We start from the raw sequence: 56,768 nt of genomic DNA on the forward strand, positions 1-56,768 counted from the left end.
GCAGCGCGTCGACCACCGGCGCCAGCTCGGGCTGCCCGGCCGCCTCGGCGAGCACGCGCTCGAGGGTCTCGTCGTGGATCGGGCAGGCCTCCTCGTAGAGCGCCCGGCCGGCCGGCGTGAGCTCGGTGTAGATACCGCGTCGGTCGTCGGCGCAGAGGATCCGCGTGAGGAGGCCGCGGTCTTCGAGGCGATTGACGAGGCGCGTCGTCGCGCTCGGGCTCAGCGCCGTCGCGCGGGCGAGCTGCTGCATGCGCATATGCCAGCCGTCCTGCCGGTTGAGCGCGTCGAGCACGGTGTACTCGACGACCGAGAGATCGGCGGATGCCCCGAGCGCGCGTTCGAGCTCGGATTCGATGAGCCCGTGCAGCGCGGCGAGCGTGCGCCAGCCCTGTGCGCGCACCTCGACGGCGTCGTCGGCGATGCCCATGCTGCCTCCTTCACGAGATAGTTGCTTGCGCTTTGTATTTGCGTGTGCAAGTATTAATGTCGCTCACGCAATAGAACGCGTTTGCAACTAATTGTCTTCCACTGTATCAGGAGAACGCGCAATGCCACTCGGCCTCATCGCACTCGCCATCGGCGGCTTCGGCATCGGACTCACCGAGTTCGTCATCATGGGCCTGCTGCCCGAGGTGGCCGCCGACTTCGGCGTGAGCGAGGCCGCAGCCGGCTGGTTCATCTCGGGCTACGCGCTCGCGGTCGTCGTCGGTGCGCTCGGCCTCACCGCCGCGACCACCCGCCTCCCCCGCAAGCCCGTGCTCATGGGCCTGCTCGTCCTCTTCATCGCGGGCAACGCCGTGTCGGCGATGGCCCCGAGCTACGAGCTCATGATGAGCGGCCGCATCATCGCCGCGCTCTGTCACGGCGCCTTCTTCGGCATCGGCTCGGTCGTCGCCGCGAGCCTCGTCGCCCCCGAGAAGGCGGCCGGCGCGATCGCGATCATGTTCACCGGCCTCACCGCCGCGAACGTGCTCGGCGTGCCCTTCGGCACCTTCATCGGCCAGCAGTACGGCTGGCGCGCGACCTTCTGGGCGATCTCGGTCATCGGCGTGATCGCCCTCATCGGCATCGCGGTGCTCGTGCCCGCCCTGCAGGCCTCGACGACCGCCCCGAGCCTCCGGCGCGAGCTCGGCGCGTTCCGCTCGGGCCAGGTCTGGCTCTCGCTCACGGTCACCGTGCTCGGCTTCGGCGGCATGTTCGGCGCCTTCACCTACATCGCGTACACCCTGACCGAGATCAGCGGCTTCGCGGCAGGCGCCGTGCCGTGGCTGCTCGTGCTCTTCGGTGCCGGCCTGGTCGTCGGCAACTGGGCCGGCGGGCGACTCGCCGACCGCTCGATCGACGGCACCCTGCTCGCCTTCCTCGGCGCACTCGTCGTCGTGCTCGCCCTCTTCGCCTGGCTCGCGTTCAGCCCGGTCGCCACGATCGTGCTGCTCGTGCTCATGGGCGCATTCGGCTTCGGCACCGTGCCCGGCCTCCAGAGCCGCATCATGCGCTACGCCTCGGATGCGCCGACGCTCGCCTCGGGCGCCAACATCGCGGCCTTCAACCTCGGCAACGCCCTCGGGGCCTGGGCGGGCGGGCTCACGATCGCCGCAGGCCTCGGCTTCACCTCGCCCATCTGGGTCGGTGCCGCGATCACGCTCGCCGCCCTCGTCGTCATGGGCGTCGCCGCCGCGGCGGCACGACGCTCCCGAGCTGCGGATGCCGCGGCGCCGACGCTCCCCGCGACCTCCCCCACGCCCGTGCTCGCCGCATGAGCCCGACCTCCCCGAACCTCCGCACGATCACCGAACACGAAAGCGACCCCATGACCTCGACCACCACCGTGCCCGCCGTCACCCTGAACAACGGCGTGCAGATGCCGCAGCTCGGCTTCGGCGTCTTCCAGGTGCCCGACCCCGAGACGACCGCGGCGGTCGCTGCGGCGCTCGACGCGGGCTACCGCAGCATCGACACCGCCGCGATCTACGGCAACGAGGCGGGCGTCGGCCGCGCCATCGCCGAATCCGGCCTCGAGCGCGACGAGTTGTTCGTCACGTCGAAGGTCTGGAACTCCGACCAGGGCTTCGACACGACCCTGCGCGCGTTCGACACGAGCCTCGGCAAGCTCGGGCTCGATCGGCTCGACCTCTACCTCATCCACTGGCCGACGCCCGAGCGCGGGCGCTACGTCGACACCTGGCGCGCGCTCGAGCGCCTGCTCGCCGAGGGCCGCGTCCGGGCGATCGGCGTCTCGAACTTCGAGCCCGCCCACCTCGAGCGCCTGAACGCCGAGACCGACGTGGTGCCCGCGGTGAACCAGGTCGAGCTCCACCCCGCGCTGCAGAACCGCGCGACCACCGCGGCGAACGCCCGCCACGGCATCGTCACCGAGGCGTGGAGCCCGCTCGCGCAGGGCGCCGTGCTCGGCGAGGCATCCGTCACCTCGATCGCGGCCGCGCACGGCGCGACGCCTGCGCAGGTCGTGCTGCGCTGGCACCTGCAGCAGGGCCGTGTCGTGATCCCCAAGTCGGTGACGCCGTCGCGGATCACCGAGAACTTCGACGTCTTCGGCTTCGAGCTCTCGGCCGACGAGCTGGCGGCGATCGACGCGCTCGAGCGCGACGGCCGGACGGGGCCGCACCCCGATGAGTTCAACGCGGCCTGATCGGGCCGCACCGACGACGAATGCCGCGTCGGTCGCCCTCGGGGCGACCGGCGCGGCATCCGTCTTCGCACGCTCAGTCGAAGAGCTCGGAGAGCCAGCTCTCCTTCTTCTTCTTGCGGCCGTAGCCCTGGTCGTAGCCGCGGTTGTCGTACCCGCGGTTGTCGTAGCCGCGGTTGTCGTACGGCTGCTGGTAGGCCTGCTGCCCGTAGGCCGGCTGCTGCGGGGGCGCGGGCGGCGCCTGCGGGGCGGCGGGGGCGGCGGCCTGGGCCCCGCCGAACTCGCGGCCGGCCCGCTCGACGATCTTGTCGAGCTCGCCGCGGTCGAGCCACACGCCGCGACACGTCGGGCAGTAGTCGATCTCGATGCCGCTGCGTTCGCTCATGACGAGCACGGTTCCGTCACTGGGGCACTGCATGGGGGCTCCTCCTTCGGGGCCGACCGGGTTCGATCGTGAGTGGTTCGACATCTCCGAGCGTAGGCAACGAAGCTTTGAAGACGCCCGGGAAAGCACGAGAGCGGATGCCCCGGCGCGCCTCACGGAGGAGGCGACGCCGAGGCATCCGCTCACGGAATGAGCTGGAAGAACTCAGCCGATGACGGTGATGTTCTCTGCCTGCAGGCCCTTGGGTCCGCGGGCGGTCTCGAACTCGACCTTCTGGTTCTCCTCGAGCGAGCGGTAGCCGCCCGACGCGATCGCGCTGAAATGCGCGAAGACGTCGGCCGAGCCGTCGTCGGGGGCGATGAAGCCGAAGCCCTTGTCGGCGTTGAACCACTTGACGGTTCCGGTTGCCATATGTGTATTTCCTTCTGTAGAGCCGAGCCGCCGAAGCGGCTGCGACGTGCGCGGCCCTCGGGCCGCGCGGGTTCCGGCGACGATGTCCGCCGCCAGAAGTACGGGCGCCCGTGCAGATGACGGCGCTCGCGTCCTCGGACTCTACGGGGTCAAGCTGTGAAGCACGCCGGATACGACGAACGCCGCCGCAGCGATGCTGCGACGGCGTTCGACTGCCGACCTTAGAGGCCGCGGATGTTCTCCGCCTGCAGGCCCTTCGGGCCCTGCGCCACGTCGAACTCGACCTTCTGGCCCTCTTCGAGCGAGCGGTAGCCGCTGCCCGAGATCGCGCTGAAGTGCGCGAAGACGTCGGCCGAGCCGTCGTCGGGGGCGATGAAGCCGAAGCCCTTTTCGGCGTTGAACCACTTGACGGTTCCGGTTGCCATACTGCTGTCCTTCTGTCCTTATGGGCCGCTGCTGCAAGCCCGATGCGATCGACGGTCGACCGCTGCCCCGCACGGCAGGTTGCCAGACGGAGCGGGGGCGAGGGGCGGAGTGGCCATGCAGGCATCCGCCGTCTCGTATCGGGTCATGCCACGCGGATCGGTCCGCCTCCGGGCAATCGAATGGAGGCGCGGGCAGGCGCCCGCTTGATGGAGGAATCAGTGAAGATACCTTATCGAGTTCTGCGCCGTAGCACACCGGTCGCGACCTGATTGTGACGTTCGAATCGGACTCCCTGTGGAATTCCAGCCCGTTCCAAGGCTCGGAGGAGGAGAATCGGCCCCATGGATCGCCGCCCCCTCGGTCTCGTCGCTGCCGCGTACGCGGCGCTCGTGCTGTGGGTGACCGTCGGTCCCGCGCCGTGGCGCACGACCGGCAACCAGCTCGAGGGCGGCATCCTGAACCTCGACGCGTGGACGGCCCCGGTGACGTGGACGACGGGCTACCTCGCCGAGATCGCCTTCAACGTGGTCCTGTTCATCCCCGTCGGAGTGCTCGCGGCACTCCTGCTCCCCCGGCGCGCCTGGCCGCTCGCGTTCGTCGCCGGCTTCGCCTTCACGACCGTGATCGAGCTCATCCAGGTGCCCGAGCCCGATCGCATCTCCGACCCCCGCGATCTCGTGATGAACACGGCCGGAACAGTGCTCGGCGTGATCCTCGTCCAAGCAGCGCGCATGGTGCGCCGGGCCGGGGCGGTCGCCGCCTCCGCGGTCATCCCGCCGGTGGCCGCGCTCGGCCACGAGGGCCTGTTCGGCGACGACGACGACGCGGTGTCGCACGACCACGAACCCGTGCTGGCCGCCATGGGGAGTTCTGCCGATCGCGCGGCCTGACGCGCGGCTCTACAGTGGGCGGATGACCATCCCCGACGCCGCGGCCGCGAATGGCTGAGCGCTCGGCCGGCTGGTACGACGACGAGGCGGATGCCACGTGGCTCCGCTACTGGGACGGCCGCGGCTGGACCCCGCACACGGCGCAGAAGTCGGTCGCGCCGAGCCCCGCTCCTGCGACCTCGGCGGCCGCAGCGACCCCCGCCCCGGCGCCGGCGCCGGCGCACCCTCTCGTCACCGCGCAGGCGCCCGCACCCGCCCGTCCGCCTGCACCGGCATACGCCCCCTCGCCCGTGTTCGCGTTCGCCGCGCACGACGGGTCCGACGAGCTCGACCAGCCCCTCATGCAGACCATGCGCCTCGTGCCCGAGCACACGACCGTGCCGACGCCGCTCGGCGGCGCCGTGGCATCCGCATCGCCGTTCGCCACGCGGCCGGTGCACTCGGGCGATCGACTCCCCCGCGGGCGCGTGGTGATCATCGTCGCGGTCGCCCTCGTCGCCGGCTCGATCGTCGTGGCGCTCGCGTCGAGCGTCGCGATGCTGCTGATCCTCTGAGGATCCCTCGAACCTGCGATCCGCCGCCGCGACAAGCCCTTGACTGGCGGCGTCGCGCTGGCGAGAGTGTGAGCAGCGAGAGGGGGATCGCGATGACCACCTTCGGCATCGAAGAAGAGTTCGTCTTCCTCGACCGGGAGACGCTGCGTCCGGCCGACGTCGCCGGCGACGCGTTCGCGCACCTCGCCGCCGACCCGCGGTGGCGGCCTCTCGCGCACCGCGAGTTCCTCGCCGCCCAGGTCGAGCACGCCTCGGCCGTCTTCACGAGCATGGCTGAGGCGCAGGCCGCCCTCGTCGGCTTCCGCCGCGAGGTCGCCGCCGAGGCCGATCGGCTCGACGTCGTCGCCGCGAGCGTCGGCTGCCCGCCCGATGCACTGCCGTTCCCGACGATCACCGACACGCCCCGGTACCAGCGCATCGTCGACGACATGGAGGGAGTGATCGCGGACCACCAGATCCAGGGCCTGCACGTGCACGTCGGGATCGCGGATCGCGACCAGGGCGTGCGTGCGCTGAACGTCGTGCGCAACTGGCTGCCGCTGATGTCGGCGCTGACGGGCAACTCCCCGGTCTGGCGCGGTCACGACACCGGCTACGAGAGCTGGCGCAACGTCGGCCAGCGCCGTTGGACGACGACGGGGTGCCCGCCCGAGTTCCGCGACGGAGCCGACTACGACCGCCGCCTCGAGCGGCTCGTCGGGGTCGGGGGCATGAAGGACCGCGCGATCATCATGTGGAACGCCAGGCTCTCGGTCCACGTACCGACCATCGAGGTGCGGGTCGCCGATGCGCAGCTCGAGGCCTGGTCCGCGGTACTGCTCGCGGCCGTGTGCCGCGCACTCGTCGAGAGCGTCCTCGACGCCTCGCTGGGCGCCGCCGACGCCGTGATGCCGAGCGACGAGGTCGCGCCCGGCCCCGAGCTCCTCAACGCCGCGCTGCTGCACGCGGCGCACAGCGGGCTCGACTCGCTCGTGCTCGACCCCGTGCTCGGCGAGCTTCGCCCCGCCCCCGAGGTGCTCGATCGCACCAGGGAGCTGCTCGCCCCCGCGCTCGAGGCGAGCGGCGACGCCCGTCTCGTGGCGACCGGGTTCCAGCGCCTGCTCGAGGAGGGCACCGGCGGTGCGAGGCAGCGCGGGGCGTTCTCGTCGGGCGGGATGCCCGCGCTCCGGGAGCTCTACGAGGCGACGTTCGCGGCCGAGGACTGAGGCGCTCGACGCCGACGACCGAGGTGCCCGACGCCGACGACCGGCTCAGACCGGGCGGCGCCGCGTCTCGACCCGGTGCGTCGCCGTGACCTCGAAGGTGCGCTGCAACGGCGACGCGACGGCGTCGCCCAGCCGCTGCGCGACCCTGACGAACAGGAAGTCGATGACGGCGAGCTGCGCGATGCGGCTCGACATCGCCCCGACCCGATAGCTCGACTCGCGGGCGTGCGTCATCAACACGAACTCGGCGAGCTCGGCGACGGGCGACTCGGGCGAGTTCGTCACCGCCACGGTCGTCGCCCCGCCCTCGCGGGCGACCTCGAGCGCGTGGTTCGTCTCGGCGGTGAGGCCCGAGTGCGAGATGCCGATCGCGACATCCCCGGGCTTGCGCAGCGCCGCCGAGACGAGCGCGAGGTGCACGTCGACCGAGCAGAACGCCGAGATGCCGATGCGCGAGAGCTTCTGCTGCAGGTCCTGGGCGGTGAGCCCGCTCGAACCGAATCCGTAGATGTCGACGTGCGCGCCGCCCACGATCGCGTCGACGACGTCGTCGAGCACCGTCGTGTCGAGGCCGCCGACCGTCTGCTCGATCGCGAGCACCTCGTGGAAGGCGATCTTCGCGATCACGTCGGCCGCGGTGTCGTCGGGGTCGATGTCGGCGTTCGCGATGCCGAAGCGATCGCGCTCCGCGGCCTCGCGGCTCACGGCGCTCGCGACCTCCATGCGGAACTCCCGGTAGCCCGTGTACCCGAGCGTCTGGCAGAACCGGGCGACCGTCGACAGCGAGGTGCCGCAGACGCGTGCGAGGTCGGTGATGGTGAGGTCGACCACGAGCGTGGGGTCGGCGATGATCGCCTCGGCGACGCGCGCCTCGGACGAACTCAGGCGCGGGAGCGCCTCACGCACGGTCGAGAGCACGTTCGCCGACATCTCCTGCCTTCCGTTCCTTCTCCTCGTGATCGCGGCCGCCCTAGTCGCCGGTCGTGTCGCGCACGCTGGAGAGAGCATCGCGCAGCACTCCATCTTCGGCGGCGAGGCGCGCCAGCGCGAGTTGGGGATCCACCCCAGTCATGGTCACGAGGATCGCGGCCTTCACGTGCCCGTCGACCGCGGCGAGGGCGGCGGAGGCCGTCGCGGCGTCCACCCCGGTCGCCTGCATGACGATGCGCTCGGCCCGCGCGCGGAGCTTCGCGTTCGTGGCCTGCACGTCGACCATGAGGTTGCCGTGCACCTTGCCGAGCCGCACCATCGCGATCGTGGAGATCGCGTTGAGCACCAGCTTCTGCGCGGTGCCGCCCTTCAGGCGGGTGGAGCCGGCGACGATCTCGGGGCCGACGACGGTCTCGATCGCGAGGTCGGCGGCCGCGCCGATCGCCGAGCCCTCGTTGCAGGCGAAGCCGATGCTGAGCGCGCCGACGCGCTTCGCGTACTCGATCGCGCCGAGCACGTAGGGGGTGCGCCCCGATGCGGAGATCCCGATGAACGCGTCGGCCGGGCCCAGCCCGATCGACTCGAGGTCGGCGGCGCCGAGCGCCCGGTCGTCCTCGGCGTTCTCGACCGCCGACCGAAGCGCGCCGTCGCCGCCCGCGATGAGGCCGACGACGAGCGCCGGGTCGGTGCCGAAGGTCGGCGGGATCTCGCTCGCGTCGAGCACGCCCATGCGCCCGGCGGTGCCGGCCCCGGCGTAGACGAGGCGCCCGCCGCCGCGGAGGCGCGCGACGATGGCGTCGACGGCGGCGGCGATCTGCGGGGTCGCCTCGGTGACGGCTGCGACGGCCTGGGCGCTCTCGGCCTGCATCGCCGCGATCTGCGCCTCGGTCGAGAGCAGGTCGAATCCGGCGTGGGCGTCGTTGACCTGTTCGGTCGAGAGTTCGCCGAGCAGTTCGCGCAGCGCGTGATGCTCGGCCGACTGCTGCGGTGCGTGACCGCTCATGGTGTTGCTCCCCCGTTGGTGCGGTGTTCGTCGGTGCGGTGTTCGATGGTGCGGTGTTCGATGGTGCGGTGTTCGATGGTGCGGTGTTCGATGGTGACGGATGCCACGCCGGCGAGCGGCGCGGGCAGTTCGAGCGGCGTCGGGCCCGGCGAGAGCCGCCCGAGCACGCGGGCCTCCGCCGGCTCGGCGCCGAGCTCGACCGGCAGGCCGTGCAGGCTGAACCACCCGAGGAGCGCGAACATGAGGGACTCCTTGAACGCCGGGTCGAGGCCGCGGGCGGCGCTCGACTCGACGGCGATGCCGCGGGCGGTCGCGTGCTCGGCGATGCGGGCGAGCAGCACGGGGTTGAGGGCCCCGCCGCCCGAGCAGATGAGCGTGGCGGGCGCGGCGTCGGCGAGCGCGTCGACGACGCTGCGCGCGGTCAGCTCGGTGAGCGTCGCGACGAGGTCGGCGACGGGCAGGGGATCGGCGGCGTCGGACCACGCTCGGTCATCGAACGTCGCCGCGACCGCGGCGTCGACGACCCCGAGGTCGAAGGTCTCGCGCCCGGTCGACTTGGGCGACGGCGCGGCGAAGTACGGGTGCGCGAGCAGCGTCGCGAGGAGCCCCTCGTGCACACGCCCGGCGGCGGCGAGCCGCCCGCCCTCGTCGTAACCCTTCGCGCCCGCCGAGTGGCGCTCGACGACCACGTCGATGAGGCAGTTGCCGGGGCCGGTGTCGAACGCGACGACGCGACCGTCGGTCCCGACGAGCTGCACGTTCGCGATGCCGCCGAGGTTCACGGTCGCGATCGCACGGCCTGCCGTGCGGGCCTCCTCGCCCAGCCAGAGCCGGTCGAAGAAGGCCATGAGCGGCGCGCCCTCGCCGCCGGCCGCGATGTCGGCCATGCGCACGTCGGAGAGGACGGGCACGCCCGTGCGCTCGGCGATCCACGCGGGCTCCCCGAGCTGCAGGGTGCCACGGGCGTGCCCGTCCTCCACCCAGTGGTGCACGGTCTGGCCGTGCGAGACGACGAGGTCGGGCGTCGTGCCCGACTCCCGGATGCCCCGGACGGCCGCCTCGGCGAAGGCCCGGCCGAGCTCGGTGGTGAGCCTGGTCCAGCCGCCCGCGTCGAGCGCCTCGCCGGCCGCGGCCGAGAGGATGCGCGCGCGGAGCGCGGGCTCCCAGTCGACGGTGGTCGCGTACATCGGGGTGAGCCGCAGCGACGGCGCGCCCGTGCCGGTCTCGCTCGAGGTCGACCCGGCGACGGGCTCGATGTCGACCACGGCGACGTCGATGCCGTCGGCCGAGGTGCCCGATTGCAGTGAGAGCACGATCACGCGCGGGCCCCCGACCCGAGGAGCTCGCTCGCGACCTCGGCTGCGAGGCGGCTCGCCGCTCGCGTGTGCAGCGTCGGCAACGGCAGCGGCTCGCCCGGCATGCCGGTGTCGACCACGACGGCGTCGGGACGCATCGCCGCGATGCTCGCGACGCGGTCGCGCTGCGGGCCCGGTGCGCCGACGGCGTCGACGATCACGACGAGCGACCCGCCGCCGGGCACCGCCGCGTCGCCGCGCAGCACCTCGCCGCCGGCCGCGAGCGCCCGCTCGACGTAGTCGGCGTCGCTGTCGACGGCGAGCGTCGAGCGCCCGCGCACATCGAGCACCGTACGCCCCGCTGGCAGCGCCGGGATCTCGGCATCGACCGTGATCGCCTCGCGGGCGACCCGATGCGCGTCGAGGGGCAGCCGTTCGTCGGGCGACGGCTCGGCGAGCGAGGCCGCGAGCTCTCGCACGCGGTCGGCGGCGCGCTCGAGCGCGGCGACCTCGAGCGTGCGGTCGTCGAGCGCGTCGAAGATCGCCTGCTGCACCTCGCGGAAGTCGCGCACGTCCTGGTCGGCCGCGGCCGCCGCCCCCGGGTTCGTCGGGTTCGAGATGCAGAGCAGGTCGGCGCCCGCGCGGAGCGCCTGCACGGCACCTGGTCCCGCGCCGACCGACTCGCGCACCGCGGCCATGTCGAGCGCGTCGGTGATGATGACGCCCTCGAAGCCGAGGCCCCTGAGGTGCCGGAGGGCGGTCGGGTTCAGCGTCGCCGGCGCCGGGCCCCACTCGGGCACGATGATGTGCGCGGTCATGATCGCGGCGACCCCGGCCGCGATCGCCGCGCGGAACGGCGGCAGGTGCATGCGCTCGAGCTCGTCGAGCGAGATCGTGAGCTCGGGCATCGCATGATGCGAGTCGAGGTGGGTGTCGCCGTGCCCCGGGAAGTGCTTCACGCACGCGGCGGCACCGGCGCGCTGGATGCCCCGGAGCTGCGCGACGGCGTGCCGCGAGACGAGCTCGGGATCGGCTCCGAAGGAGCGCACGCCGATGACCGGGTTGCGCGGATCGGTGTTCACGTCGGCGACCGGCCCGAGCACCACGTTCGCCCCGACGGCGCGCGAGCGGTCGGCGAGGTGCTCGCCGACCGCCTCGGTCGTCGCGAGGTCGTCGACGAAGCCGAGCTGCGCCGCGCCCGGAAGGGTCGAGCCGAGCGCGGCGTCGACGCGGGTGACGTTGCCGCCCTCCTCGTCGATGCCGATGAGGAGCGGCCGGGTCTGCGCCGAGTACGCGGCGAACTCGGCGGCGAGCCCGCCGCCCGCCGGGTGCAGGTTGTGCGCGAAGAGCACCGCTCCCGCGAGGCCCGCGTCGAGCTCACGGCGAAGCCAGTCCGGAATGCTCCGGCCGAGGAAGCCCGGCCAGAGCACTCCGCCCACCAACCCCCTGACGGTGGGATCGTCCGCGGCGGTCACCCCTTCACCGCGCCGGCCACGAGGCCGCTCGACAAGCGACGCTGGACGATGACGAAGAAGATCATGACCGGGATCGTGATGATCGTCGATGCGGCCATGATGTAGCCCCACTCGTTCGAGTGCTCGCCGAAGAACTGCTTGAGGCCGATGGCCACCGTGTAGTTCTCGCTGGCCCCGCCGAGCAGGGTCATGGCGAAGATGAACTCGTTCCAGGCGGTGATGAACGAGAAGACGCTCGTCGCGACGAGTCCGGGCATGACGAGGGGCAGCAGCACCGAGCGGAACATCCGGCCCCAGCTGGCGCCGTCGATGTACGCGGCCTCCTCGAGCTCGACGGGCACCGCGGCGACGAAGCCGCGCAGCATCCAGATGCCGAACGGCAGCGAGAGCGCGACGTAGACGACCATGAGGCCGAGCAGCGTGTTGAGCAGCTGCAGGTCGCGCACCTGCACGAACAGCGGGATGACGAGCGCCTCCAGCGGCACCATCTGCACGATGAGGATCATGAGCAGCATCGCCGTGCGGAACTTGAAGCGGAAGCGGGCCACCGCGACCGAGGCGAGGAGTGCGAGCAGCGCGCTCGCGAGCACCGTCACGACCGCGACGATCGCCGAGTTGCGGAGGAACACGTCGAAGCCGCCCTCGGTGAGCACGTACTCGAAGTTGGAGAGCGACCACTCGCGAGGCAGGATCTGCTGTCCGCCCGCGCCGGCCTGCGCGTCGAAGGCGCTCGAGAGCATCCAGAACGCGGGGAAGAGGGTGAAGCCGAGCAGCAGCACGACGAGCACGGCCTTGCCGCCTGCGATGCGCGCCTTGCGCGCCGACTTGCGGCTCGTGCGCAGCCGCTTCGCCTCGGCGGATGCCTCGGAGCGGGTGCCGCGCGAGGCATCCGGCCGCTTCTCGGTGGTGACGGCGCTCACAGCTCCTCCTCCTTCAGCATGGTGCGCACGTACACGACGGTGATGCCGAGCAGTACGAGGGTGAGCAGCACGGCGATCGCCGAGCCGAAGCCGTAGCGGTTCTGGCCGAAGGACTCGACGTACGACCAGACGCCGAGGTTCAGCGCCTCACGATTCGAGCCGGCGCCGCCGGGCATGAGGTAGACCTGCGCGAAGACCTTGAAGTCCCAGATCGTCGACAGGATGATGACGACCGCGAAGACCTGCTTGAGGTTCGGCACGATGATGCGCCAGAAGCGGCGCCAGGGGCCTGCGCCGTCCATCTCGGCGGCCTCGAGCATCTCCTTCGGCACACCGAGGAGGCCGGCGAGGATCGTGATGGCGACGAACGGGAATCCGTGGTGGATGACGTTGAGGAGGACGATGCCGTAGAAGGTGTACCGGTTCGTGAACCAGTTGACGGGCTCGTCCTGGAGGCCGAGGGCTTGGAGCGTCTCGTTGACGATGCCGCGGTCGGCGTCGAAGATCCAGATCCAGACGTAGGTGCCGGTGACCGCGGGCATGGCCCAGGCGATCATGATGGCGCTGCCGACGACGGTGCGCCAGAAGCCGCCGAGGCTCGCCATGAGCACCGCGACGGCGGTGCCGAGGGCGACGGTGCCGGCGACGGCGAGCACCGCGAAGCCGACCGTGTTCGGCAGCACGACGGTGTAGAGCTCGGGGCTCGTGAAGATCTCGCCGTAGTTGGCGAGGCCGATCCAGTTGGGCTCGCCCGAGACGATCTCGCGCAGGCCGTAGTCCTGGAGGGAGAAGAGGAGCACCCGCACGAGCGGCCACAGCAGCAGCACGGCGAGCACCGCGAGCGCGGGGGCGAGGAGGAGCCAGGGGCGGCTCCGGGTCAGGAGGCTCTTGCGGGCGGCCCCGCCGGCCGCGCGGGGAGCCGAAGCTCCCGGCGCGGCCGTCGGAACCTGAAGGGTGTTCGACACGAGGTCAGCCGTTCATGATCTCGTCCATCTCCGCGGCGGCGTCGGTGAGCGCCTGCTCGACCGTCTTCTGCCCGGAGAGGATCGCCTGGATGGCGGTGTTGGTGGTCTTCTTCGCCTGGACGGCGCCGAACTTCGGGGTCACCGGCGGGGTGCCGCCGCCCTCGACCATCTGCTGGGCGAAGGGCTGCACGAGCGGGTCGTCGGAGGCGATCGCCTCGTCGAGGAGCGAGGTCTGGCCGGGGAAGTAGCCGGTCTCGTCACCCCACTGCTTGGCGAAGTCGCCCGTGGTCATCAGCTTGATGAACTCCCACGCGAGGTCCTTGTTCTTCGCCGTCTCGAACATCGAGAGGTGCGAGCCGCCGAGCACCGACGGGGCGATGCCGCCGTCCTTGCCGGGGATCGGGGCGGCGGCGAACTTGCCCTCGAGCTCGGCGTTCTTCTCGACGATCGCGGCGGGCGTCCACGAACCCATGAGGGCCATGGCGATGTTGCCCTGCGCGAAGTTGTCGAGGACGTCGGTCTCCTTCCACGTGGTGGCGCCGGCCGACGAGAAGCCGTGCTCGGTCGCGAGGCCCGTGTAGAAGCCGATGCCCTCCTGCGACTCGTCGCTGGCCATGCCCGAGACCCACTCGTCGCCCTCGAGCGTCGAGATCTCGCCGCCCGCGCCCCAGACCCAGGGGTAGACGCCGAACTCGGCGTCGCCCGGGACGGCGAAGGGCATCATCTCGGGGTGCGCGGCCTTGATGGCCTCGCCCGCGGCGACGATCTCGTCCCACGTGGTCGGGGCCGCGAGGCCGAGCTCCTCGAACACGTCGGAGCGGTAGACGAGCGAGCGCACGCCGGCGTACCACGGCATGCCGTTGAGCTCGTCGTCGTAGGTGCCGGCGGTGACGAGGCCCTCGACGAGGTCGCCGCCGAGGTCGTCGCCGTCGACGTACTCCTGGATCGGGGCGAGCGCGCCGGCGTCGGCGAACTCGGCCGTCCAGGTGGTGCCGGTCTCGGCGACGTCGGGCGTGGTGCCGCCCGCGATCGACGTGACGAAGCGGTCGTGGGCGTCGGCCCACTGCACGAACTCGACGTCGAGCTCGGCGCCGGTCTTCTCGGTGAAGGCCTCGGCGACCTCGTCGAAGTAGGCGTCGGAGTCGGGGTTCGTGCCTTCCATGATCCAGACGGTGAGCGTCTGGCCTTCGGCGTTCGTGCCGCCGTCGCCGTTGTCGCCGGACGAGCAGGCGGTCAGGCCGAGCGCGGCGGCGACGCCGAGCGCGGCGATCGGGAGGAAGCGCTTGTTCATCAGGATGGTCTCCTCGTTGAAACTGTTCGTGGGCGCAGGGGCCCTGGCTGTGATTCTCTGGACAGACGTGATCCGCGGACAGATCGATTCTCTCTGGAAGTAGTATTCGGGAATGGCGCCAAGATTGCAAGAAACTTCCGAAGTGCCGGAAGTCGTGCTCGGCATCGACGTCGGCGGCACCGGCGGCCGCGCCGCGCTCGAGCCGCTCGCCGCGGCGTTCGGCGAGGAGCGCGTGCTGCTCGACGGGCCGCCCGTCGCGATCACGGCGGGCGGGAGCTCAGCACTCGCCGTGACCGGTGCGCTCATCGAGGAGGCGGCATCGGCACTGCACGGCCGCTGGCCCGACGCCCGTATCGCCGGCGTCGCGATCGGCGCGACCGGCATCGCCTCGCTCGTCACGAACCCCGCCGCGTCGCTCGCCGCCCTCTCGGAGGCCGCGGGCGGGGCGCCCGTCGCCCTCGCGATCGACGCCGTGACCGCGCACCTCGGGGCACTCGCGGGTGAGGCCGGCGCGGTCGTCGCCGTCGGCACCGGCACGATCGCGCTCGGTACCGACCTGCACGAGGTGTGGCGCCGCGTCGGCGGCTGGGGTCACCTCTACGACGACCGCGGGTCGGGCGCGTGGATCGGGATCGAGGGCCTGAAGGCGGCGATCCAGACCCACGACGGCGTCACCGCGGATGCCTCGGCGCTGCTGACGGCGGCCGAGTCGCGCTTCGGCGCCGCGCCGAGCTGGCCCGCCCAGCTCTACACGCGCGACGATCGCGGCTCGGTGCTCGCGGGCTTCGCGGCGGATGTCGCCGGGCTCGCCGCGCTCGGCGACCCCGTCGCCGGCCGGATCATGTCGGAAGCGGGCGGGCACGCGGCCCGCACGCTCGCGGCGGCGCTCGACCCCGCACTCCCCCGTCGTGCCGCGGGCGTCGGCGGTGTGTTCGCCGCCGGCGGCGAGTTCACCGCGGCGTTCACCGCGGAGTTCGCGGGGCTCGCCCCCGACGCCACGCTCGTGGTCGGCTCGGCGACGCCGCTCGACGGCGCCGTGCGGCTGGCGCGGCTCGTCGCCGCCGGCGAGCTGCCGGCGGGGCATCCGCCGTTCCTGTGGGTGTGAGGGGCCCGGCGCGGGTTCGGCCGCGCGTCGGGGCCTGCGCAGGATGAGCGCGCGGGCGGGGCCGCTCCGGAGAGTACCGAATGACTCACCCTGTTCAAGCTGCCGAACAGGATCAGCCGCGAAGGGGTGAGCCGGCGACCTCGAAGCGGTGGCCGTCGTGCTCGCCGTTCAGCAGCGGCATGACCTCGGCGATGGAGGCACGCACCTCGGGCAGCTGCAGCGAGGCCTGATGCGCCGCGGCCGACTCCCAGAGCTCGCTCACGTAGACGAAATCGGGCTGCTCGTCGTTGAAGCCGACCTCGTAGAGGAGGCAGCCGTGGCGCCCGAGCTCGGCGCCCGGTCGGGTGAGGAGCTCGATCACCTGGTCACGGGCGCCCGGCTGCACGCCGAGCCGCCCGACATTCGCGAAGGTCATGCTGCGATTCTCACCGGACCCGCCGACAGCGGGTCGCCGAGCGTGCCGCCGCGCAGCCGAGGGGCTGCCCGAGGCGGCCTCAGCAGCCGGGGCCGGCGGGATTCGCCCGGCAGTCGTCCTTCGTGAGCACGGTGTCGACCTCGCCGACGAGCACGGGCTGCGGCGGCCCCGCGACGGCGAGCGTGCCGGCGATGCCCTGCCAGGCCGAGCCGCCGAAGCGGTACTCCGCGGCGAGCGCGACCTCGAGCGTCACCGTGTACTCGCCGGGCTCGGCGTAGACGTGGCTCGTGCCCGTCGGGCTGAACTCGCGGAGGCCGAGCTGCTCCCATGTCGCGCCTGCAGTCGGACTCGTGACCGTCACCCCGTCGCTGTGCACCCAGCGATATCCGACCGGGGTGAATCGCACTTCGGCGGGCCGGCCGAGCAGCGTTCCCGCCACGACCTCGGCCGAGGCCTCGGCGACGAAGTTCGCCGGAAGCCCCGCGACCGCCCACCCGCCGGGCTGCATCTCATTGCCCGGCTTCGCCGGCCGGAAAGACGCGATGTCGCGCAGGGTCACCGTCGCCGGCGCGCCGGGAGCCGCGGGCGGCGGCGTCACCTCCGGGCGGGCGCACGCCTGCTGGAAGTTGGCGTCGCAGAGGCGCGCCCAGTCTTCGCCCGACCAGACGTCGGCTTCGCCGGGAGGTGGCGCAGCGGTAGCCTCCTGCCCGCCCTCGGGGGAACTTCCGTCGGGAGACTTGACGACCGCGGGTGGACGGTTCGGCTCGACGAGCGCGTCGAGAATCACCTCCGAGCCTTCGGTCTCCGCATTCAACGAACCGCAACCAAACGCAGCCAACAGATCGGCGCACTCACCTGAGCCGTCGCTGGCTTCCGCGCTGAAACCGCCGTCGAGCGCGAAACAAGCAGCAACCAGAATCAGCAGAAGTCGGAGCCGGACCATTGGCTGATCCCATCCACCACGAGGATGCTTGGTTCATCCGTTGACTTAGAGACGAGTTCGGCCTTCGACGGGATCCGCTCAAGTCGGTCCTTCGGCGTTACATCGATGCCGTCTGCATCAATCACGCGAACGCCGGAGACATCTCGGCACAAGTAGATCGAAACGGATGCGATGTCGTCTATCTCGGTTCGTTCCACTAGCGATGCTGTGTCGAATGTGGTCTGTCCTTGAGTGTGCCCTCCCGCGGAGCGAAGAGCATCGAACTCGGAACCGACGTTGCCCGCGAACTCCGCCGTGACGTAGGGATCGATCCGCTCGGCGTCGTCCCCTCCATCCGAAGCAATCGAGCCGGACATCGAGGCGTACGCCTCATACGCCTCGACCGCCGCGGCGAGCGCCTCATCATCCGACGCGAAGATCGGCGCCGCGCTCGCGGTCGGCGTCGGCTCGGGCGACGGCTCGGCCTCGGGCGTGCACGCGCTCAGCGCGAGTGCCAGCGCACCGGCCGCGGCGAGCGCGGCGATGCGCAGGCTCGGGATCGACATGGCGTCCACGATAGGTGAGTGGCACACCGCGCCGAGGCGATTATCCACAGGCCGCAGCGTCACGACGCCGAAGGGGGTGATCGACGCCTACTACCCGACCGCGCGGGCGACGAGCGCGGCCGCATCGACGCCGGCGGGCAGCGCGCCGTACTGCGATCCGCCCTCGCCGCCGAGCCGCGAGCGCACGAAGGCGTCGGCCACCGCATCGGGTGCCGCCCGCACGAGCAGCGACGCCTGCAGCACGAGCGCGAGCCGCTCGGTGAGCTCTCGCGCGCGCAGTGCCGCCGAGCCCGCGCCCGCCCCGCCGTCGGCGAGCGCCGCGCCCACCGTCCGCACGAGCGCCTGCCCCTCGGCGAGCGCGACGTCGAACGCCCGCGACGAGCCCGCCGCCGACCCGACCTCGTCGAAGAACGCCTCGAACGACTCGGGCTCGCGAGCGAGCACGCGCAGCACGTCGAGCGCGATGACGTTGCCCGAGCCCTCCCAGATGGCGAGCAGCGGCTGCTCGCGATACCGCCGTGCGAGCGGGAACGCCTCGGTGTACCCGTTGCCGCCGAGGCACTCGAGCGCCTCGGCCACATGCCCGGCCCCGCGCTTGCACACCCAGTACTTCCCGAGCGCCGTCGCCAGCCGCCGGAACGCCTGCTCCGAGCCACTCGTCCCAGCCGACACCGTCGCATCGTGGTCGAATGCGCGCGCGAGCCGCATCGCCGTCCAGGTCGCCGCCTCGGATTCGAGCGCGAGGTCGGCGATCACGGCCGTCATCGCGGGCTGGTCGACGAGCGTCGCCCCGAACGCCTCGCGGTGCCGCACATGCCAGGTCGCCTCGGCGACGGCCTGCCGCATCCCGGCCGCCGAGCCGATGACGCAGTCGAGGCGCGTGCGCGTCACCATCTGCACGATCGTGGCGACCCCACGACCCTCGTCGCCGACGAGCCACGCGGTGGTGCCGTCGAACTCGACCTCGCTCGACGCATTGGATCGGTTGCCGAGCTTGTCCTTCAGCCGCTGGATGCGGAACACGTTGCGCGTCCCGTCGGGCAGCACGCGCGGCACGAAGAAGCAACTGAGCCCGTGCGGCGCCTGCGCGAGCACGAAGAACGCGTCGCTCATGGGCGCGCTGCAGAACCACTTGTGGCCGGTGAGCACGTACTCGGCGCCCCACTCGGGTGCGAGCCCGTCGCCCGCGCGACGCTCCGCGCGCGTCGTGTTCGCGCGCACGTCGGAGCCGCCCTGCTTCTCGGTCATCGCCATGCCCATGAGCGCCGACGCCTTCGCGGGCGAGAGGGCCGGGTCGTACGTGCGGCTCAGCAACCGGGGCATCCAGTCATCGCGAAGGCCGGATGCCGCGAGCTCGAGCGTCGGCACGGCGGCATGCGTCATCGACACCGGGCAGGCGTGGCCCGGCTCGACCTGCGCGAAGAGGAGGAACGCCGCCGCCCGGTCGACGTTCGCGCCCGGTCCGGGCGCGGCCTCGGCGCCGGTGTGGGCGCCCGAGGCGACGGCGGCCCCGATCACGCGGTGGTAGGCCTCGTCGTACTCGACCTCGTCGATGCGGTGCCCCCAGCGGTCGTGCGTGTTCAGCACCGGCGGGTGCGTGTTCGCCCGCTCGGCGTCGCGCTGGAAGGCCGCTGAACCGACATGGCGGCCGATCTCGTGGAGTGCGGGCACCGCGGCGCCGCTCCCCCAGCGCGCCACCGCCTCGACGAGCGGCGCGTTCGCGGCGTACTCGTCGACCTCCTCCCGCGGCGGAGCCTGGTTCGCGACCTCGTGCGTCTGGATCATCGTCGACCTCCGGTTGTCATCCTGCCCCGGCGCCGGCCGGATGTCTCGCCGGAACGGATCGCCCTCGTCCTACGTGGCGCTGAAACGGCACCCCGAGGCATCCCGGATCGACGGCTCGTGCGAGCGTGAAGGCGCCTCGATTTCGCCCTCGGTGAACGCAATGGGTCGGATGACCCGGTGCGCTTGATTCCTGATCAGCGCCGTGTTTGGCTGTAACGCTGCAATGTCGGACGGGGGTGCGACGATGCAGTCCGGGCGGAGGAGCGACCAGCTCCGCGACGGTCGCGCGCGCACGAATTCGCCGCGGTCGAAGCATCCGCCGTTTCGCCGATTCCTGGAGATCACATGCTCGGAAGACTCCTGTTCAGATACCTGAGGCCGTACTGGCCTCTCCTACTCGGCGTACTGGCGTTCCAGATCGTCGCCGCCTACGCCAACTTCCAGCTGCCGACGCTCAACGCGCAGATCATCGACGACGGCGTCGCCAAGGGCGACACCGACGTCATCTGGCAGTCGGGCGCCCTCATGCTCGGCATGTCGCTGCTGCAGATCGTCACCCAGCTCGTCGCCACCTGGTTCGCCGCCATGGCCGCGATGAAGCTCGGCCGCGACATCCGCGACGACGTGTTCGAGCGCGTGTCGGGCTTCTCCGAGCGCGAGGTGTCGACCTTCGGCCCCGGCTCGCTCATCACCCGCAACACCAACGACGTGCAGCAGGTGCAGATGCTCGCGATGATGGGCTCGACCTTCCTCGTCGCGGCGCCGATCATGGCGTTCTACGGCATCTACAAGGCGCTGTCGGTCGACGTCGGCCTGAGCTGGATCATCGCGGTCGCGGTGCCCACGCTGCTCATCGTCGCCGGCATCATCATCTGGCGTATGGTGCCGCTGTTCCGCTCGTACCAGGTGAAGCTCGACGGCGTGAACCGCATCATGCGCGAGCAGCTCACGGGCATCCGCGTCGTGCGCGCCTTCGTCCGCGAGGACATCGAGGAGGCGCGCTTCCGCGAGGCGAACACCGACATCATGGTCGTCGGCCGCAAGGTCGGCTCGCTCTTCGTGCTGATGTTCCCGCTCGTCATGCTCGTGCTCAACGTGACGCTCGTCGGCGTGATCTGGTTCGGCGCGATCGAGGTCGACGAGGGCAACACCGAGATCGGCGTGCTCTTCGCCTTCATGCAGTACGTCATGCTCATCCTGATGGGCGTCATGATGGCGAGCTTCATCACGATCATGATCCCGCGCGCGGCCGTCTCGGCCGAGCGCATCGGCGCCGTGCTCGACGTCGACTCGACGCTCGAGCGGCCGGCGAACCCGGTGACGAACTTCCCGACCCCGGGCACGGTCGAGTTCCGCGGCACCGGCTTCACCTACCCGGGCGCCGAGCACCCCGTGCTCAGCGGCATCTCGGTCAAGGCCGAACCGGGCGAGACGCTCGCGATCGTCGGTTCGACGGGCGCAGGCAAGACGACGCTCGTGTCGCTGCTGCCGCGCCTCTTCGACACGACCGAGGGCGCCGTGCTCGTGAACGGCGTCGACGTGCGCGAGGCCGACCTCGACCTGCTGTGGAAGAGCATCGGGCTCGTGCCGCAGCGGCCGTTCCTCTTCACCGGCACGGTCGCGTCGAACCTGCGGTTCGGCCGCGAGGACGCGACCGACGACGAGCTCTGGCACGCGCTCGAGATCGCGCAGGGCCGCGACTTCGTCGAGGAGATGGAGGGGCAGCTCGACGCGCGCATCGCGCAGGGCGGCACCAACGTCTCGGGCGGCCAGCGCCAGCGCCTCGCGATCGCCCGCGCGATCGTGCACCAGCCCGACATCCTCGTCTTCGACGACTCGTTCTCGGCGCTCGACCTCACGACCGACGCGAGGCTCAGGCAGGCGCTCTGGCGCGAACTGCCGAATGTCACCAAGGTCGTCGTCGCGCAGCGCGTCTCGACGATCACCGATGCCGACCGCATCGTCGTGCTCGACGACGGCGTGGCCGTGGGCGTCGGCACGCACGAGCAGCTGCTCGAGACGTGCCAGACGTACCGCGAGATCGTCGAATCCCAGCTCGGAGTGGAGGCGGCACGATGACCGACCAGAGCCCCAAGACCGCCGAACCCGTGCTCAGCGAGGACGAGAAGCTCGAACTCGAGATGGCCGAACAGGCCCGCATCAGCGCCGACGACTGGAGCGGCGGCGTCGCCCCGGGCAAGGCCGCGAACTTCCGCCAGTCGTTCGGGCGCCTGCTCGGCCTGCTGAAGCCGCACGCCTTCGGGTTCACCCTCGCGTCGGTGCTCGGCGCGATCGGCGTCGTGATGACCGTCTGGGCACCGAAGGTGCTCGCCGAGGCGACGAACCTCATCTTCGAGGGATTCATCTCGGCGCAGATGCCGCCCGGCGTCACGAAGGAGCAGGTCGTCGACCAGCTCGAGGCCGCCGGCCAGACCGACCAGGCCAACATGGTGCAGGCGATGAACCTGGTGCCGGGCGAGGGCATCGACTTCGTGGCGCTCAGCCGCGTCGTCATCCTCGTGCTGTTCCTCTACATCGCCTCGTCCCTCCTCATGTGGATCCAGGGCTACGTGGTGAACGTGATCATGGTGCGCGCGATGTGGAAGCTGCGCGAAGACGTCGAGGCGAAGATCAACCGGCTGCCGCTGAGCTACTTCGACAAGGTGCAGCGCGGCGAGCTGATCTCGCGCGTGACGAACGACATCGACAACATCACGCAGACGATGCAGCAGTCGCTCTCGAGCGCGCTCACGAACGTGCTCACCGTCATCGGCGTGCTGTTCATGATGTTCACGATCTCGTGGCAGCTCTCACTCGTGGCGCTCATCTCGCTGCCGCTCATGGGCGTGATCTTCGGCGTCATCGGGCCGAAGTCGCAGAAGGCCTTCGGCACGCAGTGGCGCAAGGTCGGCCGGCTCAACGCCCGGGTGGAAGAGTCGTTCTCGGGTCACGCGCTCGTCAAGGTGTACGGCCGTGAGGCCTCGAGCCGCGAGGCGTTCAAGGCCGAGAACCAGGAGCTCTACGAGGCTTCGTTCAAGGCGCAGTTCCTGTCGAACATCATGATGCCCGCGATGACCTTCATCGGAAACCTGCAGTACGTCGGCATCGCGGTGCTCGGCGGCATCATGGTCGCGAGCGGTTCGCTCCGACTCGGCGACGTGCAGGCGTTCATCCAGTACTCGCAGCAGTTCTCGCAGCCCCTGTCGCAGCTCGGCGGCATGGCCGCCGTGGTGCAGTCGGGCACGGCCTCGGCCGAGCGCGTCTTCGAACTGCTCGACGCCGACGAGCAGGAGGCTGACGCGGTGAACGCGCCGGCGCCGGTCGACGGTGACGGCACGATCGTGTTCGACCACGTCGCGTTCTCGTACGTTCCCGACCGCCCGCTCATCAAGGATCTGTCCTTCCGGGTCGAGCCCGGGCAGACGGTCGCGATCGTGGGCCCGACGGGTGCAGGCAAGACGACGCTCGTGAACCTCATCATGCGGTTCTACGAGCTGAACTCGGGTCGCATCCTGCTCAACGGCCAGGACATCGCCGACCTCACCCGGTACGACGTGCGGGCGAAGACCGGCATGGTGCTGCAGGACCCGTGGCTGTTCGCCGGCTCGATCCGCGAGAACATCCGCTACGGTCGTGCCGACGCCACCGACGACGAGATCGTCGCGGCGGCGAAGGCGACGTACGTCGATCGCTTCGTGCACTCGCTGCCCGACGGCTACGACACCGTGCTCGACGAGGACGCCTCGAACGTCTCGGCGGGTGAGAAGCAGCTCATCACGATCGCCCGCGCGTTCGTGGCGCAGCCGAGCGTGCTCATCCTCGACGAGGCGACGAGCTCGGTCGACACCCGCACCGAGCTGCTGCTGCAGCACGCGATGGCCGCGCTGCGCGAGGGTCGCACCTCGTTCGTGATCGCGCACCGTCTCTCGACGATCCGTGACGCCGACCTCATCCTCGTGATGGAGCACGGCGACATCGTCGAGCAGGGCAACCACGAGCAGCTCATCGCCGCGAAGGGTGCGTACTACCGCCTCTACAATTCGCAGTTCGAGCAGGCGGCGACCGACCTCGACGCCGAGCAGGCGCTCGGCGACGGCACCGTCGTCACCTCGTCCGACGCCCAGCCCGAATCCGCGCTCCTCCGGGGCATGGAGGAGGAGATCATCGAGGCGAGCGAGTAGTCGCGAGCTGCACGACGAGACCGAGGCCCCGACGACGTATGTCGTCGGGGCCTCGGCCCGTTCTCGGCGGTTCAGGAGCGCCCCGCCTCAGCAGCGCCCTGCCTCAGCGGAGCGCCACCTCAGCAGCGCCCCGCCTCAGCAGCGCCCCGCCTCAGCGACCGCCCTTCTTCACCGGGGCGACCTCGAAGGCCCGCTCGATCTCCTGGCTGAACGTGCCGCCGGCCTCGTCGGTCGACGTCACCCGCAGGTCGACCCAGCCACCGGCATCGGGCACCCGGATGTCGGCGTCGTAGCTCACGAGGTACGAACGCCCCTCGGGGAACCCGCCGGCCGGCGGCTCGCCGGGGCCCGAGTCGTCCGTCGAGACGACCTCGAGGTCGACCGGCGTCCACTCGCCGCCCGCGGTGCGCACCTCGAGCGTCGTGCCCGTCACCTTCGCCGAGCCGACGGCCCCGCTGATGTGCCCGATCTCGAGCCCGAGCGCGACGGGCTTGCCCTTCTTGCGATCGGCGCCGACACGGCCGCGCTCGTCGAGGTCGACGTCGTAGTACGCCTGCATCATCGGCAGGATGGTGCGGGTGTAGTCGCTCGAGTCCCACGTCGACGAGAAGCCCCATTCGGTGCGGGTCTTCGTCGACGACGGCATCACGCCGCCGTCCTGCGTCGTCGTGTTCACCACGCGCACCGCGTGCTCGCCGTCGGGGATGTCCCAGCCGTTCAGGCTCTGGTACGCCGACGTCTTCACGAGCTCGCCGTCGAGGTGCAGCTCGATCGACTGGGTGATGCCGGGTGTGCCGGCGTACATGTCGATTCCACCGGTGCGCTTCGGCGAATCGCCGTCGGCCCACGAGGGCAGGTTGAGCTGGATGCCGTCGCCCGATCGCAGCGGCGCCCAGTAGCCCGGCCCCACGTAGGGGCGCACGACCGAACCGAAGTAGCTCGACTCGGTGCGCTCGCCGGGCTCGTAGGCCCGCACGACGTCGCGGACGTTCCAGCCCCAGTCGACCGCGTTGACGTTCTGGTACCACTCGACCTGGTCGGTGTTCACCCACTCGGCACGCTCGATGCCGCGCGAGGTGCGCAGCGGGAACCCGGTGCCGTACTCGGTGCTCGGCACGAAGTCGTACCGGTACTCGCCGACGGTCTCGCCCCGCTCGCCGTAGTAGGTGGTGTCGATGCGGGCGAGCTCGGTCGGACGGTAGGCGAGCTGCTCGGGAACCGAGCCGTCGCTGTAGCGGGCGATGTCGAAGACCTCCTCGGCGATCGGGATGCCCTCGCCGGTCACGGTCGTCGGCTTCTTCGCGATCGCGGCGAGCACTCCACGCCCCTGCACGCCGCTGATCGCGGCGACCGGGATGGCGACGTCGGTCGTGTAGTCCTCCGAGCCGACCCACTCGCTGAGCTCGCCGTCGCCGTCGTTGACGACGATGAGCAGCTTCGCCCCCGCGGCCGCGGCGTTCGCGGCGCGGGCCGACGCCGAGACGGTGTCGGATCGGGTGACGACCGCGACCTTGCCCTTCACGTCGACGGCCGCGAACTCCTCGGCGCTGCCCAGCCCCGCCGCGACCGCGCGAGCGCGGATCTCGCCGTCGAGCAGCGTCGAGCCGGCCTGCGCGATGAGGTCGAGCTCCTCCTTGCCGGCCTTCAGCGCGAGCAGCGGGTCCTGCAGGCGCCACCGGGTGGTGAAGTCGAAGCTCTCGGCCTCGGGCGCCTCCATCGGCTGGGCGTAGAGCTCGTCGATCCACACGGGAGCGAGCGCGCTGCCGCTGAAGCCGTCGACCCCGAAGTCCATGCGGCGCACGACCGCCTCGACCTCGTCCTCGCCGACGTCGACCGTGACCGGCTCGGTGGCGCGGGCGTCGAAGGCGACCTCCTTCGCCCCGTCGAGCACGACGTCGGGGTCGCCGACGAGCGCGATCGCCTGGGTGTCGGCGTCACGGGCGACGTCCATGAACGACATCACCGAGTAGAGCCCGGCCGGCAGGCGCAGCGTGGTCTCGCCGGCGACGCCGAACGAGGTGTACCAGCCGGTCGCCGCGTTCCAGATCCATCCGTAGGTCTCGAGGGGGTCGCCCTCGAAGTCGGTGGCCGTGACGGTGAGGTCGTACCGCTCGGCCTCGGCGATCACGCCGAGGGCGGTGCGGGTGACGGCCTCGCCGTCGACGGCGGCGGTGAGCACGCCCGACAGCTGGGCGCCCGCGGGCACCTTCGCCGGGTCGGCGGTCATCGTCACCGTGCGGGTCTCGCCGGCGGGGATGGTCAGCTCGTCGGCGTCGATCGCGAGCACGTCGGATGCCTCGCGCGCCGACATCGGCTCGAGGCCGCCGCCGCCCGTGCCCGGCGTGGTGTCGACGAGCGACGCCTCGATCGCGAGCACGACCTCGGCGTCGCCGCGGTTGGTGTACTCGACGGTGCGCACGACCGGCTCGGCGGCCTCGCCCCACGCGAGCATGCCGAAGTCGCCCGAGCCCGAGGCGACGACGGTCGACTCGACGGCGTTCGCGACGTCGACCACGCCGGCGCCGACCTGGTACGGCGTGAGTCCGACGTCGGTCGCGGTGCTGACGAGCGCCGCGCGCAGCTGCGCCGCGGTGTACTCGGGATGCTGCTGCTTGACGATCGCGGCGGCACCGGCGACGTGCGGGGTCGCCATCGAGGTACCGCTCATGCCGATGTAGGCGCCGTCGCCGTCGCTGTCGGCCGACCGGGCGGCGGTGACGTCGTTGCCGGGGCCGGCGAGATCGGGCTTCAGCGCGCCGGAGCCGACGAGCGGCCCCTGGCTCGAGAACCAGGAGAGCTCGCCGCTCGGGTCGTCGACCGAGCCGATCGTGAGGGCGCTCGCGGCGGCGCCGGGCGAACCGATCGTCTCGGGCGACGACGAGTTGCCGGCGGCGACGATGAAGAGCGCGTCGGTCTCGGCCGAGATCGTGTTGAGCGCCTCCGACATGACGTCGAGGCCGTCGGAGCCCTGACGGGTGCCGAGGCTCATCGAGACGATGTCGGCGCGCTCGCCGGCCCACTCCATCGCGGAGATGATCCACGAGTCCTGGCCGAAGCCCTCGGAGTCGAGCACCTTGCCCACGAGCAGCTCCGCGCCGTCGGCGACGCCGCGGTGGGTGCCGTCGCTCGCGGCGCCGGTGCCGGCGATCGTCGACGCGACGTGGGTGCCGTGGCCGTTCGGGTCCCACGCCACCTCTTCGCCGGGCACGAAGCTCGTCGACTCGGGAAGCACGCGGCCCGCGAGGTCGGGGTGGGTGTCGTCGTAGCCGGTGTCGAGCACCGCGACGGTCACGCCGTCGCCGGTGTAGCCGGCGGCCCACGCCTCGGGCGCCCCGATGTACGGCACGCTCGAGTCGAGGGTGGCCTCGACCTTGCCGTCGAGGTGGATGGCCTCGATGCCGCCGCCGAGCTTCGCCTCGGCCGGGTCGGCGCTGAACGCGCGGGCACCCGCGGCGGGGGCCCCGGTCAGCGCGGCCCAGGTGCCGGCGGCACTCGAGTGGTCGGCGGTCGCGGCGGCGCCGCCGATGCTCGCGAGCGGCGCGCCGAGCTCGACGCCGGGAACCGGTGCCGGTGCCGACCGGCGGCCGGCCGCGGCATCCTCGAGCTCGACGATGATGGGCGTCGCATCGACCGAGGCGTCGTCGTAGCCGAACTCGATGAGCTGCGACACGTTGAAGAGGTCGCGGTCGAGCACGCCCGACGCGAGGTACGGCATCGCGGCCGCGGGCAGTACGTGGAGGTCTCCGTCGACCTCGATCGTCTGCACGCCGGCGCCCGGCTGCGCGGTCTCGATCTCGACGGCGTGCGTGCCGTCGGAGAGGTCGGTGACGCGCACGCGGTCGCCGGTGATGAGGGTGACGGCGTGCTCGTCGGCGGGAGCGGCGGCCGGCGTCGTCGGCGTGCCGCCGCCCCCGCCCGGATCTGCGGGATCGGCCGCCGCCGGCAGTGCGGCGGCGCCGATGCCGGCGACGCCGATCGCGATGCCGCTGATGGCGGCCGCGATCGAGCGTCGGCGACGCGACGCGGATGTGTTGGTGCTTCGTGGCATTAGGGATACCTCTCGCATGTCGGATCTGACTTGCTGAGCACGCTTCCACACGCCGCCGGTTAGGGTGGTGGCGGAGAGATGCCATGGCCTCGATCCGCCACGACGGGGTCGCCACCGGCCCGGGATCGACCCGAGGTCGATCCCCGTGCGGAGCTGGCCGCGGAGAACGGAAGTGCGCGGGTGCTCGAGGCGATCGGACTGGACGACGAGCACACGTCCGTCTATCGCCTGATCCTGCAGCGCCCGTCCGCGAACCTCGACGAGCTCGCCGCCGCGGCCGGCTCGACCATCGGCCGGATGCGTCGCATCCTCGCCGAGCTCGAACGGCTCGGCCTCCTCGCGAGGCAGGCCTCGGCGCCCGACCGGGTCGTGGCCTCGCCGCCGTCGATCGCCCTGCGCCCGATGCTGCTCGAGCGCGAGCGCGGGCTCGCCCAGGCGCACGAGACGCTGCTGCAACTCAGCGAGGTCTACCGCGAGGGCGCCGCGCAGCGGGTGGCCCCCGATGTCGTCGACGTCATCGTCGGCGCCGACGCGGTCAGGCAGCGGTTCGCGCAGCTGCAGGCCTCGGCGACCGGGCAGGTGAGCGTGTTCGTGCTCAACGAGATCGCCTTCCTCGACGCCGACGAGAACGAGGAGGAGGACCGGGCCCTCGCCCGCGGCGTGCGCTATCGCGTCATCGTCGAGAAGGCCGTGCTCGAGCGTCCGGGCTTCATCGACTCGGCGCGCGAGGCCGCCGCGTACGGCGAGGAGGTGCGGGTGCTGCCGACGCTGCCGACGCGGCTCGTCATCGCCGACGACCAGATGGCGCTGCTGCCGATGCGCTCGCACGGCGAGGCGCGCGCAGCCGGGGCGTTGCTCGTGCATCCGAGCGGGCTGCTCGACCTCGTGCTCGCGATCTTCGAGGAGTTCTGGGCGAGCTCGACCGAGTTCCTCACCACCGGCGAGATGCCCGGCGCGCACGATGCGATCGACCGCGACCTCCTGAAGCTCCTGCTGCTCGGTCTCACCGACGCCGCCGCCGCCGCCCAGCTCGGCATCTCGGTGCGCACCGTGCAGCGGCGGATCGCCGAGCTCATGGAGACCGCGAAGGTGTCGACCCGCATCCAGCTCGGCGCGGAGGCCGTCCGCCGCAGCTGGGTCTGAGGCATCCGGTCGCGGCGACGCGACTACGCTGGAAGGCGATGGCGGCCGTCCGCGCCGCCGCCCCGAGGAGATTCCGCACTCGTGACCGGCACCCCGCAGCTCGCACCGAACTGGCGGCTGTGGCTGGTCTGGGGCGTCAGCGTCGCCGCGTACATCGTCTCGGTCACGAACCGCACGTCGCTCTCGGCGGTCGGCGCCGACGCGGCGGTCAGGTTCGATGCGGATGCCTCGACGCTGTCGATGTTCGCGGTGATCCAGCTGTTCGTGTACGGCGCCATGCAGATCCCGGTCGGCCTGCTGCTCGACCGCTTCGGCGCCCGCCCGATCGTCACCGCCGGCATGGCGCTCATGGCGTCGGGACAGCTGGTGATGGCGCTGTCGACCGACGTCGGCACCGCGATCATCGCGCGCGTGCTGCTCGGCGCCGGCGACGCGGCGATCTTCCCGAGCGTGCTGCGCGTGGTCGCGACGTGGTTCCCGCAGCAGCGCGCGCCGCTCATGGTGCAGATGACCGGCATCATCGGGCAGACCGGGCAGCTGCTGGCCCTTCTGCCGATGGCCGCGCTCCTGCACGCGACGAGCTGGACGGTCGCGTTCGGGAGCCTCGCCGGGCTCGGCGTGCTCTTCACGATCCTGACGTTCGCGATCGTGCGCAACCACCCGCCGTCGAGCGATGCGGATGTCTCGGTCAACACCGAGACCGGGGCGATCGCCGTCGTCCGCTCCTCGGCCGACCTGCGCCAGGGGTTCAGTGAATCGTGGGGGCACCCCGGCACCCGGCTCGCGTTCTGGTCGCACTTCACGACCCCGTTCGCGGGCACCGCGTTCGTCATGCTCTGGGGCTTCCCGTTCCTGACCGCCGGCGAGGGACTGACGCCGGCGATGGCCTCGCTCGTGCTCAGCGCGTTCGTCGTCTTCGGCATGCTCGTCGGCCCGGTGATGGGCGCGCTCTCCAGCCGGCACCCGCTGCGCCGCTCGCGCATGCTGGTGCTGCCGACCATCGCGATCCAGGCGGTCGTGTGGCTCGTCGTCATCTCGTGGCCCGGCCCCGCCCCGTTGTGGCTGCTCTTCGCGCTCGCGCTCGCGCTCGCGACCGGCGGGCCCGCGTCGATGATCGCCTTCGACCACGCGCGCACCCACAACCCGAGCCACCGGCTCAGCACCGCGACGGGCATCGTCAACGGCGGCGGATTCATCGCGGGCCTCATCGCGATCTTCCTGATCGGCCTCGCGATGGACCTGCAGGGCGCGGGAACGCCCGAGACCTACTCGCTCGAGGCCTTCCGACTCGCGTTCCTCACGCAGGTGCCGCTCTGGATCCTCGGCGCGGCCCTCATCATGCTCGAGCGGCGGCGCACCCGGGTGCGGATGGGGCTCGACGAGCCGCGGGTGCGCCGGCGCGACCGGGGCTCGCGCGATCCCGACGAGCAATCCTCAGAATCACCTTGACAGCCACGCTGGAGGCGCGGAAGGCTAAGCCCTAGGGTCCGCGGAGCGCCAGAGGCGTGACGAGCATGCAATTGCACGGACGATGTCGTCACGATCCGACCCTGGCCGAGGACGGGCCGAAGGAGTCCGCTCATGGCTGGAAATCGCTCCATTCGCACGCGCGTCGGCTTCGTGGTCGCCGCGTTCGCCCTGACCTTCACGATGCTGAGTCCGGTCGGCGCGAGCGCCGCCGAGGACGACGGCGCACTCGACATGTACACGGCCGAGGTGAGCGGCACCGACGAAGCCGAGCTCGCCGCGGGCGGGTTCGATGTCGTGAACCGCACGACGACCGAGAACGGGGTGAGCGTCGACCTGGTGCTCACGGCCGACGAGGCGAAGGCCCTCACGGCGCGCGGTCTCGACGTCAAGGTCAAGAAGAACAAGGACGGCAAGTCGGCCAGGCAGCTGGCCGAGGAGCAGGCCGCCGAGGGGTACGAGGTGTTCCGGTCGTGGGACGAGCCCGGAGGCATCCGCGACGAGCTGTACCAGCTCGCGAAGAAGTACCCGCAGCTGGTGAAGCTCGAGGTGCTCGGCCACACCTACCAGGAGCGCGAGATCATCGCCGTGAAGCTCACGCAGGCCGCGAAAGCGACCCCAGACGGCGCACGGCCCGCGGTGCTCTACAGCTCGACCCAGCACGCGCGCGAGTGGATCTCGACCGAGGTCAACCGGCGGCTGATGCACCACTACATCGACGGCTGGAAGAGCAACGACAAGGAGATCAAGAACCTCCTCAAGAACAACGAGCTGTGGTTCGTCGTCGTGGCCAACCCCGACGGCTACCAGTACACGTTCGACCACGAGCGACTCTGGCGCAAGAACCTGCGCGACAACGACGGCGACGGGCAGATCACGCGGGCCGACGGCGTCGATCCCAACCGCAACTACCCCGAGCACTTCGGCTACGACGAGGAGGGCTCGTCGTCGCAGAGCTCGAGCGACACGTACCGCGGCCCCGAGGCCGGTTCGGAGCCCGAGACGCAGGCGATGATGTCGCTCTTCGACCGAGCCGACTTCTCGTTCCAGGTGAACTACCACTCGTTCGGGCAATGGCTGCTGTACGCGGAGGGCTGGCAGACCGGCACCCCCACCGCCGACGACCCGATCTACTACGCACTGTCGGGCAATCGCGACAACCCGGCGATCCCCGACTTCGAGCCGGGCCTGTCGTCCGACGTGCTCTACGTCACCAACGGCGAGACGACCGACTTCGCCCACGCCCAGCGGGGCACCCTCGCCTGGACGCCCGAGCTCGGCGAGGGATCCGACGGCGGCGGGTTCGTGTTCCCCGACGACGAGGCGCAGGTGCAGGCCGAGTTCGAGCGCGCACTGCCGTTCGCGCTCGACATCGCGAAGTCGGCGGCCGACCCGGATGACCCGGTGTCGCACCTCGGCCTCGAGACCAAGCCCTTCTACCTCGAGAGCGACGACACCTATAAGGCGGGGCTGCCGCTCGCCGACTTCACGTTCGAGTACTCCTACGGCGACCCCCAGGAGGTGCGGGTGATCGCCAAGCGCGAGCTCGGCGACGTCACGCTGAAGTTCTCGATCGAGGGCGGAGACCCGGTGAGCGTGCCGACCGAGGAGTGGACCGGCGGCGACCGCTACGGCGGCACCGGGGCGCACTACCGGGTCGTGAGCGGGTTCGTCACGGGCACCGAGCCCGGCGACGAGGTCGAGGTGTGGTTCGAGGGCGGCGGTGAGACGAGCGACTCGTTCACCTACGAGGCGGTCGAGGAGTCGACCGACGATGTGCTGATCCTCTCGGCCGAGGACTACACGGGCGCCTCGCCCGCGCAGGGCGTCACCGAGCCGAAGTACCTCGACTACTACACGGAGGCGCTGGACGCGAACGGAACGGGCTACGACGTCTACGACGTCGACGCACGGAACCGGATCGCACCCGACGCCCTCGGCGTGCTCTCGCACTACGACGCCGTCATCTGGTACACGGGCGACGACGTCATCACGCGTGAAGTGGGCTCGCCTCCCGGCACCGCATCCCGGCTCGCCATGGACGAGTCGCTCGAGGTGCGCGACTTCCTCAACGAGGGCGGCCGCGTGCTCTACACCGGCAAGTACGTCGGCACGCAGTTCGCCGGTGCCGACTTCCTGTACGACCCGACGGCGGCGAACGCGCCCTGCCGGCTCGACCCGGTCGTGCAGGCACGGTGCCGCGCGCTCGGCGGATCGGGCGACGCCATGAACGACACGCTGCAGTACTGGCTCGGCGCGTACCTCGTCATCGACGACGCCGGAATGGACGATACCGGCGAACTGTTCGACGTGGTCGGCGTCGACACGCCGTTCACCGACCTGAACTGGGGCTTCGGCGACGACAGCGCGCAGAACCAGGACCACAGCAACTCGTTCATCACGACGAGCGGCATCCTCGATCCGCAGCAGTACCCGCAGTTCGAGAGCTGGGTCGCGGCAGGCTGGGACCGCCCGACCGGACCGTTCGAGCCGCACAGCGGCGACGCCTACGCGTACTCCCAGATCGCCGACGTGTCGTACAAGCGACTGACGCGCACGATCGACGTGCCCGCCGGCGGCGGGGAGCTCTCGTTCTGGGCGTCGTTCGACACCGAGGCCGATTGGGACTTCGTCACCGTCGAAGCCCATACGCCCGGTCAGGACGACTGGACGACGCTGCCCGACCTCAACGGCGGAACCTCCGACGGCACGGGCGAGAGCTGCCCGTCGGGATGGCGCGAGCTGCACCCGCACCTCGACCATTACCAGACGTACGACGAGGCCGCGGCCAGCTGCACCGCGACCGGGAGTTCGGGCGACTGGCAGGCCGCGTCGGGCAACTCGGGCGGCTGGAGGCAATGGGCGGTCGACCTCGACGCGTACGCCGGCGGACAGGTCGAGGTGTCGATCGCGTACATCAGCGACTGGTCGACACAGGGGCTCGGTGTCTTCGTCGACGACATCCAGGCGCCGACGGCTGACGGAACGACGTCCTTCGAGAACGGCGACACCGGCGGCTGGGAGGTCACCGGAGCACCCGAGGGGAGCGCGCCGAACCCGAACGACTTCATCATCACGACGGCCGCCGGGTTCCCCGAAGCGGCGGTCGTGGCGACGCCGGGTTCGCTCATGGCCGGGTTCGGCTTCGAGGGCATCTCGGATGAGGCCACTCGGGCGGACTGGATGGGCCGGGCACTGGAGCACCTGCTCGACTGATCCATGAGTCGGCTCGGGGCGGACGGCCATGCGCCGCCCGCCCCGACGGCGTCTCAGGCCCCGTAGCGGTAGAAGCCCTCGCCGGTCGCGACGCCGAGCTTGCCCTGGTCGATGTAGCGCTCCTTGATGAGCGCGGCGAACTCCTGCTGCTTCGGGCCGCCCATCTTCGAGATGTTGTACGCGGTCGTGAGCCCGACGATGTCGTAGATCTGGAAGGGGCCCATCGGCGCACCGGTGCCGATGCGCCAGGTCGCGTCGATCGCCTCGGGCTCGGCGATGCCGTCGACGAGCAGCTGGCCCGCCGCCGAGAGGAACGGCACGAGCAGCGAGTTGAGCACGTAGCCCGGCTGCTCCTTCTTGATCTCGATCGGCACCATGCCGATCGCCTCGGCGAACTCGACGACCGTGCGGTAGACGGCCGGGTCGGTCGCGGGGGTGCCCATGATCTCTGCGGTGTTGTGCGCCCAGATGCGGTTGGCGAAGTGCAGGGCGAGGAACCGGTCGGGCCGGCCCGTCGCGTCGGCGATCGCGCTCGGCAGCAGGGTCGACGAGTTCGTGGCGAAGATCGTGCGCTCGGGCGCGACGGCGGCGAGCTTCTCGTAGGTTGCGCGCTTGATGTCGATGCTCTCGGGCACGGCCTCGATGACGAGGTCGGCGTTCGACACGGCCTCGGCGAGGTCGGCCGAGTAGGCGATGCGTGCGAGGGCGGCCTGGGCTCCGCCGTCGGCGGCGCCCGCGACGCCCTCCTCGACATAGGTTGCGGCGAGCTTCTCGAAGCGCTGCTTCGCCGCGGCGAGCGCGGCGTCGTCGAGGTCGTAGGCGACGACCTCGAGCCCGCGGAACGCGGTCTGGTAGGCGATCTGCGAGCCGAGCACTCCGGTTCCGAGCACGGTCACGTGCTGCACTGCGGTCATGGTGATTCCTTCTTCCTGTTCTGCCCTCGTGGGGCCGGGTCGATGCCCTCGTGGGGCGTCGCGCGCGTCAGTCGTCGGCCGGCGCGTTCGTCTCGGGATGCCTCGGCCGATCGCCGTCGGTCGCGCCGTCGCCGAAGCGGGTGAGGTCGGCGGCGAAGCGTGCGACCTCGTCGTCGCGCCACCCGTCGAGTTGTCGGTCGACGACGCGCTGGAGGAGCTCGATCGCCTCGCGGTACGCAGCCCAGCCGGCCTCGGTGAGCTCGAGCGGACGGCCTCGGCCCGAGGCATCCGCGATCTCGCGCACGACACCGAGGCGGGTGAGGCCCGCCAGCTGGCGTGAGACGGTCGAGCGGTTGAGCCGGAACGCCTCGGCGATGTCGACCGAGCGGCACTCGGGGTGGTCGACGATGTAGCCGAGGATCGACTGGTCGGTCATGCTCAGGCTGAGCGGCGCGGTGCGTGCGTCGGCGACGCCGCGCCGGCTGATGACGATGAGCTCGCGCAGGATCGCCGCGGCGTGCTGCTCACGAGTGCTGCGCTTCGCCATGCCCGACTCCTTCTGTTGTCATATGCAACGCTACGCTCGTGCGTTGCATTCCGCAACAGAAGGAATCGGGCCCGCGGATGCGCTACTGCTCGGACCAGACGCCGAGCACGTTGCCGCTCGGGTCGGCGAAGTGGAACCGGCGACCGCCGGGGAACTCGTACGGGCCGTTCGTCACCGTGCCGCCCGCCGAGACGATCGCCGCGAGCGTGCCGTCGAGATCGTCGCTGTAGAGCAGCACGAAGGGCCCGCCACCGACGACCTCGTCGACGAGCGTGAGCCCGCCGGCCTCTTCGCCGTCGGCCTCGGCGGAGGTGCGGATGCCGGCGTACTCGTCGCCGTACGCGGTGAAGGACCAGCCGAACGCGGCGCCGTAGAACGCCTGCGCGGCGGCGAGGTCGGTGACGGAGATCTCGACATAGTCGATGGTGAGCGGGATGCGGTGGTCGTGGGTCGCCATGTCGTCACGCTGCCACCGCCCACCGACATGCGGCCGGCCCGCCTAGAAGAGCCTGGCCTGCGCGACGACCGGAGCGCCCTCGAGCTCGAGCAGGTACCGCTTGCGTTCGAGGCCGCCGGCGTAGCCGGTGAGCGAGCCGTCGGCGCCGACCACGCGGTGGCACGGCACGATGATGCTGAGCGGGTTGCGGCCCACCGCGTTGCCCACGCGCCGCGCGAGGTTGCGGTCGCCGAGCCGCGCGGCGAGCTCGCCGTACGTCACGGTCGTGCCGAGCGGGATCTCGCGCAGCATCCCCCACACCTCGTGCTGGAACTCGTCGCCGTCGGGCGCGGTCGGCAGGTCGAAGGCGGAGCGGGTGCCGGCCAGGTACTCGCCGAATTCGACGCCGAGCCGTGTGATGAGGGCATCGTCGCGCGCGGCGACCTCGATGCCGGTCGTGCCGGCGACGGGTGGGTGCCAGTGCCCCGGGAAGTAGATGCCGACGAGCGCCTCGCCCTCGGCCACCACGAGCAGCTCGCCGAGCGGCGTCGGCAGGGTGGCATGGCGGCGGGTCATGCCTCCATCCTGCCCCCGATCGCCGGGCGCAGGTCAGCGGGAATCGGACGTCGTGGCGGAGCCGCTCGCCGCACGCCCGGACACCTGTCGGTGGGGCGTTCTACGATGGCGGCATGCCCGATCCTCGCCCCGCCGGCGGCATGCAGGTCGAATTCACCGCCGTGATCTACGAGTGGTCGTCGCGGCGCAACTGGTTCTTCGTCGACGTGCCGCCCGAGCCCAGCGCCGACATCGCAGATCGCCCACGGATGCCTCGGGGCTTCGACTCGGCGCGCGTGACCGCGACCGTCGGCGGCACGACCTGGAAGACCTCGATCTTCCCGGGCGGCGGCACGTACGCGCTCCCGTTGAAGCGCGCCGTGCTGCAGGCCGAGCAGATCGGCGAGGGCGACGAGATCGAGGTCGCCCTCATCGTGCACGACGACTGAGCCGAGCCGGTCGAGCCCCTCGCGGTTCGAGAGTGCCGCGGGCGTCGCCCGTCAGCGCGGGTAACACGAATGAGCGTCGCGACGACGCCGATCTACGATTGCGGGATGCCCGAACTCCCCCGCGTCGCCGGCGCGCACCTCGTCGGATCGATCAACCAGCCGAGTGCGGAGGCGACCTTCCGCGTCGTCGCCGCCGAGCTCGGCGACGACCTCGCACGCGTCCCCGACGGCGAGGTCGGCGAGCGCTTCCACTGGATCCTCTTCCAGGGCGCCGCCTTCGACGCGGTCGCCGGGCTCAGCCGCGTGCCGATCGAGCCGATCGTGGTCGCCGGGTTCGACCTGCGCCCGGTCGTGCTCGACGGCACGGTCGAGCCGGGCGCGCTCGCGTTCGGCCCGCTCGGCTACGCCGACGCGGCGGCCACGAGCTACGCCGATTTCGTGCGCCTGCGCGACGCGGGCGTCATCGCGCGCGACGCCCGCTTCCAGGTATGTCTGCCCTCGCCGCTCGCCCCGGTCACGACGTACGTGGCCCCGGCCGACCGGGCTGCCGTGTACCCGGCCTACGCCGCGGCCCTGGCCGCCGAGCTCGATCGCATCGCCGAGCTCGTGCCGGCCGGCGACCTCGCCGTGCAGCTCGACCTCGCGACCGAGTTCGCGTACCTCGAGGGCGTCAGCCTCGGCGGCGGCCCGCTCGAGGCGTTCTTCGCCGACGGCGGCGCGGATGCCCCGACCCTCGTCGAGGCGATCGCCTCGCTCGCCGCCGAGCTCGCCGACCGTGTGCCCGCCGGCGCGCAGCTCGGATTCCACCTCTGCTACGGCGACGTCGCCGAGAAGCACTTCGTCGAACCGACGGACGCCGGAAGGCTCGTGGCCGTCGCGAACGCTCTGGCCGCGCAGGTCGAGCGCCCGATCGACTGGGTGCACCTCCCGGTGCCGATCGAGCGCGACGACGCCGAGTACTTCGCTCCGCTCGCCGAGTGGAAGCTGCCCGCCGCGACGACCCCCTACCTCGGACTCGTGCACCACGAAGACGGCGTCGAGGGCGCGCTCGCACGCATCGCCAAGGCCCGCGAGGCCTTCGCCCGTGCGGGCGTCGCCGCGTTCGGCGTCGGCACCGAATGCGGCTTCGGTCGCGGCCCCGCCGAGCGCACCGCCGGCCTGCTCGCCCTGCACCACGAGGTGATCGCAGCCGCCGGACGTCAGTAGGCTCCGACCGATCGCTCGGTCGGCGCGCTTACGGCAGGCGGAGTCTTCCTCACGCGCTCCGTCACTGACCCCACCAGCGACTCAGTGACGTAGTCTGCACGGCCGACCTTGCTCGCGCGGTCGAGCCTTCCCCGAGCGCTACGTCACTGATGCCAGGGGCGACTCAGTGACGTAGTCCCGCGAGCAGACTCCCTCCGCGCGGTCGAGCCTTCCCCGAACGTTACGTCACTGATGCCAGGGGCGACTCAGTGACGTAGTCCCGCGAGCAGATACCTCCGCGCGAATCCGAGACCGGCCGGCCTCGGCCGCGGTCGGGCGAACCTCACTCCGCGGACTCTGACACTGACCCGCTGGGCGGGTCAGTGTCGGAGTCCCCGAGGACGGGTGGCGCAGCCCCGCGACCGAGCTCCCCCACGCAGGTCCGCGGGCGGGGCGGCCGGGGCGTCTCGATACGGCGTCGGCGCGCCTATTCGACCACCGGTGACCGCCGCGGGCTGAGGCGCAGGGTGACGATCTGGAAGGGGCGGAGGTCGAACTCCCACGCATTCGGCTCGGCGGAATCGTCCAGCACCACGCCGACGCCTCCGCCGGTCGGGTCGTCGGCGTCGAACGGGCGCTCGAGCAGGTCTGTCGCCATCGCGTCGGCGTCGAAGGATGCCTCGAGCCTCGCGCGTGCGCGAGCGCCGTGCGGCTCGTAGAGGCGCACCACGACGTCGCCGGAGGCATCCTCGGCGAGCTTCACCGCTTCGACCACCGCACCCGTCACCTCGACGAGTGGCGCGATCGACGCGGCATCCACCCCGTCGACCTCGCGCAGCGGCAGGTTCATACGGTAGCCCTCGGCGATCGCGTCGGGGATCGCGGCGCCGGGCATGATCGAGACGCGCAGGCGGTGCTCGCCCTGGTCGGCCTCGGGGTCGGGGTAGCGCGGGGCGCGCAGCAGCGAGAGCCGCGCCGTCGTCACGGTCGCCCCTGGACGCACGGCGTCGGCGTCGCGGCGGATGTCGTGCCCGTACGTCGAGTCGTTCGCGATCGCGACGCCGTAACCGGGTTCGCCGACGTGCACCCAGCGGTGCGCGGGGGTCTCGAATCGGGCGGCATCCCAGGAGGTGTTCGCGTGCGTCGGCCGGTGAATGTGCCCGAACTGGATTTCGCTCGTCGCGCGCTCGGCGTGCACGTCGAGCGGGAAGGCGAGCTTCAGCAGCTTCTGCCGCTCGTGCCAGTCGATCTCGAAGTCGAACTCGAGCGCGCGGGCGTCGGCTCCCAGCGACACGGTCTCCACGATGACGGATGCCCCGAACCGACGGGTGACCCGCACGGCGACCCCGCCGTCGTCGGTCGCCGGCGAGGCTCCGGCGGGAACGATCTCGATCGACTCGGCCTCGCGCAGCTCGACGACGTTGCGGGCGTAGTGGGCGTCGATGTCCCAGGCGTCCCACTGGCTGGGGGTGTCGCGGAAGAGCTGCAGCAGATTGCCCGCCCGCCCCGGCGCGATCGCCTCACGGCCGAGGCGCCCGTCGGGCTCGCGGTGCCGCAGCGAGACGAGCAGTCCGTCGGTGCCGAGCACCGCCTCGAGGTGCGCGTTCGACAGCGTGATGCGCTCGTCCTCGCCGGTCGAGTAGCGAGCGCCGCCCTCGTCGGTCGAGGTGCGGGCGCCAGCGACCGTATCCAGACCGCCCGCGGCACCGCCCAGTCCCGGCACCCCCGACACCGCGTACGGCCCGGCGTTCAGCCGCAGCATCCGATCGCCCGACCCGGCGAGCGCGCGCACCGAGCGCTCGATGACCCGCTCGAGCACCTCGGCGACCTCGGCGTAGCGCCGCTCGGCCTCGCGGTGCACCCACGCGATCGACGATCCCGGCAGGATGTCGTGGAACTGCTGCAGCAGCACCGTCCGCCAGGCCTCGTCGAGTTCGGCCTTCGGGTAGTCGGCGGCGCCGCGCACCGCGGCCGTCGTCGCCCACAGCTCGGCCTCGCGCAGCAGGTGCTCGCTGCGGCGGTTGCCGCGCTTCGTGCGCGCCTGCGAGGTGTAGGTGCCGCGGTGGAACTCGAGGTACAGCTCGCCCGCCCAGACCGGCGGCGCCGGGTACTCGGTCTCGGCCGCCTCGAAGAACTCGCGCGGCGACGACAGCCGCACCTGCGGCGACCCTTCGAGCGAGGCGGTGCGCTGCGCCGAGGCGAGCATCTCGCGGGTCGGTCCGCCGCCGCCGTCGCCGTACCCGAACGGCACGAGCGAGGTGTTCGCGGCACCCTTCTCGGCGTACTGGCGCTCGGCTCGGGCGAGCTCCTCACCCGTCAGCTCTGCGTTGTAGGTGTCGACCGGCGGGAAGTGCGTGAACAGCTCGGTGCCGTCGAGCCCCTGCCAGCGGAAGGTGTGGTGGGGGAATCGGTTCGTCTCGTTCCACGAGATCTTCTGCGTGAGGAACCAGCGCGACCCTGCCGCGCGCACGATCTGCGGCAGCGCTGCGGAGTAGCCGAACGAGTCGGGCAGCCAGACCTCGAGGGGTTCGACGCCGAGCTCCTCCATGAAGAAGCGCTTGCCCGCGATGAACTGGCGCGCGAGCGCCTCCCCGCCCGGCAGGTTCGTGTCGGACTCCACCCACATGCCGCCGACCGGCACGAACGATCCCTCGCGCACCCGCGCACGGACGCGCTCGAACAGCTCGGGGTAGTCGCGCTTGAGCCAGGCGTACTGCTGCGCCGACGAGGCGGCGAACACGAAATCGGGATGCTCCGCGATGAGCGCGTCGACGTTCGAGAAGGTGCGGGCGACCTTGCGCACCGTCTCGCGCACGGGCCACAGCCAGGCGCTGTCGATATGGGCGTGACCGACGGCGTGCACGCGGTGCGAGCTCGCCCAGGCGGGCGCCGCGAGCACCGGGGCGAGGAGGTCGCGCCCCTCCGCCGCGGTGCCGGCGATGTCGTCGGGGTCCATCGCGTCGACCATGCGCTCGAGCGCCCGCACGATCTGCGCGCGGCGCGTGGAGTCGGCGGGCAGCTCGGCCGCGAGCTCGCGGAGCACCCGCACGTCGTGCAGGAGCTCATCGACGGCGACGTCGCGGAGCGCCAGTTCGACGGCGCCGAGCACGTAGAGCGGTTCGTCGCCGGCGGTCTCCCACTCGCCGCGGTGAGTCGGCGCGAAGCTCCAGTCCTGCATGACGTCGGGGTTCGAGGCGGCCTCGAGGTAGACGACGGTCGACCCGTCGCCCGCGTCCGCGCCCGCGCCCGTGCCGATCAGCTCGAGCGGCACCGCCCGGTTGCGCGGCTCGACCGCCTTCACGATCGTGCCGTCGGGTCGCCACACGAGCCCCTCGGCCTGGAACCCGGGCGTCACCGACGAGAATCCGAGGTCGACGACGAGCTCGGGCCGTGCGCCATCGATCGACACCACGCCGCTGCCCCGGGTCGCGACGACCTCGGTCGAGGCGCGGCCGAGCAGCTCAGCCGCCGGCGGCACCACGACCCTGAACCACGTCGTGCCCCACGCACGCCCCCACGCCGTGCCCGGCGAGACGGGCTCGAACCGCTGCTCCACCGCATCCGCGAACGGCACCGGTTCGCCGGGCGCCTCCCACCGCTCGAGCGTCGCGGGCACGCGCTCCCGATATCGGGCGGGTTCGAGGCGCTCGCGTACGAACCGCGCGATGCGCATCTCGACCAGGGCCGAATCGTCATGCATCGGAGGGAGCTCCTATCCCCTGCCCCGGAGCTCCGACGGTGCTGCGCGGGCCGCCTGCGGCGATGCCGGCGAACAGCTGGACGGAGGAGATCCGGAGAGGCAGACGGGCGAACGACCATCGCCCGTGTCGAGAGGTTGCCGGCCGGCGCGGGCGTTCGGGTCGTCCCGCGACGGCCGGCGGTCTACGTGTGCCGACGCCCGGAGGACAACGGAACCGGGCACGACACGACGGATCGCGGTCGAGGTCTCGGAGCGGCCAGCGGTGCGCGAGATCGTTGCATGGTGCTCGTGCTCCTTGCTCGAGTACTGCAGTGCGGGTGCTCCGAATGCGGAAGACGCGATCCGCCCCGGGAGCAAGCCGGCTCCCCCGAACCGTGCTCCGCGGGGCGATCGCAATCCCCTACCGCACATAGTAAATCGAATGGAGTTACTCTGCAAGACCCGACTTCTGCCCGGCGGAACAGGCGTCGACGGGCCTATCCGAGCAGCAGGCGGTCCGCCGTCGGCGCGAAGGTGCGCTCGAGCACGAGGCTGGCGGCGCCGACCGCCGCGACATCCTCGCCGACGCCGGTGCCGACCACCTCGAGGGTGCGCAGCGCGGCGGTGGCGCTGTACTCCGCGAGCCGAGGCGGAACCCGGTGGAGATACCGCACCTCGAGGCGCGACCAGAACGGTCCGCCGAAGACGACGCGGTCGACGTCGAGCAGGTTCGTGATGACGGCGACGGCGCGCGCGGTTCGGTCGGCCGCCAGGTCGAGGATGCCTCCGGCCACCGCGTCGCCCGCCTCGGCCGCCGCGCACAGCAGGTCGAACTGCGCGTCGATCTCGGCCGGCGACTCGTGCGGCGCCGCCGCGCTGATCACGCCGAGCCGCTCGGCCTCCTCGACCATCGCCTGCGGCGTGATCGTGACGGCGATGCAGCCGCGCTGCCCGCACGCGCAGGGCGGTCCGTCGGCGTCGGCGACGATGTGGCCGATCTCGCCGGCGTTGCCGGAGACGCCGCGCACGAGTTCGTCGCCGAGCGCGAGCCCCGCGCCGATGCCCGTGCCGAGGTAGAGGAAGACGAAGGATCCGGTGCCGCTCGCCCCGCCCGACCAGGTCTCGGCGACGGCCGCGGCCGTGACGTCCTTGTCGACGAGCACGGGCAGCCCCGTGGCATCCTCGAGCGCCTCGCGCAGCGGAACGCGATGCCAGCCGTGCAGGTTCGGCGGGTCGACGATGGTGCCGCGCTCCTGGTCGATCGGGCCGGGAGCGGCGAGCCCGAGGCCGACGAGCTTCTCGCGGGCGACGCCCGAGTCGGCGACGAGCGCCTCGACGTGGTCGCGAATGCGCTCCATCACGTGCTCGGGGTCGCTCGCCTCGGGTGTGCGATGTCGCGCGTGCGCGACCACCTGCCCGGTGAGGTCGAGCAGCACGAAGGTCATCACGGCCGGGTCGATGTGCACGCCGACGGCGTAGAGCCCGCCGGGGTTGAGCCGCAGGATCGTGCGGGGCTTGCCGAGGCCCGCGGCGCTCATCTTGCCCGCCTCGACGATGAGCTCGTCATCGAGCAGTCGCCGCGCGATGTTCGATACCGTCTGCGTCGAGAGCCCGGTGAGCTCGACGAGCTCGACCCGGCTGCACCCCTCGGGCGCTCGCCTGATGGCGTCGAAGATCACCGAGCGATTGAAGTCGCCCATGCGCGGCAGGTTGGTGCCGCGACGCGCGGCGGGAGGGGCCGAACCGGCCATCGGCGACCACCTCCCGTCGAGTGCGAGCGCGCTCCTCCGTCGAGTTTGTCACATCGATGGAGAAATTGGGATGGCAGTTCGTGCCGGCGCCTACTGCTCGCCGATGAGGATGCCGCGCTCGCTGGTCTGCGCGCGCACCGCGGCGACGAACTCCTCGAACGCCGACTTGCTCTTCGCGTAGCCGATTGCGCCGCCCTTGACCGCGCCGAGGCCGCCCTTCTCGTCGAAGCGCAGCCAGGTGTTGCCGTACTGGTCGACGCCGATCGCGAAGGTGAACGAGATGTGGAAGCCCTTGCCGGCCATCGCCCCGAGCCACAGGGTCTTGTGCAGGCTGCCCCGCTCAAGCTTGATGCTGCCCTCGGACGGGGTGGTCGCCGTGTACCCGAGCCCCTCGGCGATCGAGATGACGACCGGCACGGTCAGCTGGTCGTCGCCGGAGAGGATGAGCTGCGTCATGGAGAAGGGTCCTGTTCGGGTCGTCGGGTGCGCCGGAATCGGCGAGACGACCCTACCGCGAGCACGAGGCCCGTGACCGCGCCGGGCGACCGCACTGCATCTCCCGCGTTCGCCGGCCACCGCGCTCAGGCGGCCGGGCGAGGCGCGGCGGCTCCGCTGCGGCGGCGCGGCTGCGCTCCCCCGCCGGCGCGGTGCAGGATGCCGCGGCGCCCCGCCGCACGCTCGGCGCGCTCGGCCTCGTCGAGGCGGCGTTCCTGGGCGCGACGGCGACGTTCGTTCACGATCGCGGCTTCGCGCTCGTCGGCGGTCTGGAGCGTCTGTGCGATGTAGCCGACTGCGAGGTTCATGGTCCCGGTTCCCTTCGGTGCGGCGCCGTGGTGGCTGCCTGGACTCAGACTCCTCGCTGAGGTGGGGCGGGTGGATCGGGCGAGTGCCCTATTTCACCGGCGCCGGGCACCTCAGATCACCGGCCCGGGCGCCTCAGACCGCTCGCGCGGCGACTCGAATCGCTCGCGCGGCACCTCGGACCGCTCGCGCCGCAGCTCAGACCGCTCGCGCGGCAGCTCAGACCGTCGGACGTGCGACCCTGACCGCCGGGCGGTGCGTCTCGGACCGCCAGGCGGTGCGCCCGGACCGCCAGGCGGTGCGCCTCGGGCGCCGACCGGGGCACATCCGACCGGTGGCCGACGACCTCTTCCCCTGCAACGTCGGTACCGAAGTACCGAAGTACCGAAGTACCGAAGTACCGAAGTACCGAAGTACCGACGCCCGTCGAAGGGACAGTCGCCCCCGCTTCCAGGACGCGGGCGCCCTCCGCGGCATCCCAGCACCGCGATTCCCATCGCTCCCGAGGTCCGCCCTTCACGGCGTCGGTGGCACCCGGTACCGTCGGGCGCATGAGCGCCCTCGAGCGGTTCGAACTCCACGTCTCCGACGCCGTCCTCGACGATCTGCGCGATCGCCTGAGGCGCACGCGCCTGCTCGACGATTCGCCGCGCGTGCCGCCCTCGGGCATGAACGCGGCCTATCTGCGCGAGCTCGTCGAGTCGTGGGAGGCCTGGGACTGGCGAGCTCGCGAGGCCTGGCTCAACTCGCACCCGCAGTTCATCGCCCCGATCGACGGCGCACAGGTGCACTTCGCGCACCTGCGGTCGGCGCAGCCCGACGCCCCGGCCCTGCTCGTGATGCACGGCTGGCCGCATACCTTCGCGCTGCAGCTCGACTTCGCCGACCGGCTGACCGAGTTCGACGTCGTGGTCGCGAGCCTGCCCGGCTTCGCCTTCTCATCGCCGTACGCCGAGGGGCCGGTCTCCGAGGCGCGCCTGGCGGCGACGATGCACGCGCTCATGACGGAGGTGCTCGGCTACGAGCAGTACTTCACCTACGGCGAGGATGTTTCGGCCAACGTCAGCGACCTCATCGCCGCGAGCTATTCCGAGCACGTCGCCGGCATCGTCGCGACGCACGCGCACTTCCCGACCTCCGCCGAGCGGGCCGCCCTCATCGCTCCGGGCGAGCTCGAGTTCTTCGGCGAGCTCGCCGACCGCGAGTGGCCCGACGGCGCCTACGGCCACGTGCAGCACACCCGGCCCGACGTGCTCGCGACCGCGCTCAACGACTCCCCGGCGGGCCTGCTCGCCTGGATCGCCGAGAAGCTCGTGGCCTGGAGCGACACCCCGCCGGGCGACCCGCGGCTCGTCGAGCAGCGCATCTCCCGCGAGCGCATCCTCACCGAGGCGATGATCTACTGGGTCACCCAGTCGATCGCGAGCTCGTTCCGGCCGTACTACGAAGGGCAGGACGACGGACCCATTCCGCCGACGAGCGTTCCGGCGGCGGTGTTCATCCAGCGCCACGAGGGCGGCTACCCCGAGTCGCTCGCCCGGCGGCACTACCTCGACCTGCGCATCTTCGACCGGCTGGAGGCCGGCGGGCACTTCGCCGCGGCCGAGGTGCCCGACGACCTCGCGGCCCGCGTTCGCGCCTTCGTCGCCGAGCTCGGCTGAACGACTTCACCGACTCCATCGGCTTCCCCGCCGCTACCGAAGCAGACGACACAGGGATGCCCCGGGCCGGAGCCCGGGGCATCCCCGTCTCTTCTCGCGGTCAGTCGCTGTCGCAACCGTCGCCCGACCCTGCCGCCGCGGCGGGGGTCACGACGAGCCGCGTGCTCGCCGAGGCATCCCCTGCGGTGGCGGTCAGCGTGCGCAGGCCGGGCTTCGTGATCGGCAGCGCGACCGTCGCCGTGCCCGAGCCGTCGGCGCCGGCGGTGACGGTGCCGAGCTCGACGGCGAGGCCGTGCTTCGGCGTCTTCGGGGCGAGCGCGAGCTCGACGGTCGCGCCGCGGGCGAACCCGGCGACGGCGATCTCGAGCTCCTCGCCCATCGCGGCCTTGCACACCGTGAGCGTGACCGCCTCGGCTCCGGGCTCGACCGGGTTCGGCAGCTCGACGACCCAGCCCTGCGCGGCGAGCGGGCCGAACACCTCCTCGAGGGTGCGGTCGCCGAAGCTCGGCTCGACCTCGCCGTCGATGACCGACACGACGATCGGGTCGTCGGCGGTGCCGTAGCCCCAGAACGGCGTCGACGAGTCGGCGCACTCGCCGCCCGACTTCACCTTCACCTGCGCGCCGACCGCGAGCTCGGCGGTGCGGAACTGCTCGAGCGAGGTGAACGGGCGCTCGGCGCTGCCGTCGCCCGCGGCGGGCGCCGCGCAGTCGAGGAAGACCTCGCTGAGCTTGCCCGGGTCGTCGGCCAGCTGCTCGTAGAGAGCGAGCTTCGCGAGCGAGTACGGCGCCCGCGCCTGGTCGATCGAGACGCGGAACTTCTGCGCCGTGACCGCCTGCGGCAGCGTCACGATGCGGCTGACGCCGATCGTGCCGGCCTTCGCGACCTCGACCCAGGCTCCGTCGACCTCGGCGTCGATCGAGAACTTCTCGACGACCTGCCCGTGGTCGAGCACGCCCTCGGCGAGCTCGATGCGGCGCACCGACTTCGGGGCACCGAGGTCGATCGTCACGTCGCCCGGCTCGGCGGTCGAGCTGAGCCACGACGAACGGCTGTTGCCGTCGGTCAGGGCGGCGGATGCCTCGCCGTCGGCGCCGACTGCGACCGGCAGCCCGAGGGCGTGGTCGAGGGAGAGCGCCTTGCGCCGCTCGGCCGCGAACCCGTCGAGCGCGGTGACCGACGCGGGGGCGAAGGTGCCGGTGGTCGTGGGCGGGGTGTTGAGCAGCATGACCGAGTTGCGCCCGGTCGTGCCGAGGTAGTGGCCGAGCAGCGCCGACGGCGTCTTCGGCGTGTCGGTCGGGTGCGCGAACCAGCCCTGGGTGAGCTTCATGTCCGACTCGGTCGGCCACCAGTGCAGTGCGTTCGCGCCGCTCTGGACGGCCGACTGCAGCATCGCGGCCGAGCCGACCTGCTCGAAGGTGCCGCCCCCGACGACGCCGATCTTGCCGCCGTCGCCGGCGTCGCTGATCGGCACGGGCGCCCACTCGTCCTGGCGGGCGGTGCCGCTCTCGTTGCCGACCCAGCGCACGTCGCGCCCGCCGACCGCGACGACCGCGTTCGGCTGCAGCTTCGAGATGAGGTCGTAGAAGGCCGGGTAGTCGTAGAACTCCTGCTTGCCGGTGTTGCCCTGAGCACCGTCGAACCAGACCTCGTCGACCTCGCCGTACTGCGTGAGCACCTCGTAGAGGGTGTTGAGGAAGAAGGCGCCGTAGTCGGTCGCCGGGTACTCGAAGCTCGGCAGGTCCTTGCCGGCGCGGTCGTCGCCCTCGACGAGGGTCGGGATCGTGCGCGGCGTCTTGGCGCTGCCGTTGCCGAACACGCCGAACTGCTCCTCGTGCGAGTCGGCGGGCGACATGTAGAGGCCGACCTTCATGCCGTACTTGTGCGCGGCGGTCGTGAAGTCGCGCACGATGTCGCCCTGGCCGTCCTTCCACGGCGTCGAGGCGACGTCGAAGTCGGAGTAGCGCGAGGGGTAGAGCAGGAACCCGTCGTGGTGCTTGAGCGTGAGGATCGCCATGCGGTGCCCGCTGTCGCGCAGCGACTTCACCCACGCGTCGACGTCGAGCTCGCCGCTCGGCTGGAACCGCCCGAGGTCCTCGGTGCCGTGGCCCCACTCCTGGTTGTAGAAGGTGTTGATGCCGAAGTGCACGAAGGCGGTGAGCCCGAGCTCCTGCCAGTCGAGCTGGGCCTCGGTGGGCCGCACGAGCGCGGCCTTCGCGAGCACGTTGGCCGGGCAGTCGGCGCTCGTCACCTGGATGTAGTTCGCGGGCGAGATCTCGCCGAGCGGCAGGCACGGCATCGGCTCGTCGAGCTCCTGGTAGCGGAAGGCCGCGTCGTCGAACTCGCCGTTGAGCAGCGCGAAGCGCGTGCGCTCGACCGTTCCCTTGAAACCGCGGTTGCCGATCGCGGCGACCTCGTTGCCGATCGCGAGGGTCTGGGTCGCCTTCGCGTTGCGGGTCGAGGGCGCGGGTGCGGTGACCTCGGGCAGCTCCTTGCCGTCGAGCCAGGCGACGACCTTCGTCTCGGTCTCGCCGGGCACGTAGGCGAGCGAGAGCACGTGCGCCTGCCCGGCGGCGGGCAGGGCGACCTTGCCCATGTAGTCGCGCCAGGTGCCGCCGACGTTCGCGCTGAAGCCGTACTGCAGCCCGTCGCTGCGGTAGCGCGCGCTCAGGTTGCCGCCGACGGCGGCCACCGTCGCGAGGTCGGCCTGCGCACCCGAGGCGGTGAACTCGGTCTCGATCACGAAGGCCCGGTCGAGGGATGCCCCGGTGAAGAGCTCCTCGCTCGCGGTGAAGTCGGCCGCCTGATTCGCGCCGCCGAGCTGCAGGTCGCCGCCGCTCACGCTCGCGGTGCTGCGCAGTGCGACCGAGCCGTCGACGCGTTCGCCCGCGGCCGGCGCGTACGCCGAGGCATCCGCCGAGCCGTCGAACTGCACGTCGAGCAGGGTCGTCGTGATCGGCGCCGGCTGGAACTCGAAGAGCTCGGGGTCGTAGGCTGCGACGTCGCCGACGACGCGCACGTGGCCGAGGTCGCCGACGATGCCGCGGCCGGCGCCCGCGGGGTGCACCTCGTTGCCGAAGCCGAAGGCCTTCTGGGCGGCGGAGTGCACGCCGACGCCCGCATCGGCGGCGAGGGTCTGCAGTTCGACGCCGTCGAGCCAGGTGTGCAGCTCGGCGCCGTCGTCGGTCGTCACGTACTGCACCGAGAGCTGGTGGGCGACGCCCGCGGCCGGGGCCGGCGCCTCGCCGCGGTGGCTCGACCAGCTCGAGCCGTCGTACGAGTCGAAGCCGTAGACGAGCTTGCCGCCCTGCGTGCGCACGTAGAGGTTGCCCGCCGCCGAGAGGATCGTCGACATGTCGGCCTGCGCCCCGGTCGGCGTGAACTCGACCTCGGCGAGGAAGCCCGGCGTCGGCGTCGCGCCGCCGAACGAGAAGTCGGCCGCCTCGAAGCGGATGCCCTCGGTGCCGCCGTGCAGGCGCACGCCGCCGGCGGCAAGCTGCTCCTCGCCGCCCGCGAGCCGGCGCACGACCCCGCGCATCGACTCGCCCTCGGTGGTCGTGTACGCGGTCGTGCCGACGAGCGAGCCGCCGAAGCGGATGTCGAGGTCGTCGCCCTCGGCCGCACTCGCGATGCCCGCGGGGGCGAGCCCCGTGAGGGTGACGCCGAGTGCGGCGACGAGGGCGAGGACACGGCGGCGGGATGGTGCGGCGCGTGGTGGTCGTGGTGCGGTCGTGGTACTCGGCTCGGTCATCGTCAACGTCACTCCAGTAGCTGATCACTCGCGGGCGGCGACACTGCCGCCCTGCCGGGGAGCGTAGTAGTTATCCGATGTTTAAGCAATGACGATCGAACTGATCGCACCAATCGGGCCGAATCTCGCCTCGCGCACGGTGTTGGGCTGCGTATTTCATCGGATCTTTGCCGACGAAATTCTCGCGCGCGAGCAGTTGTCCGAACAGCTTCGGCGTGCCCCCACCGGCGGTTCAGCCGTCGGCCCGACGCCGTCCACCGGCTGTTGTCCGCCGGTTAATAGCGTCGCCTGCGTCGACGACGCGCGGTGCGCACCTGCCCGGGCGACCGTCACCGGCCGAATCGCGCCGATGCACGAGACATCCACGAAGGAACGGAACATGATGCCAGCGAAGCGAACGTTCGCCACCGCCTGCGCCCTCACCGCAGGCGCCCTCCTCGCGGCGGGCCTGCCCGCCGGTGCGGCGATGGCCGCCCCGAAGCCGCTCGACGCCCCGGTGTTCAGCGAGCCGGGCGGCCGCTACACCGGGTCGACGACCGTCGAGCTCAGCTCGCAGCCGGGAACGAAGATCCACTACACGCTCGACGGCTCGACGCCGACGAAGGACAGCCCGCAGTATCGCGGCCCCATCACCATCGACGAGTCGACGAATCTTGCCGCGATCGCCGTGCGCGGCCGGTTCGTCTCCGAGACCGAGATCGAGGGCTACGTCGTGAAGTCGGCCGAGGAGCCGAAGCTCTCGTTCGTCGTCATGAGCGACGTGCACACCTCGTCGCTCTCCGAGGTCAACCGGGCGCGCTGGGCGGCGAACTTCGACACGCTGAAGACGCTCGTGCCCGACCCCGACCTGATCATCTCGAACGGCGATCAGATCAACGACAACAACTGGAACACCGCCCCCGACCACCAGGTCGTGCGCACCATCTTCGAGGAGAACCTCGACCGCCTCGACCTCGCCGACACCCCGGTGCTCATGACGCATGGCAACCACGACGTGCGCAACTCCGACATGGCGCAGTACTACCCGGCCGACTGGTTCCCGGGCGGCGCCACCGGCTACTACGAGCGGAAGGTCGGCGACTCGACGTTCCTCATCGTCGACACCGAGGCGTACTCGGGCGCGCAGCGCACCTGGCTGAAGTCGCGCCTCGCGGCGCTGACCGCGGAGCCGGGTGCCGTCGACGAGCCGGTGTTCGTCGTGGGACACCGCCCGACCTCGGGCACCATCATGGACGGCGCGCAGTCGTCGAACCCGGCGCTCAACGCCGACCTCTCGGCGTTCCCGCAGGCGGTCTACTTCTCGGGCCACTCGCACCTGCACCTCAACGACGAGCGCTCGATCTGGCAGGGCAGCTACACGGCGGTGAACGACGGCTCGATGTCGTACACCGAGACCCCGCACGACGCATACCAGGTCTACGGCGACGCCCTCTACGACGAGTTCACGATCGCGACCGCGCAGGCCCTGGTCGTCGACGTGTACGACGACCGCACCGAGATCGAGCGCATCAACTTCGCTGCCGAGCCCGAGCGCACCTACACGCTCGACGGCACCTGGGGCCAGTACCAGCAGGATGCCCCGTTCGACAGCGCCGGCACCCTCGCGGGCCGCACGTGGACGGTGCGCCTCGACGGCTCGACCCCCGAGGAGGTGCGCGCGAACTTCGACTACACGCGCGCCGCCCGCGACGCGGTCACTCCGGTGATGACCGGCACGCCGACCGTCACCGTCAACGGGGCCGGCACCTCGGTGCTGCGGGTTCCCGCGGCGAGCGACGACAACACCGTGTACGGCTACGACGTGCGCGTGAAGGATGCCGCGAGCGGCGCCGCGGCGCTGCCGATCCGTGCGGGCGCGAAGGTGCTGTCGGACTTCCAGTTCGCGCCGCGCCCGTCGGTGCTCGAGATCCCGCTGGCCGTCATCAACGGCCGCCTGCCCGGCACGAAGGTCGGGCTGACGACCGGCACCGCGTACGTCGCCGAGGTCACCGCGGTCGACATGGTCGGCAACCGCTCGGAGACGGTGACGGTCGAGTTCGTCGCGGGCGTCGCGTCCGACGAGGAGGACTGACCCTCCGTCGGTGAGGAGCGCCGGCGCGAAGCGACGACGCGTATCGAAACCACTGCCCGCACGGGGTGGTTTCGATACGCGTCCGACTTCGTCGGGCGCTGCTCAACCGGCGTCGGTCCGGCGCTCCGCCTTCGCGAGGTTCGCGACGAGCTCGTCGCGGGTCTGGGCACCGGCCGAGTAGGCGGGCTGGTCGCGCTCGACGCGCCAGCTGTCGTCGAGCGGGCCGACGTTCACGGTGTCGAAGCCGAACTCGTCGTAGAGCGAGGTGACGAAGGCCGCGGCATCCTCGTGGTCGCTCGACGTCGCAAGCGCGCGACGGGCGGGGTCGCCCGCCGGGCGGCCCTCGGTCGTGATGTCGGCGGCGACGATGTGGTTGAAGCCCTTCGCGACGTGGCTCGTCGGCAGGTGCTTCTGCAGCATGCCCGTGACGGTGTCGCGGCCCTCGTCGAGGGCGGGCACGTGGCCGTCGCGCTCCCAGTAGTAGTTGTCGGTGTCGATGACGATCTTGCCGGCGAGCGGCTCGACCGGGATCGACGCGTACGCCTTGAACGGCACGGTCACGACGGCGATGTCGGCGGCCGAGGCGGCCTCGGCCGCGGTGGCGGCGCGGGCCGACGGGCCGAGCTCGGCGATGAGGCCCTCGAGCGTCTCGGGTGCGCGCGAGTTCGCGATCACCACCTCGTATCCGCTCTTCACGGCCGCGCGGGCGACCTGGCTGCCGATGTGTCCTGCACCGATGATTCCGAGAGTGGTCATGCTGGATGCAACGCGGCGCGCGCGTCGATGTTCCCGGCTGCGTGCGGGGCGGGCACCGCTCGACGCATCCCGCCGGCCGACCCCGACCGTGGTCGACTCGTCCTCCCCAGCGAACGCTTCACGAGATGTGGCCCGGTCGACGCGCCGTCTCATCTCCGCGCATGGCTGGAGTGGGAGCATCCATTTGCGCGGGCCGACCACAATTCCACATGACCACACTCGGGCCGACCACAATTCCACCTTTCCACACGGTCCGCTGAGCGATACCTCGACCCGTGCTGACCACCGCGCGCCGTCGAGACGGAGAGAGCAGAGGAGCACCATGCCGACACGATCGATCCGGGTCGATGACGAGACCCACCGTGCGATCACCGAGCTCGCGTACCTGCTCGACGCCACGAGGACGTACGTGATCGCCGACGCGATCGCCGAGTACGCCGAGCGTCGCGGGTCGATCGTCCGCATCGCCGGGAAGGTGACGTTCGACGAGCTTCCGGTCGCCGATCGGCTCGCACTCCGACGTGACGAACTCATCCGGGTGTTCGCGAAGCGCGAGGCGACCGACATCCGCGTGCTCCACCTGGGCGACGAGTCCGGCGACGGCGAGCACGATCCTGACGACGATGCTCCCTGGACTCCCCCGCGCCCGCTCGAGCTGCTCGTCACGACCGCGCTGCACCGCGGCAGCGGGGAGGCCTACCAACTCGAGTCGATCGCCTCGAAGCTGCTGCGCACGCGAGTGCACGTCGAATCGGCGACGCGCCTCGAGCTGTTCGACAAGCCGGCGCTCGAACGGGCGCGGGCCGGATCGACTCCGCTCTGACGGTACGCGTCGGAGCTCTCGGTCGGCCCTACTCAATCCGCCGGTGTCGGTCGTAGGCTGACCGCATGGCTGCCGCTCTGGGGGATCCGGTTCGTCACGCGCTCGAGTCGGTGCTCGATGCCGTTCGAGATCGCACCGACGGCGAGGTCGCGTCGTACATTCCCGAGCTCGCGAAGGTCGAGCCCGAGCAGCTCGGCGCGGCACTCGCGAGCACGCACGGCGTCGTGCACGAGGCGGGCGACGTCGAGGCGGAGTTCACGATCCAGTCGGTGTCGAAGCCGTTCGTGTTCGCGCTCGCGCTCGACGCGCTCGGGCTGCACGAGGTGCGCACGCACGTCGACCTCGAGCCGAGCGGCGAGCCGTTCAACGCCATCAGCCTCGACGAGGCATCCGGCCGCCCGCGCAACCCGATGATCAACGCGGGCGCCATCGTGATGACGTCGCTCATGCAGGGCGACACCGCCGAGGAGAAGTTCGCCGTCGTGCGCGCGGGCCTCGATCGCTTCGCCGGGCGCGACCTCCAGGTCGACGAGGAGGTGTTCTCCTCCGAGGCATCCACCGGCGACCGCAACCGCGCGCTCGCCTACCTGACCCGCTCGGCCGGCACCCTCGGCTCGACGGTCGAGGTCGCGACGACGGCGTACTTCCGCCAGTGCTCGCTCACCGTGAACGCGCGCGACCTCGCGATCATGGCGGCGACGCTCGCGACGGGCGGCGTGAACCCCGTGACCGACGAACGCGTCATCAGCGAGGATGCCGCGCGCTGGACCACCGCGGTCATGACGAGCTGCGGCATGTACGACGAGTCGGGCGACTGGATGGTGCGCGTCGGCCTCCCCGCGAAGAGCGGCGTCGGCGGCGGCATCGCCGCGGTGCAGCCCGGACAGTTCGGCATCGGCGCCTTCAGCCCGCGCCTCGACGCGCGCGGCAACAGCGTGCGCGGCGTCGCGACCCTCGAGCAGCTGTCGCAGCGCCACGGCCTGCACATGCTGCAGCACCACGGGGCGCCGCTGTCGCCGATCGCGTCGCTCTCGCGCGAGGGCGCTTCCGGCGCCGGTGGCGACACCGTCGCGATGCTGCGCGGCGAGATCCTGTTCTCGGAGGCGGAGGAGATCCTCACCCGCCTCGCTCCCCTGGTCGGCGATCACGGATGCCTCGTGCTCGACTTCACCGCCGTGACCCGTGTGGCGGCGGGCTCGCGCAAGATCTTCAGCGCCCTGCCCGAGTCGATGGGTCGCCTCGACGACGGCCGCCCGCGCGTGGAGGTGCGCGACCCCGACGGGGTGCTGGATCACCCGGCTACCGCTGGTTGAGTAGCGCCCGACGAAGTCGGACGCGTATCGAAACCCGAAGCTTCCTTCCGGCTCAGTACGCAGGGAAGCGTTTCACGGCGAGGAGCTGGTCGATCTCCGCATGCGCCTCAGGTATCGACACTTCGTCGGGGTGCATCATCTGTCTCGTGACTCACATCGCCGGCGTGAGCGCGAGGACGAGACGATCGTCGACCGCGGTGCGGATCTGATCGAACTGCGAGTCGTCGGGGCATTCGATCGTGTACATGATGCCCTCGCCGATGCTCGGGAAAGCTCGTGCGACGGCGACCCCCGAACTCCCGTCGTGGCTGAGGTCGACGGCGACGGCATCGGTGTACCCCCAGGTCTTTCCGTCGGCGCTGACCGTCGTGAGGTACTCGTCGACCGCATCGGTGTCGGCGAACTCGCCCGGGACCTTGGATCGGAGCAGGGCGATGCTCGCGATGCGGTCGCCGTGGGTGACGTCGATGGCCGACAACGCGGCGTTCGCGAACCAGACGCGGCATCCGGTCTCGGGGTTCTCATACGCGAGATCGAGCTCGTTGACGTTGCTCTCACCGGCACCGCCTGCCGGCTCCCAGTTCGCGTCGTCCTCGAAGTAGTCGATCACCCACGTGTAGGCGTCTCCACCCAGGCGGACGTCCCACGGCAGATCCGCGGGGATCTCGGCCGAGAGCGTGCTCTTCGTCCGGTCTTCCTCGTCGCTCGACTGCTCACCCGTGCCGGCTCCCGCGGCGGCCGTCGTCGCCTGGCTGAGGATCGACATAAGCGACCAGGCGCCGAAGCCCGAGAGGGCGAGCAGCACCAGCACGGCGACGACGATCGCCGCAGTGATCCACGCGACGAATCCCTTCGATCGGGCAGGGCGCGGCGGGCGCGGCGGCGCGAGCAGCGATGCCGTCGGCGGGGCGTACGTCGGGTACGGCTGGATCATCGGCTGGGGCGAAGTCGGCTGCACATCAGGCGGCTGCCAGGCCGACGGCTGCGTCGGAGTCGGGTCGTCGATCACGGGTTCTCATTCGGGGTTCGAGCAGGGGCGCTGAGGATCGATCGTAGTGCCGAGCGGCGGTTCACAGATGCGCGCGAACTCGCGAGAATCGGAGCATGGCCATGGGGTGGTTCAAACGCGGCTGGCTGACGTTCATCCAGCACACGCTGAACCCGCTCACGCTCGCGATGGCGCGGCGCGGCCTCGGGCCGTTCGCCCTCATCCGGCACACGGGGCGCAAGAGCGGGCGCACGTTCGAGACGCCGCTCATCCTCGCGCGGGTGCCCGAGGGGTTCGTCGCCGAGCTCACCTACGGCCCCGAGGTGAACTGGTACCGCAACGTCGCGGCGGCCGACCGCGCGACCGTCGTCTGGCGGGGGCGCGAGTTCACAGTCGCCGGCATCGAGCCGATCGCGACCGCCGCCGGCCTGCGCGCCTTCGGCCCGCCCGCCTCGTGGGTGCTGAGGCTGCTGCGCCGGCACGAGTTCCGGCTGCTGCACGAGGTGCGTTCAGAGATCCGGTGAGCCTGCCAAGAACGGGCACCGAGCGCACGCGACATCCCTCGCCGCGCGGGCGGCAGCTCGGTACCCTGAAGGTGGAACCGGACCGGAAGGTGGTGAGTTCCATGGATGCGTCGAAGCAGTGGAGCATCACCGTCGACATCGACGAAGAAGAGAACAGCACGATGGCGGAGGCCACGGTGCGCACGCCCACGGGGTGGGAGGTGACCGGCATCGGCAAGGCCGACCGTAATCCGCTCGATCCGAACGTGCCGGCGATTGGCGACGAGCTCGCGGTCTCCCGCGCGCTGCGCGATCTCGCCGAGCGGCTGCTGCACGTGACCGAGAAGGACATCTCGGGCGTCACCGGGCAGCCGTCGCACGTGCATCGCTGAGGTGCGCCGCCCTGGGTGCTGCTGCCTCCGGCAGCACCCTCTGGCCGCGCTCGGCCGTACGCGCTAGCCTCGCGCCCATGACCTGGATGCACGGAATCACCTCCGCCGGCGTGCCCTACACCGCCCGTGCCGCGACCCGGGCCGACGCACCGATTGTCGTCGGCTGGCACCTGCTCGACCCGCCCTCGACACCTGCCGGCATGGCCGCGGCGCTGCCCCTCGACGGGCTCGACGCGCACGTGATCTACCTCGGCCTGCCGCTCAGCGGCGAGCGCGCGCCCCACCCCGACTTCGAGTCGCTGCTCACGAGCGGCATCGACATGGTCACCGACTACTTCGGCCCGATGCACGAGCAGGCGCTCGCCGAGCTTCCGTCGGCGCTCGCCGAGCTGCGGGGCGCGCTCGGCGCCTCGGATGACTCGGCGCTCGCCGTGCTCGGCGGTTCGGCCGGGGCATCCGTCGCCGCCGAGGTGTTCGCGACCCACGGTCGTTCGCACGGCATCGACGCCTGCGTGCTGCTCAACCCGATGCTGCAGCTGCGGCCGATGATCGACGCGATGGCCGAGTTCCTGCCGTCGCCCTACGAGTGGAGCCCGGCGGCCGATGCGGTCGCCGCGCGCATGGACTTCGTCGCCCGCGCGCCCGAGCTCGCGCACGACCACCTGCTGATCGTCGAGGGATCCGACGACGAGCCCCACTTCGTCGCCGCGGTGCGCGAGCTCGAGCGCCTCGGCATCGGCGAGGTGCGCTTCGTCGACGGCGTCGCCCACCCGCTCGCGGCGTGGCCCGAAGACGCGGAGACCGAACGCACCGAGGGCGCGAAGAGCTACGACCGCATCGCGGCCGAGTGGATCGCGGAGGCGACGGTGGCCTGAGGCGACCGGCCGCCGGCCCGGCTGACGGGCGCCTCGGTCAGTCGAGCGGCGCGACCACCGTGGCGGGGCGCCC

General features: G+C 71.4%; 48 protein-coding genes (2 of these 48 running past the window's edge). 20 read left to right on the forward strand and 28 right to left on the reverse strand.

What is annotated here, in order from left to right; translation table 11 throughout:
- Positions 1-427 carry the 5' portion of a MarR family winged helix-turn-helix transcriptional regulator gene (locus tag ACFVTH_RS03925; RefSeq protein ID WP_387086930.1) on the reverse strand. It extends 26 nt beyond the left edge of the window, so 427 of the gene's 453 nt are visible here — the first part of the coding sequence; its start codon is at positions 425-427; its stop codon lies beyond the left edge, outside the window.
- Between the two features lie 121 nt (positions 428-548).
- Here ACFVTH_RS03925 and ACFVTH_RS03930 point away from each other — a divergent pair, with 121 nt between their 5' ends.
- Both ACFVTH_RS03930 and ACFVTH_RS03935 read left to right on the forward strand, forming a co-directional pair.
- The gene (locus ACFVTH_RS03930; RefSeq protein ID WP_387086932.1) at positions 549-1,760 is read left to right on the forward strand and encodes an MFS transporter; all 1,212 of its coding nucleotides are present in this window, start codon (positions 549-551) and stop codon (positions 1,758-1,760) included.
- Between the two features lie 50 nt (positions 1,761-1,810).
- Complete coding sequence (locus ACFVTH_RS03935) at positions 1,811-2,650, forward strand: aldo/keto reductase (RefSeq protein ID WP_387086934.1); 840 nt, start codon at positions 1,811-1,813, stop codon at positions 2,648-2,650.
- A gap of 73 nt (positions 2,651-2,723) precedes the next feature.
- Here the strand turns inward: ACFVTH_RS03935 and ACFVTH_RS03940 are convergent, their stop codons facing one another.
- The 3 genes from ACFVTH_RS03940 to ACFVTH_RS03950 form a co-directional block, all read right to left on the reverse strand.
- Positions 2,724-3,065, reverse strand: coding sequence for a zf-TFIIB domain-containing protein (locus tag ACFVTH_RS03940; RefSeq protein ID WP_387086936.1), 342 nt, complete (start codon positions 3,063-3,065; stop codon positions 2,724-2,726).
- A gap of 171 nt (positions 3,066-3,236) precedes the next feature.
- Positions 3,237-3,443: a cold-shock protein gene (locus ACFVTH_RS03945; protein WP_159602901.1), complete on the reverse strand. Its 207-nt coding sequence runs from the start codon at positions 3,441-3,443 to the stop codon at positions 3,237-3,239.
- 221 nt (positions 3,444-3,664) lie between these two features.
- A complete protein-coding gene (locus tag ACFVTH_RS03950) occupies positions 3,665-3,868 on the reverse strand; it encodes a cold-shock protein (protein ID WP_386939429.1) in 204 nt (67 codons plus the stop codon).
- 342 nt (positions 3,869-4,210) lie between these two features.
- On the opposite strand from ACFVTH_RS03950, the gene ACFVTH_RS03955 reads away from it, so the two are divergent.
- The 3 genes from ACFVTH_RS03955 (at position 4,211) to ACFVTH_RS03965 (ending at position 6,518) form a co-directional block, all read left to right on the forward strand.
- Positions 4,211-4,759 (forward strand): VanZ family protein, encoded by a 549-nt coding sequence (locus ACFVTH_RS03955; protein ID WP_387086938.1) that lies wholly within the window; start codon positions 4,211-4,213, stop codon positions 4,757-4,759.
- Positions 4,760-4,809: 50 nt separating this feature from the next.
- Positions 4,810-5,313, forward strand: coding sequence for a DUF2510 domain-containing protein (locus ACFVTH_RS03960; RefSeq protein ID WP_387086940.1), 504 nt, complete (start codon positions 4,810-4,812; stop codon positions 5,311-5,313).
- A gap of 92 nt (positions 5,314-5,405) precedes the next feature.
- The gene (locus tag ACFVTH_RS03965; protein WP_387086942.1) at positions 5,406-6,518 is read left to right on the forward strand and encodes a YbdK family carboxylate-amine ligase; all 1,113 of its coding nucleotides are present in this window, start codon (positions 5,406-5,408) and stop codon (positions 6,516-6,518) included.
- Between the two features lie 45 nt (positions 6,519-6,563).
- Here ACFVTH_RS03965 and ACFVTH_RS03970 read toward each other — a convergent pair whose 3' ends face one another.
- The 7 genes from ACFVTH_RS03970 to ACFVTH_RS04000 form a co-directional block, all read right to left on the reverse strand.
- Positions 6,564-7,448, reverse strand: a complete 885-nt coding sequence (locus ACFVTH_RS03970; RefSeq protein WP_387086944.1) for a MurR/RpiR family transcriptional regulator — start codon at positions 7,446-7,448, stop codon at positions 6,564-6,566.
- A gap of 40 nt (positions 7,449-7,488) precedes the next feature.
- Positions 7,489-8,451, reverse strand: a complete 963-nt coding sequence (gene murQ, locus ACFVTH_RS03975; RefSeq protein WP_387086946.1) for an N-acetylmuramic acid 6-phosphate etherase — start codon at positions 8,449-8,451, stop codon at positions 7,489-7,491.
- Complete coding sequence (locus ACFVTH_RS03980; RefSeq protein WP_387086948.1) at positions 8,448-9,770, reverse strand: anhydro-N-acetylmuramic acid kinase; 1,323 nt, start codon at positions 9,768-9,770, stop codon at positions 8,448-8,450. Before ACFVTH_RS03980 ends, murQ begins: the two co-directional genes overlap by 4 nt.
- Positions 9,767-11,185 (reverse strand): glycoside hydrolase family 3 protein, encoded by a 1,419-nt coding sequence (locus ACFVTH_RS03985; protein WP_387086950.1) that lies wholly within the window; start codon positions 11,183-11,185, stop codon positions 9,767-9,769. Before ACFVTH_RS03985 ends, ACFVTH_RS03980 begins: the two co-directional genes overlap by 4 nt.
- Before the next feature lie 32 nt (positions 11,186-11,217).
- Positions 11,218-12,063 carry a carbohydrate ABC transporter permease gene (locus ACFVTH_RS03990; RefSeq protein ID WP_387088704.1) on the reverse strand — a complete coding sequence of 282 codons (846 nt, stop codon included), beginning with the start codon at positions 12,061-12,063 and terminating at the stop codon, positions 11,218-11,220.
- 74 nt (positions 12,064-12,137) lie between these two features.
- Positions 12,138-13,106, reverse strand: coding sequence for a carbohydrate ABC transporter permease (locus ACFVTH_RS03995; RefSeq protein WP_157422955.1), 969 nt, complete (start codon positions 13,104-13,106; stop codon positions 12,138-12,140).
- A gap of 4 nt (positions 13,107-13,110) precedes the next feature.
- Complete coding sequence (locus tag ACFVTH_RS04000; RefSeq protein ID WP_387086952.1) at positions 13,111-14,397, reverse strand: sugar ABC transporter substrate-binding protein; 1,287 nt, start codon at positions 14,395-14,397, stop codon at positions 13,111-13,113.
- Positions 14,398-14,539: 142 nt separating this feature from the next.
- Between ACFVTH_RS04000 and ACFVTH_RS04005 the strand changes: the two genes are divergently transcribed.
- Positions 14,540-15,502 carry an N-acetylglucosamine kinase gene (locus tag ACFVTH_RS04005; RefSeq protein WP_387086954.1) on the forward strand — a complete coding sequence of 321 codons (963 nt, stop codon included), beginning with the start codon at positions 14,540-14,542 and terminating at the stop codon, positions 15,500-15,502.
- Positions 15,503-15,614: 112 nt separating this feature from the next.
- Here ACFVTH_RS04005 and ACFVTH_RS04010 read toward each other — a convergent pair whose 3' ends face one another.
- The 4 genes from ACFVTH_RS04010 to ACFVTH_RS04025 form a co-directional block, all read right to left on the reverse strand.
- Positions 15,615-15,917, reverse strand: coding sequence for a putative quinol monooxygenase (locus ACFVTH_RS04010; protein ID WP_387086956.1), 303 nt, complete (start codon positions 15,915-15,917; stop codon positions 15,615-15,617).
- 79 nt (positions 15,918-15,996) lie between these two features.
- The gene (locus ACFVTH_RS04015; RefSeq protein WP_387086958.1) at positions 15,997-16,704 is read right to left on the reverse strand and encodes a PKD domain-containing protein; all 708 of its coding nucleotides are present in this window, start codon (positions 16,702-16,704) and stop codon (positions 15,997-15,999) included.
- A 131-nt stretch (positions 16,705-16,835) separates the two neighbouring features.
- On the reverse strand, positions 16,836-17,405 hold the full coding sequence (locus ACFVTH_RS04020) for a hypothetical protein (RefSeq protein WP_387086960.1): 570 nt from the start codon (positions 17,403-17,405) through the stop codon (positions 16,836-16,838).
- 90 nt (positions 17,406-17,495) lie between these two features.
- Complete coding sequence (locus tag ACFVTH_RS04025; protein ID WP_387086962.1) at positions 17,496-19,190, reverse strand: acyl-CoA dehydrogenase family protein; 1,695 nt, start codon at positions 19,188-19,190, stop codon at positions 17,496-17,498.
- Positions 19,191-19,535: 345 nt separating this feature from the next.
- Between ACFVTH_RS04025 and ACFVTH_RS04030 the strand changes: the two genes are divergently transcribed.
- The gene (locus ACFVTH_RS04030; protein ID WP_387086964.1) at positions 19,536-21,269 is read left to right on the forward strand and encodes an ABC transporter ATP-binding protein; all 1,734 of its coding nucleotides are present in this window, start codon (positions 19,536-19,538) and stop codon (positions 21,267-21,269) included.
- Positions 21,266-23,371 (forward strand): ABC transporter ATP-binding protein, encoded by a 2,106-nt coding sequence (locus ACFVTH_RS04035; RefSeq protein ID WP_387086966.1) that lies wholly within the window; start codon positions 21,266-21,268, stop codon positions 23,369-23,371. Before ACFVTH_RS04030 ends, ACFVTH_RS04035 begins: the two co-directional genes overlap by 4 nt.
- Before the next feature lie 151 nt (positions 23,372-23,522).
- Here ACFVTH_RS04035 and ACFVTH_RS04040 read toward each other — a convergent pair whose 3' ends face one another.
- Positions 23,523-27,419: a S8 family serine peptidase gene (locus tag ACFVTH_RS04040; RefSeq protein WP_387086968.1), complete on the reverse strand. Its 3,897-nt coding sequence runs from the start codon at positions 27,417-27,419 to the stop codon at positions 23,523-23,525.
- A 180-nt stretch (positions 27,420-27,599) separates the two neighbouring features.
- On the opposite strand from ACFVTH_RS04040, the gene ACFVTH_RS04045 reads away from it, so the two are divergent.
- The 3 genes from ACFVTH_RS04045 (at position 27,600) to ACFVTH_RS04055 (ending at position 33,245) form a co-directional block, all read left to right on the forward strand.
- Positions 27,600-28,562: a transcriptional regulator TrmB gene (locus ACFVTH_RS04045; RefSeq protein WP_387086970.1), complete on the forward strand. Its 963-nt coding sequence runs from the start codon at positions 27,600-27,602 to the stop codon at positions 28,560-28,562.
- 81 nt (positions 28,563-28,643) lie between these two features.
- Entirely contained in the window at positions 28,644-30,011 is a 1,368-nt protein-coding gene (locus tag ACFVTH_RS04050; protein WP_387086972.1) for a nitrate/nitrite transporter, read from the forward strand.
- 132 nt (positions 30,012-30,143) lie between these two features.
- The gene (locus ACFVTH_RS04055) at positions 30,144-33,245 is read left to right on the forward strand and encodes a M14 family zinc carboxypeptidase (protein WP_387086974.1); all 3,102 of its coding nucleotides are present in this window, start codon (positions 30,144-30,146) and stop codon (positions 33,243-33,245) included.
- 53 nt (positions 33,246-33,298) lie between these two features.
- Here the strand turns inward: ACFVTH_RS04055 and ACFVTH_RS04060 are convergent, their stop codons facing one another.
- The 4 genes from ACFVTH_RS04060 to ACFVTH_RS04075 all read right to left on the reverse strand — a co-directional run bounded on the left by ACFVTH_RS04060 (position 33,299) and on the right by ACFVTH_RS04075 (position 35,718).
- Entirely contained in the window at positions 33,299-34,159 is an 861-nt protein-coding gene (locus ACFVTH_RS04060) for a 3-hydroxyacyl-CoA dehydrogenase (protein ID WP_387086976.1), read from the reverse strand.
- 67 nt (positions 34,160-34,226) lie between these two features.
- A complete protein-coding gene (locus ACFVTH_RS04065; protein WP_387086978.1) occupies positions 34,227-34,706 on the reverse strand; it encodes a MarR family winged helix-turn-helix transcriptional regulator in 480 nt (159 codons plus the stop codon).
- Positions 34,707-34,788: 82 nt separating this feature from the next.
- Positions 34,789-35,163 (reverse strand): VOC family protein, encoded by a 375-nt coding sequence (locus ACFVTH_RS04070; RefSeq protein ID WP_387086980.1) that lies wholly within the window; start codon positions 35,161-35,163, stop codon positions 34,789-34,791.
- Positions 35,164-35,205: 42 nt separating this feature from the next.
- On the reverse strand, positions 35,206-35,718 hold the full coding sequence (locus ACFVTH_RS04075) for a methylated-DNA--[protein]-cysteine S-methyltransferase (RefSeq protein WP_387086982.1): 513 nt from the start codon (positions 35,716-35,718) through the stop codon (positions 35,206-35,208).
- A gap of 113 nt (positions 35,719-35,831) precedes the next feature.
- Between ACFVTH_RS04075 and ACFVTH_RS04080 the strand changes: the two genes are divergently transcribed.
- Both ACFVTH_RS04080 and ACFVTH_RS04085 read left to right on the forward strand, forming a co-directional pair.
- A complete protein-coding gene (locus tag ACFVTH_RS04080; protein WP_387086984.1) occupies positions 35,832-36,146 on the forward strand; it encodes a DUF1905 domain-containing protein in 315 nt (104 codons plus the stop codon).
- 105 nt (positions 36,147-36,251) lie between these two features.
- Positions 36,252-37,352, forward strand: coding sequence for a hypothetical protein (locus ACFVTH_RS04085; RefSeq protein ID WP_387086986.1), 1,101 nt, complete (start codon positions 36,252-36,254; stop codon positions 37,350-37,352).
- Positions 37,353-37,818: 466 nt separating this feature from the next.
- Here ACFVTH_RS04085 and ACFVTH_RS04090 read toward each other — a convergent pair whose 3' ends face one another.
- The 4 genes from ACFVTH_RS04090 to ACFVTH_RS04105 all read right to left on the reverse strand — a co-directional run bounded on the left by ACFVTH_RS04090 (position 37,819) and on the right by ACFVTH_RS04105 (position 43,564).
- Complete coding sequence (locus ACFVTH_RS04090; RefSeq protein WP_387086988.1) at positions 37,819-41,031, reverse strand: alpha-mannosidase; 3,213 nt, start codon at positions 41,029-41,031, stop codon at positions 37,819-37,821.
- Between the two features lie 476 nt (positions 41,032-41,507).
- Entirely contained in the window at positions 41,508-42,761 is a 1,254-nt protein-coding gene (locus tag ACFVTH_RS04095; RefSeq protein WP_387086990.1) for an ROK family transcriptional regulator, read from the reverse strand.
- Positions 42,762-42,851: 90 nt separating this feature from the next.
- Positions 42,852-43,217, reverse strand: coding sequence for a hypothetical protein (locus ACFVTH_RS04100; protein ID WP_157422937.1), 366 nt, complete (start codon positions 43,215-43,217; stop codon positions 42,852-42,854).
- Between the two features lie 125 nt (positions 43,218-43,342).
- A complete protein-coding gene (locus ACFVTH_RS04105) occupies positions 43,343-43,564 on the reverse strand; it encodes a hypothetical protein (protein WP_387086993.1) in 222 nt (73 codons plus the stop codon).
- Positions 43,565-44,113: 549 nt separating this feature from the next.
- On the opposite strand from ACFVTH_RS04105, the gene ACFVTH_RS04110 reads away from it, so the two are divergent.
- Entirely contained in the window at positions 44,114-45,223 is a 1,110-nt protein-coding gene (locus ACFVTH_RS04110; RefSeq protein WP_387086995.1) for an epoxide hydrolase family protein, read from the forward strand.
- A gap of 100 nt (positions 45,224-45,323) precedes the next feature.
- Here ACFVTH_RS04110 and ACFVTH_RS04115 read toward each other — a convergent pair whose 3' ends face one another.
- Positions 45,324-48,974 (reverse strand): alpha-L-fucosidase, encoded by a 3,651-nt coding sequence (locus ACFVTH_RS04115; protein WP_387086997.1) that lies wholly within the window; start codon positions 48,972-48,974, stop codon positions 45,324-45,326.
- Positions 48,975-49,356: 382 nt separating this feature from the next.
- Here ACFVTH_RS04115 and ACFVTH_RS04120 point away from each other — a divergent pair, with 382 nt between their 5' ends.
- Positions 49,357-51,045, forward strand: coding sequence for a chitobiase/beta-hexosaminidase C-terminal domain-containing protein (locus ACFVTH_RS04120; protein ID WP_387086999.1), 1,689 nt, complete (start codon positions 49,357-49,359; stop codon positions 51,043-51,045).
- Positions 51,046-51,147: 102 nt separating this feature from the next.
- Here the strand turns inward: ACFVTH_RS04120 and ACFVTH_RS04125 are convergent, their stop codons facing one another.
- Entirely contained in the window at positions 51,148-52,125 is a 978-nt protein-coding gene (locus ACFVTH_RS04125; RefSeq protein ID WP_387087001.1) for an NADPH-dependent F420 reductase, read from the reverse strand.
- Between ACFVTH_RS04125 and ACFVTH_RS04130 the strand changes: the two genes are divergently transcribed.
- Both ACFVTH_RS04130 and glsA read left to right on the forward strand, forming a co-directional pair.
- Positions 52,124-52,624, forward strand: a complete 501-nt coding sequence (locus tag ACFVTH_RS04130) for a CopG family ribbon-helix-helix protein (RefSeq protein ID WP_387087003.1) — start codon at positions 52,124-52,126, stop codon at positions 52,622-52,624. The two genes, ACFVTH_RS04125 and ACFVTH_RS04130, sit on opposite strands and share 2 nt — an antisense overlap.
- A 65-nt stretch (positions 52,625-52,689) precedes the next feature.
- Positions 52,690-53,937, forward strand: coding sequence for a glutaminase A (gene glsA / locus ACFVTH_RS04135; RefSeq protein ID WP_387087005.1), 1,248 nt, complete (start codon positions 52,690-52,692; stop codon positions 53,935-53,937).
- A gap of 151 nt (positions 53,938-54,088) precedes the next feature.
- On the opposite strand, the gene ACFVTH_RS04140 is transcribed toward glsA, so the two are convergent.
- The gene (locus ACFVTH_RS04140; protein WP_387087007.1) at positions 54,089-54,946 is read right to left on the reverse strand and encodes a hypothetical protein; all 858 of its coding nucleotides are present in this window, start codon (positions 54,944-54,946) and stop codon (positions 54,089-54,091) included.
- A 95-nt stretch (positions 54,947-55,041) separates the two neighbouring features.
- On the opposite strand from ACFVTH_RS04140, the gene ACFVTH_RS04145 reads away from it, so the two are divergent.
- The 3 genes from ACFVTH_RS04145 (at position 55,042) to ACFVTH_RS04155 (ending at position 56,695) form a co-directional block, all read left to right on the forward strand.
- Positions 55,042-55,449, forward strand: coding sequence for a nitroreductase/quinone reductase family protein (locus ACFVTH_RS04145; protein ID WP_387087009.1), 408 nt, complete (start codon positions 55,042-55,044; stop codon positions 55,447-55,449).
- Positions 55,450-55,550: 101 nt separating this feature from the next.
- Positions 55,551-55,820 carry a DUF1876 domain-containing protein gene (locus tag ACFVTH_RS04150; RefSeq protein WP_386939361.1) on the forward strand — a complete coding sequence of 90 codons (270 nt, stop codon included), beginning with the start codon at positions 55,551-55,553 and terminating at the stop codon, positions 55,818-55,820.
- 77 nt (positions 55,821-55,897) lie between these two features.
- On the forward strand, positions 55,898-56,695 hold the full coding sequence (locus ACFVTH_RS04155; RefSeq protein WP_387087011.1) for a hypothetical protein: 798 nt from the start codon (positions 55,898-55,900) through the stop codon (positions 56,693-56,695).
- Positions 56,696-56,732: 37 nt separating this feature from the next.
- Here ACFVTH_RS04155 and ACFVTH_RS04160 read toward each other — a convergent pair whose 3' ends face one another.
- Positions 56,733-56,768 carry the end of a PLDc N-terminal domain-containing protein gene (locus tag ACFVTH_RS04160; protein WP_387087013.1) on the reverse strand. The gene runs 162 nt beyond the window's last position, so the window shows 36 of its 198 coding nt (coding positions 163-198); its start codon lies beyond the right edge, outside the window; the stop codon is at positions 56,733-56,735.

The sequence above is a fragment of the Agromyces sp. NPDC058104 genome (assembly GCF_042884835.1).
In the GTDB taxonomy this organism is placed as follows: domain Bacteria; phylum Actinomycetota; class Actinomycetes; order Actinomycetales; family Microbacteriaceae; genus Agromyces.

What these genes read in the sequence shown, in the direction of transcription:
- ACFVTH_RS03930 (WP_387086932.1), top strand. Translation starts at nt 549, where the DNA reads ATGCCACTCGGCCTCATCGCACTCGCCATCGGCGGCTTCGGCATCGGA.
- ACFVTH_RS03935 (WP_387086934.1), top strand. Translation starts at nt 1,811, where the DNA reads ATGACCTCGACCACCACCGTGCCCGCCGTCACCCTGAACAACGGCGTG.
- ACFVTH_RS03940 (WP_387086936.1), bottom strand. Translation starts at nt 3,065, where the DNA reads ATGCAGTGCCCCAGTGACGGAACCGTGCTCGTCATGAGCGAACGCAGC.
- ACFVTH_RS03945 (WP_159602901.1), bottom strand. Translation starts at nt 3,443, where the DNA reads ATGGCAACCGGAACCGTCAAGTGGTTCAACGCCGACAAGGGCTTCGGC.
- ACFVTH_RS03950 (WP_386939429.1), bottom strand. Translation starts at nt 3,868, where the DNA reads ATGGCAACCGGAACCGTCAAGTGGTTCAACGCCGAAAAGGGCTTCGGC.
- ACFVTH_RS03955 (WP_387086938.1), top strand. Translation starts at nt 4,211, where the DNA reads ATGGATCGCCGCCCCCTCGGTCTCGTCGCTGCCGCGTACGCGGCGCTC.
- ACFVTH_RS03960 (WP_387086940.1), top strand. Translation starts at nt 4,810, where the DNA reads ATGGCTGAGCGCTCGGCCGGCTGGTACGACGACGAGGCGGATGCCACG.
- ACFVTH_RS03965 (WP_387086942.1), top strand. Translation starts at nt 5,406, where the DNA reads ATGACCACCTTCGGCATCGAAGAAGAGTTCGTCTTCCTCGACCGGGAG.
- ACFVTH_RS03970 (WP_387086944.1), bottom strand. Translation starts at nt 7,448, where the DNA reads ATGTCGGCGAACGTGCTCTCGACCGTGCGTGAGGCGCTCCCGCGCCTG.
- murQ (WP_387086946.1), bottom strand. Translation starts at nt 8,451, where the DNA reads ATGAGCGGTCACGCACCGCAGCAGTCGGCCGAGCATCACGCGCTGCGC.
- ACFVTH_RS04000 (WP_387086952.1), bottom strand. Translation starts at nt 14,397, where the DNA reads ATGAACAAGCGCTTCCTCCCGATCGCCGCGCTCGGCGTCGCCGCCGCG.
- ACFVTH_RS04010 (WP_387086956.1), bottom strand. Translation starts at nt 15,917, where the DNA reads ATGACCTTCGCGAATGTCGGGCGGCTCGGCGTGCAGCCGGGCGCCCGT.
- ACFVTH_RS04020 (WP_387086960.1), bottom strand. Translation starts at nt 17,405, where the DNA reads ATGTCGATCCCGAGCCTGCGCATCGCCGCGCTCGCCGCGGCCGGTGCG.
- ACFVTH_RS04025 (WP_387086962.1), bottom strand. Translation starts at nt 19,190, where the DNA reads ATGATCCAGACGCACGAGGTCGCGAACCAGGCTCCGCCGCGGGAGGAG.
- ACFVTH_RS04030 (WP_387086964.1), top strand. Translation starts at nt 19,536, where the DNA reads ATGCTCGGAAGACTCCTGTTCAGATACCTGAGGCCGTACTGGCCTCTC.
- ACFVTH_RS04035 (WP_387086966.1), top strand. Translation starts at nt 21,266, where the DNA reads ATGACCGACCAGAGCCCCAAGACCGCCGAACCCGTGCTCAGCGAGGAC.
- ACFVTH_RS04040 (WP_387086968.1), bottom strand. Translation starts at nt 27,419, where the DNA reads ATGCCACGAAGCACCAACACATCCGCGTCGCGTCGCCGACGCTCGATC.
- ACFVTH_RS04055 (WP_387086974.1), top strand. Translation starts at nt 30,144, where the DNA reads ATGGCTGGAAATCGCTCCATTCGCACGCGCGTCGGCTTCGTGGTCGCC.
- ACFVTH_RS04060 (WP_387086976.1), bottom strand. Translation starts at nt 34,159, where the DNA reads ATGACCGCAGTGCAGCACGTGACCGTGCTCGGAACCGGAGTGCTCGGC.
- ACFVTH_RS04065 (WP_387086978.1), bottom strand. Translation starts at nt 34,706, where the DNA reads ATGGCGAAGCGCAGCACTCGTGAGCAGCACGCCGCGGCGATCCTGCGC.
- ACFVTH_RS04070 (WP_387086980.1), bottom strand. Translation starts at nt 35,163, where the DNA reads ATGGCGACCCACGACCACCGCATCCCGCTCACCATCGACTATGTCGAG.
- ACFVTH_RS04075 (WP_387086982.1), bottom strand. Translation starts at nt 35,718, where the DNA reads ATGACCCGCCGCCATGCCACCCTGCCGACGCCGCTCGGCGAGCTGCTC.
- ACFVTH_RS04080 (WP_387086984.1), top strand. Translation starts at nt 35,832, where the DNA reads ATGCCCGATCCTCGCCCCGCCGGCGGCATGCAGGTCGAATTCACCGCC.
- ACFVTH_RS04085 (WP_387086986.1), top strand. Translation starts at nt 36,252, where the DNA reads ATGCCCGAACTCCCCCGCGTCGCCGGCGCGCACCTCGTCGGATCGATC.
- ACFVTH_RS04090 (WP_387086988.1), bottom strand. Translation starts at nt 41,031, where the DNA reads ATGCATGACGATTCGGCCCTGGTCGAGATGCGCATCGCGCGGTTCGTA.
- ACFVTH_RS04095 (WP_387086990.1), bottom strand. Translation starts at nt 42,761, where the DNA reads ATGGCCGGTTCGGCCCCTCCCGCCGCGCGTCGCGGCACCAACCTGCCG.
- ACFVTH_RS04100 (WP_157422937.1), bottom strand. Translation starts at nt 43,217, where the DNA reads ATGACGCAGCTCATCCTCTCCGGCGACGACCAGCTGACCGTGCCGGTC.
- ACFVTH_RS04105 (WP_387086993.1), bottom strand. Translation starts at nt 43,564, where the DNA reads ATGAACCTCGCAGTCGGCTACATCGCACAGACGCTCCAGACCGCCGAC.
- ACFVTH_RS04110 (WP_387086995.1), top strand. Translation starts at nt 44,114, where the DNA reads ATGAGCGCCCTCGAGCGGTTCGAACTCCACGTCTCCGACGCCGTCCTC.
- ACFVTH_RS04115 (WP_387086997.1), bottom strand. Translation starts at nt 48,974, where the DNA reads ATGACCGAGCCGAGTACCACGACCGCACCACGACCACCACGCGCCGCA.
- ACFVTH_RS04120 (WP_387086999.1), top strand. Translation starts at nt 49,357, where the DNA reads ATGCCAGCGAAGCGAACGTTCGCCACCGCCTGCGCCCTCACCGCAGGC.
- ACFVTH_RS04130 (WP_387087003.1), top strand. Translation starts at nt 52,124, where the DNA reads ATGCCGACACGATCGATCCGGGTCGATGACGAGACCCACCGTGCGATC.
- ACFVTH_RS04125 (WP_387087001.1), bottom strand. Translation starts at nt 52,125, where the DNA reads ATGGTGCTCCTCTGCTCTCTCCGTCTCGACGGCGCGCGGTGGTCAGCA.
- glsA (WP_387087005.1), top strand. Translation starts at nt 52,690, where the DNA reads ATGGCTGCCGCTCTGGGGGATCCGGTTCGTCACGCGCTCGAGTCGGTG.
- ACFVTH_RS04145 (WP_387087009.1), top strand. Translation starts at nt 55,042, where the DNA reads ATGGCCATGGGGTGGTTCAAACGCGGCTGGCTGACGTTCATCCAGCAC.
- ACFVTH_RS04150 (WP_386939361.1), top strand. Translation starts at nt 55,551, where the DNA reads ATGGATGCGTCGAAGCAGTGGAGCATCACCGTCGACATCGACGAAGAA.
- ACFVTH_RS04155 (WP_387087011.1), top strand. Translation starts at nt 55,898, where the DNA reads ATGACCTGGATGCACGGAATCACCTCCGCCGGCGTGCCCTACACCGCC.